56 protein-coding genes and 1 pseudogene (2 of these 57 running past the window's edge) are annotated in these 56198 nt (G+C 57.7%); 19 read left to right on the plus strand and 38 right to left on the minus strand.

Annotated features, from left to right (window positions below; genetic code table 11):
* Nucleotides 1-1205, plus strand: partial view of an OprD family outer membrane porin gene (locus ACFY68_RS05415; protein ID WP_387524158.1) — the 3' portion only. The gene continues 109 nt to the left of window position 1, outside the view; 1205 of the gene's 1314 nt are visible here — the last part of the coding sequence; its start codon lies off the left edge, out of view; its stop codon occupies nt 1203-1205.
* Nucleotides 1206-1218: 13 nt separating this feature from the next.
* Here the strand turns inward: ACFY68_RS05415 and ACFY68_RS05420 are convergent, their stop codons facing one another.
* The 3 genes from ACFY68_RS05420 to ACFY68_RS05430 all read right to left on the minus strand — a co-directional run bounded on the left by ACFY68_RS05420 (nt 1219) and on the right by ACFY68_RS05430 (nt 3343).
* Nucleotides 1219-2118, minus strand: coding sequence for a LysR family transcriptional regulator (locus ACFY68_RS05420; RefSeq protein WP_387524161.1), 900 nt, complete (start codon nt 2116-2118; stop codon nt 1219-1221).
* Nucleotides 2119-2345: 227 nt separating this feature from the next.
* Nucleotides 2346-2537: a 4-oxalocrotonate tautomerase gene (locus ACFY68_RS05425; RefSeq protein WP_387524164.1), complete on the minus strand. Its 192-nt coding sequence runs from the start codon at nt 2535-2537 to the stop codon at nt 2346-2348.
* Nucleotides 2538-2539: 2 nt separating this feature from the next.
* Nucleotides 2540-3343, minus strand: coding sequence for an NAD(P)H-dependent oxidoreductase (locus ACFY68_RS05430; RefSeq protein WP_387524167.1), 804 nt, complete (start codon nt 3341-3343; stop codon nt 2540-2542).
* 283 nt (nt 3344-3626) lie between these two features.
* Between ACFY68_RS05430 and ACFY68_RS05435 the strand changes: the two genes are divergently transcribed.
* Together ACFY68_RS05435 and ACFY68_RS05440 are read left to right on the plus strand one after the other, a co-directional pair.
* Entirely contained in the window at nt 3627-4511 is an 885-nt protein-coding gene (locus tag ACFY68_RS05435) for a LysR substrate-binding domain-containing protein (RefSeq protein WP_387524169.1), read from the plus strand.
* Between the two features lie 45 nt (nt 4512-4556).
* Nucleotides 4557-5294, plus strand: coding sequence for a helix-turn-helix domain-containing protein (locus ACFY68_RS05440; protein WP_387524172.1), 738 nt, complete (start codon nt 4557-4559; stop codon nt 5292-5294).
* 23 nt (nt 5295-5317) lie between these two features.
* Here the strand turns inward: ACFY68_RS05440 and ACFY68_RS05445 are convergent, their stop codons facing one another.
* The 6 genes from ACFY68_RS05445 to ACFY68_RS05470 all read right to left on the minus strand — a co-directional run bounded on the left by ACFY68_RS05445 (nt 5318) and on the right by ACFY68_RS05470 (nt 11753).
* Nucleotides 5318-6034, minus strand: a complete 717-nt coding sequence (locus ACFY68_RS05445) for an ABC transporter ATP-binding protein (protein ID WP_387524175.1) — start codon at nt 6032-6034, stop codon at nt 5318-5320.
* Complete coding sequence (locus ACFY68_RS05450) at nt 6031-6906, minus strand: ABC transporter ATP-binding protein (protein ID WP_387524178.1); 876 nt, start codon at nt 6904-6906, stop codon at nt 6031-6033. Before ACFY68_RS05450 ends, ACFY68_RS05445 begins: the two co-directional genes overlap by 4 nt.
* Nucleotides 6903-8216: a high-affinity branched-chain amino acid ABC transporter permease LivM gene (gene livM, locus ACFY68_RS05455; RefSeq protein ID WP_387524181.1), complete on the minus strand. Its 1314-nt coding sequence runs from the start codon at nt 8214-8216 to the stop codon at nt 6903-6905. The genes ACFY68_RS05450 and livM overlap by 4 nt, the downstream gene beginning before the upstream one ends.
* Before the next feature lie 2 nt (nt 8217-8218).
* Complete coding sequence (locus tag ACFY68_RS05460; RefSeq protein WP_266033177.1) at nt 8219-9133, minus strand: branched-chain amino acid ABC transporter permease LivH; 915 nt, start codon at nt 9131-9133, stop codon at nt 8219-8221.
* A gap of 76 nt (nt 9134-9209) precedes the next feature.
* Nucleotides 9210-10325, minus strand: coding sequence for a branched-chain amino acid ABC transporter substrate-binding protein (locus ACFY68_RS05465; RefSeq protein WP_266033174.1), 1116 nt, complete (start codon nt 10323-10325; stop codon nt 9210-9212).
* A gap of 252 nt (nt 10326-10577) precedes the next feature.
* Entirely contained in the window at nt 10578-11753 is a 1176-nt protein-coding gene (locus ACFY68_RS05470; RefSeq protein WP_387524186.1) for an NAD(P)/FAD-dependent oxidoreductase, read from the minus strand.
* A gap of 322 nt (nt 11754-12075) precedes the next feature.
* On the opposite strand from ACFY68_RS05470, the gene ACFY68_RS05475 reads away from it, so the two are divergent.
* The 5 genes from ACFY68_RS05475 (at nt 12076) to ACFY68_RS05495 (ending at nt 17803) form a co-directional block, all read left to right on the plus strand.
* Nucleotides 12076-12852 (plus strand): SDR family NAD(P)-dependent oxidoreductase, encoded by a 777-nt coding sequence (locus ACFY68_RS05475; protein ID WP_387524189.1) that lies wholly within the window; start codon nt 12076-12078, stop codon nt 12850-12852.
* A 109-nt stretch (nt 12853-12961) separates the two neighbouring features.
* Complete coding sequence (locus tag ACFY68_RS05480) at nt 12962-13279, plus strand: hypothetical protein (protein WP_387524192.1); 318 nt, start codon at nt 12962-12964, stop codon at nt 13277-13279.
* 174 nt (nt 13280-13453) lie between these two features.
* Nucleotides 13454-15160 (plus strand): DUF5597 domain-containing protein, encoded by a 1707-nt coding sequence (locus ACFY68_RS05485; RefSeq protein ID WP_387524195.1) that lies wholly within the window; start codon nt 13454-13456, stop codon nt 15158-15160.
* Nucleotides 15161-15693: 533 nt separating this feature from the next.
* Complete coding sequence (locus ACFY68_RS05490; protein ID WP_138736392.1) at nt 15694-16851, plus strand: S9 family peptidase; 1158 nt, start codon at nt 15694-15696, stop codon at nt 16849-16851.
* Between the two features lie 16 nt (nt 16852-16867).
* Entirely contained in the window at nt 16868-17803 is a 936-nt protein-coding gene (locus ACFY68_RS05495) for a VOC family protein (protein ID WP_063424264.1), read from the plus strand.
* Between the two features lie 96 nt (nt 17804-17899).
* Here ACFY68_RS05495 and ACFY68_RS05500 read toward each other — a convergent pair whose 3' ends face one another.
* From ACFY68_RS05500 to ACFY68_RS05535, 8 genes are all read right to left on the minus strand, one after another.
* Nucleotides 17900-18688 (minus strand): cyclase family protein, encoded by a 789-nt coding sequence (locus tag ACFY68_RS05500; RefSeq protein WP_063424265.1) that lies wholly within the window; start codon nt 18686-18688, stop codon nt 17900-17902.
* A 44-nt stretch (nt 18689-18732) separates the two neighbouring features.
* Nucleotides 18733-19716 carry a fumarylacetoacetate hydrolase family protein gene (locus tag ACFY68_RS05505; RefSeq protein ID WP_387524200.1) on the minus strand — a complete coding sequence of 328 codons (984 nt, stop codon included), beginning with the start codon at nt 19714-19716 and terminating at the stop codon, nt 18733-18735.
* A 40-nt stretch (nt 19717-19756) separates the two neighbouring features.
* Nucleotides 19757-20962 (minus strand): MFS transporter, encoded by a 1206-nt coding sequence (locus ACFY68_RS05510; RefSeq protein WP_279838989.1) that lies wholly within the window; start codon nt 20960-20962, stop codon nt 19757-19759.
* A gap of 9 nt (nt 20963-20971) precedes the next feature.
* Nucleotides 20972-22321 (minus strand): carbohydrate porin, encoded by a 1350-nt coding sequence (locus tag ACFY68_RS05515; RefSeq protein ID WP_387524202.1) that lies wholly within the window; start codon nt 22319-22321, stop codon nt 20972-20974.
* Nucleotides 22322-22415: 94 nt separating this feature from the next.
* Nucleotides 22416-23630: an MFS transporter gene (locus ACFY68_RS05520; RefSeq protein ID WP_387524204.1), complete on the minus strand. Its 1215-nt coding sequence runs from the start codon at nt 23628-23630 to the stop codon at nt 22416-22418.
* 70 nt (nt 23631-23700) lie between these two features.
* On the minus strand, nt 23701-26151 hold the full coding sequence (locus ACFY68_RS05525) for a beta-glucosidase (RefSeq protein ID WP_387524206.1): 2451 nt from the start codon (nt 26149-26151) through the stop codon (nt 23701-23703).
* Complete coding sequence (locus tag ACFY68_RS05530) at nt 26141-26761, minus strand: NADPH-dependent FMN reductase (RefSeq protein WP_132845601.1); 621 nt, start codon at nt 26759-26761, stop codon at nt 26141-26143. Before ACFY68_RS05530 ends, ACFY68_RS05525 begins: the two co-directional genes overlap by 11 nt.
* Nucleotides 26762-26779: 18 nt before the next feature.
* Complete coding sequence (locus tag ACFY68_RS05535; protein ID WP_387524208.1) at nt 26780-27874, minus strand: LLM class flavin-dependent oxidoreductase; 1095 nt, start codon at nt 27872-27874, stop codon at nt 26780-26782.
* Nucleotides 27875-28243: 369 nt separating this feature from the next.
* On the opposite strand from ACFY68_RS05535, the gene ACFY68_RS05540 reads away from it, so the two are divergent.
* Nucleotides 28244-28888, plus strand: coding sequence for a TetR/AcrR family transcriptional regulator (locus tag ACFY68_RS05540; protein WP_387524210.1), 645 nt, complete (start codon nt 28244-28246; stop codon nt 28886-28888).
* Nucleotides 28889-29089: 201 nt separating this feature from the next.
* Here ACFY68_RS05540 and ACFY68_RS05545 read toward each other — a convergent pair whose 3' ends face one another.
* From ACFY68_RS05545 to ACFY68_RS05610, 14 genes are all read right to left on the minus strand, one after another.
* The gene (locus tag ACFY68_RS05545; protein ID WP_387524213.1) at nt 29090-30001 is read right to left on the minus strand and encodes a LysR family transcriptional regulator; all 912 of its coding nucleotides are present in this window, start codon (nt 29999-30001) and stop codon (nt 29090-29092) included.
* 75 nt (nt 30002-30076) lie between these two features.
* Entirely contained in the window at nt 30077-31309 is a 1233-nt protein-coding gene (locus ACFY68_RS05550; protein WP_387524215.1) for an OprD family porin, read from the minus strand.
* An 81-nt stretch (nt 31310-31390) separates the two neighbouring features.
* Nucleotides 31391-31792 carry a hypothetical protein gene (locus ACFY68_RS05555; RefSeq protein WP_387524218.1) on the minus strand — a complete coding sequence of 134 codons (402 nt, stop codon included), beginning with the start codon at nt 31790-31792 and terminating at the stop codon, nt 31391-31393.
* Nucleotides 31782-33158, minus strand: a complete 1377-nt coding sequence (accC, locus tag ACFY68_RS05560) for an acetyl-CoA carboxylase biotin carboxylase subunit (RefSeq protein WP_387524221.1) — start codon at nt 33156-33158, stop codon at nt 31782-31784. The genes ACFY68_RS05555 and accC overlap by 11 nt, the downstream gene beginning before the upstream one ends.
* Nucleotides 33151-33585 (minus strand): acetyl-CoA carboxylase biotin carboxyl carrier protein, encoded by a 435-nt coding sequence (locus ACFY68_RS05565; protein WP_387524224.1) that lies wholly within the window; start codon nt 33583-33585, stop codon nt 33151-33153. Before ACFY68_RS05565 ends, accC begins: the two co-directional genes overlap by 8 nt.
* Complete coding sequence (locus ACFY68_RS05570; RefSeq protein WP_387524226.1) at nt 33585-34367, minus strand: LamB/YcsF family protein; 783 nt, start codon at nt 34365-34367, stop codon at nt 33585-33587. The genes ACFY68_RS05565 and ACFY68_RS05570 overlap by 1 nt, the downstream gene beginning before the upstream one ends.
* Nucleotides 34368-34382: 15 nt before the next feature.
* Nucleotides 34383-35348, minus strand: coding sequence for a biotin-dependent carboxyltransferase family protein (locus ACFY68_RS05575; RefSeq protein WP_387524229.1), 966 nt, complete (start codon nt 35346-35348; stop codon nt 34383-34385).
* Complete coding sequence (gene pxpB / locus ACFY68_RS05580; protein ID WP_387524232.1) at nt 35345-36031, minus strand: 5-oxoprolinase subunit PxpB; 687 nt, start codon at nt 36029-36031, stop codon at nt 35345-35347. The genes ACFY68_RS05575 and pxpB overlap by 4 nt, the downstream gene beginning before the upstream one ends.
* A gap of 71 nt (nt 36032-36102) precedes the next feature.
* On the minus strand, nt 36103-37434 hold the full coding sequence (locus tag ACFY68_RS05585) for an MFS transporter (protein ID WP_387524235.1): 1332 nt from the start codon (nt 37432-37434) through the stop codon (nt 36103-36105).
* On the minus strand, nt 37434-38075 hold the full coding sequence (locus ACFY68_RS05590; RefSeq protein WP_387524237.1) for a hypothetical protein: 642 nt from the start codon (nt 38073-38075) through the stop codon (nt 37434-37436). The genes ACFY68_RS05585 and ACFY68_RS05590 overlap by 1 nt, the downstream gene beginning before the upstream one ends.
* Before the next feature lie 270 nt (nt 38076-38345).
* On the minus strand, nt 38346-39554 hold the full coding sequence (locus ACFY68_RS05595) for a pyridoxal phosphate-dependent aminotransferase (RefSeq protein ID WP_387524240.1): 1209 nt from the start codon (nt 39552-39554) through the stop codon (nt 38346-38348).
* On the minus strand, nt 39551-40180 hold the full coding sequence (locus ACFY68_RS05600) for an RraA family protein (protein WP_060545570.1): 630 nt from the start codon (nt 40178-40180) through the stop codon (nt 39551-39553). Before ACFY68_RS05600 ends, ACFY68_RS05595 begins: the two co-directional genes overlap by 4 nt.
* Nucleotides 40177-40842, minus strand: a complete 666-nt coding sequence (locus ACFY68_RS05605) for an RraA family protein (RefSeq protein WP_387524243.1) — start codon at nt 40840-40842, stop codon at nt 40177-40179. The genes ACFY68_RS05600 and ACFY68_RS05605 overlap by 4 nt, the downstream gene beginning before the upstream one ends.
* Nucleotide 40843: 1 nt before the next feature.
* Nucleotides 40844-41506 carry an RraA family protein gene (locus tag ACFY68_RS05610; RefSeq protein WP_387524245.1) on the minus strand — a complete coding sequence of 221 codons (663 nt, stop codon included), beginning with the start codon at nt 41504-41506 and terminating at the stop codon, nt 40844-40846.
* A gap of 107 nt (nt 41507-41613) precedes the next feature.
* On the opposite strand from ACFY68_RS05610, the gene ACFY68_RS05615 reads away from it, so the two are divergent.
* From ACFY68_RS05615 to ACFY68_RS05630, 4 genes are all read left to right on the plus strand, one after another.
* The gene (locus tag ACFY68_RS05615; protein WP_387524247.1) at nt 41614-42513 is read left to right on the plus strand and encodes a LysR family transcriptional regulator; all 900 of its coding nucleotides are present in this window, start codon (nt 41614-41616) and stop codon (nt 42511-42513) included.
* A 90-nt stretch (nt 42514-42603) separates the two neighbouring features.
* Nucleotides 42604-43413 (plus strand): alpha/beta fold hydrolase, encoded by an 810-nt coding sequence (locus tag ACFY68_RS05620; protein WP_387524250.1) that lies wholly within the window; start codon nt 42604-42606, stop codon nt 43411-43413.
* Between the two features lie 83 nt (nt 43414-43496).
* The gene (locus ACFY68_RS05625; RefSeq protein ID WP_387524252.1) at nt 43497-44933 is read left to right on the plus strand and encodes an alanine/glycine:cation symporter family protein; all 1437 of its coding nucleotides are present in this window, start codon (nt 43497-43499) and stop codon (nt 44931-44933) included.
* A 64-nt stretch (nt 44934-44997) separates the two neighbouring features.
* Entirely contained in the window at nt 44998-45255 is a 258-nt protein-coding gene (locus ACFY68_RS05630; protein WP_387524255.1) for a carboxyltransferase domain-containing protein, read from the plus strand.
* Nucleotides 45256-45390: 135 nt separating this feature from the next.
* On the opposite strand, the gene ACFY68_RS05635 is transcribed toward ACFY68_RS05630, so the two are convergent.
* Nucleotides 45391-46341, minus strand: coding sequence for a GlxA family transcriptional regulator (locus ACFY68_RS05635; RefSeq protein ID WP_387524654.1), 951 nt, complete (start codon nt 46339-46341; stop codon nt 45391-45393).
* A gap of 105 nt (nt 46342-46446) precedes the next feature.
* Between ACFY68_RS05635 and ACFY68_RS05640 the strand changes: the two genes are divergently transcribed.
* Together ACFY68_RS05640 and ACFY68_RS05645 are read left to right on the plus strand one after the other, a co-directional pair.
* The gene (locus ACFY68_RS05640; protein ID WP_387524258.1) at nt 46447-47244 is read left to right on the plus strand and encodes an SDR family NAD(P)-dependent oxidoreductase; all 798 of its coding nucleotides are present in this window, start codon (nt 46447-46449) and stop codon (nt 47242-47244) included.
* 23 nt (nt 47245-47267) lie between these two features.
* On the plus strand, nt 47268-47786 hold the full coding sequence (locus tag ACFY68_RS05645) for a carboxymuconolactone decarboxylase family protein (RefSeq protein WP_387524261.1): 519 nt from the start codon (nt 47268-47270) through the stop codon (nt 47784-47786).
* Nucleotides 47787-47978: 192 nt separating this feature from the next.
* Here the strand turns inward: ACFY68_RS05645 and ACFY68_RS05650 are convergent, their stop codons facing one another.
* Nucleotides 47979-48377 carry an NUDIX domain-containing protein gene (locus tag ACFY68_RS05650; protein WP_387524264.1) on the minus strand — a complete coding sequence of 133 codons (399 nt, stop codon included), beginning with the start codon at nt 48375-48377 and terminating at the stop codon, nt 47979-47981.
* A gap of 292 nt (nt 48378-48669) precedes the next feature.
* The gene (locus tag ACFY68_RS05655) at nt 48670-49038 is read right to left on the minus strand and encodes a histone-like nucleoid-structuring protein, MvaT/MvaU family (protein WP_387524267.1); all 369 of its coding nucleotides are present in this window, start codon (nt 49036-49038) and stop codon (nt 48670-48672) included.
* Between the two features lie 308 nt (nt 49039-49346).
* Here ACFY68_RS05655 and ACFY68_RS05660 point away from each other — a divergent pair, with 308 nt between their 5' ends.
* Entirely contained in the window at nt 49347-49772 is a 426-nt protein-coding gene (locus tag ACFY68_RS05660) for a hypothetical protein (RefSeq protein ID WP_387524270.1), read from the plus strand.
* 368 nt (nt 49773-50140) lie between these two features.
* Nucleotides 50141-52552, plus strand: coding sequence for a TonB-dependent siderophore receptor (locus ACFY68_RS05665; RefSeq protein ID WP_387524274.1), 2412 nt, complete (start codon nt 50141-50143; stop codon nt 52550-52552).
* A 178-nt stretch (nt 52553-52730) separates the two neighbouring features.
* On the opposite strand, the gene ACFY68_RS05670 is transcribed toward ACFY68_RS05665, so the two are convergent.
* Together ACFY68_RS05670 and ACFY68_RS05675 are read right to left on the minus strand one after the other, a co-directional pair.
* Nucleotides 52731-53519 (minus strand): EAL domain-containing protein, encoded by a 789-nt coding sequence (locus ACFY68_RS05670; protein ID WP_387524277.1) that lies wholly within the window; start codon nt 53517-53519, stop codon nt 52731-52733.
* A 138-nt stretch (nt 53520-53657) separates the two neighbouring features.
* Complete coding sequence (locus tag ACFY68_RS05675; RefSeq protein ID WP_387524280.1) at nt 53658-54056, minus strand: NUDIX hydrolase; 399 nt, start codon at nt 54054-54056, stop codon at nt 53658-53660.
* Nucleotides 54057-54216: 160 nt separating this feature from the next.
* Between ACFY68_RS05675 and ACFY68_RS05680 the strand changes: the two genes are divergently transcribed.
* Nucleotides 54217-55194 (plus strand): LysR family transcriptional regulator, encoded by a 978-nt coding sequence (locus ACFY68_RS05680; RefSeq protein WP_387524283.1) that lies wholly within the window; start codon nt 54217-54219, stop codon nt 55192-55194.
* A 20-nt stretch (nt 55195-55214) separates the two neighbouring features.
* Here ACFY68_RS05680 and ACFY68_RS05685 read toward each other — a convergent pair whose 3' ends face one another.
* Entirely contained in the window at nt 55215-55676 is a 462-nt protein-coding gene (locus tag ACFY68_RS05685; protein WP_387524286.1) for a RidA family protein, read from the minus strand.
* 3 nt (nt 55677-55679) lie between these two features.
* Here ACFY68_RS05685 and ACFY68_RS05690 point away from each other — a divergent pair.
* Nucleotides 55680-56009 (plus strand): annotated as a pseudogene (locus tag ACFY68_RS05690) (helix-turn-helix domain-containing protein); the annotation flags it as partial.
* Between the two features lie 72 nt (nt 56010-56081).
* On the opposite strand, the gene ACFY68_RS05695 reads toward ACFY68_RS05690, so the two are convergent.
* Nucleotides 56082-56198: the end of a hypothetical protein gene (locus ACFY68_RS05695; protein WP_387524289.1), read on the minus strand. 204 nt of this gene lie beyond the right edge of the window; the window shows 117 of its 321 coding nt (coding positions 205-321); the start codon falls outside the window, past its right edge; its stop codon occupies nt 56082-56084.

Below are 56198 nucleotides of genomic sequence, written 5' to 3' on the forward strand. Positions count from 1 at the left end.
TGCGCAACTTCTATTACAACAATGACAACCGCAACCGTTCGGCCACCCTGTCGAAGACGGAGGAATGGGCCCAGGGTTTCGTCCTGGACTACAAGTCGGGTTACACCGACGGTACGCTTGAAGTAGGCGTCGACGTATTGGCGATGACGGCAGTGACCCTCGACTCTGGCAAAGGCCGTCATTTGAACAGCTCGATGATCCCCTCCGAACACGACGGTCGCGCCGTCGACCAGTGGGGCCGTCTCGGCGTCACGGCGAAGGCGCGGGTGTCGGCAACGGAGATCAGGAGCGGGACGCTGATACCCAAATTGCCGATCCTCAATGCCAACGATGGCCGCGTATTGCCGCAAACCTTCCAAGGGACCCAGATCACCAGTCGGGACCTGGAAAACGCCCTGCTGACAGTCGGACGCATCGAATCGACCACCGGCCGCGGGTCCACTGACCGCACAGGACTCTCAGTGTCAGGCGCGCCTCGGGAAAGTGACCACTTTGACTACGCCGGTATCGAATGGACCCTTAACAAGCAGTTGCTCGCGCAGTATTACGTGGGCTACCTGCAGGACTTCTACACGCAGCAGTTCGTGGGCATCGTCAACACCCATTCGTTCGCCAACGGCGCGTCGTTGAAAGCCGATCTGCGCTTTTTCGACACCAAGGCGTCGGGTGCCAACCGCAATCGGGTGGCGGGCTATCAAGCGAGCGGTTACAGCCGCCATGGCGATGGTGTGATCAACAACCAGACCTGGGCGGCGACGTTTTTCTACAACCTAGGGGCACATACCTTCACCCTGGGCTACCAATCGGTGTCCGATCAGGGCGGGTTCGTCCAACCCAACCAGAACAGCCTGCCGGACAAAGGCGCGGGTAGCCCGAGCTCCGGGACCTTCACCGATCGGCTGGTCTACGCGTTCTACCGTGCCGGTGAGCAGACCGTCTATGGTGGCTATGCGTATGACTTTACCGGCATGGGTGTGCCCGGTCTCAAGGTGTCCTACATCTACCTGCGGGGCGACAACATCAAGACTGCCGTAGGCCCCGACGCCAAGGAGTGGGAACAGAACCTGTACGTCGATTACGTGGTCCAGTCAGGCCCCTTGAGCGGGCTTGGCCTGCGCTGGCTGCAAGGGGCGGGACGCAGTGCGACCTTCGGTGATGTCGACCAGACCCGACTGGTTATGAGCTACAGCTGGGCGTTGTTCTAGCCGGAGGGGGGTGTTACACCACAAGCAGCCGGGTAAAGTTGCAGCAGTCTGCAGCGATGTTGCAGATATCCGAATGGACCGCATTGTCGCGATCGGCCCGGTAGAGCGCCGTGTAGTCGATATTCGGCAGCCGCGTCGTCGAGGGGATCACCTGCAGTTCCCCGCGCTTTACCACATGAGTCAGATTCTCGCTCGGCAAATAGGCTATACCAAGCCCGGACATGGCTAGGCTGACTTGCCCCAACAGATTGTTGGCACGCAATACCTGCTTGAAATGAATGCCTTGGCCACTCAACCAGCCTTCGAGGAAGGTACCGGCAGCCGAGGACGTGCTCTGCCCCAGCAAGGTGTGCTCGGTCAGGCTGGCCAAGTCGATGTTGTGGCGGTCGGCCAGCAGGTGCGGGGCACACATCCATTCATTGCGGATACTGGCCAGGCCGACCTGGCCAAACCGGTGAGTGCCGAATACATCCGGGACGATCGCTACATCCAGCTCCTCCTGCTCCAGCTTGTGGAACAGCGCCTGGCTGGTGTCGAGTGTCGGTTCGATTTTCAGCCGCGGATAAACCGCATGGATTTGACGAATCCAGCTGGGCAACCAGGTCATGCCGACCAGCTCGGTCACGCCCAAGCGGATGTGGGTGACCAACACCGACTTCGAGCTAACCTGGCTTATCAGGATGTCGCGTTGCTTGAGCACCAGGCTGGCGTGTTCAAACAGCTGCAAGCCTTTTGTGGTCAGGCGTGCATTGCGCTTGCTGCGGTCGAACACTTGGATATCGAACGTGCTTTCCAGCTCAGCGATGCGCTTGGAGATAGCCGATTGCGACATATTGAGCTTGGTCGCCGCCGGTTCGAAGCCCCCCAGCTCGACGATCCAGAACAACGCCTCAAGCTGTTTGAATGACACCATGTGGTTAGGCCTCGTGCCCCGGTAAGCCTCTGCAATCTGCAGAGAATCGAGAATTATACGGGTGCGGTTCGCCTTGCCCTAACCTGCCCATTGCTCCCACCTCCCCGCCCGCTGTCTAGGTCTGGCAGAAAATGCACCTTTTTCGCCTCTCTGACGCCGTTGCTTTATTGGCAATTGATTAAAAGGCGCCATCGCTTGGCGCCTACCCGCAGTGGTGAACTTGCGCGTTACTCTGGTGCCAGTGCGAGAAAGGTGCCCCCGCGAGCCCACTCGTGGGGGGGAATTTCCAGGAATAGGATGTCAACAGACTCCGGTTTGCATCCGAGGATCTGCGCCGTTACGCGCGTGACCTCTTCGACATAGCGGATCTTTTGTTCTCGGCTACGACCTGGGCTCAACTCAATTCGTACGGTCGGCATGATCAAGCCTCCTTCACATGCGAAGGGGTGTGCTGCTGAGCTGCGTCCTCACGGCATTGCTCGGCGCTAGGGTTCCACTGTACGCCAGATCGTGCCACTACCCCCGGTTTGAGGCGTTGGGTCTCGTCATAGTCCTGCCACGGGTGGAAGTACAGTGGTTCCAGGCTATCCAATTTGCCGAGGTGCTCGGCATAACCTTTCAGATAGGCCCCGCGTTGCGCTGCCGAAACGCGAGCCGGCATCCACGCAGCGAAGGGTGGCAATACTGTAAAGCCGGTATAGGCCAGGATTCCATTATGAATCGGCCAAAGAATGTGATGCAGATCGCCGTCAATGCCATTTGGCTCATACAGAGTGGACGCTGTGCCAGTCGTGAGGCACAGCATTGCCCGTTTGCCCTTGAAGTGGCCGCTTTCGTACTTTTTGCCCGTGGCGTAGGCAAAACCACGCGCGAACACGCGATCGACCCAGCCCTTGAGAATCGCAGGCATCGAGAACCACCATACGGGGAACTGGAACAGGATGAGATCGGCACGAGCGACCTTGTCCTGTTCTTGCAGCACAGCCTGGGCGTAGCTGCGGTGTGCAAAGGCGTACTCCTGCTCTACCGAAAGATCCAGGTAGTCGGGATCCGCCCGAGTTCCGGCGAAGTCATCAGGACCAAGCGCCGCTTGCCAATTCATAGCGTAGAGGTCGCTGACCTGCACATGATGGCCAGCAGCAGACAGGGTTTGAATCGCAGTGTTCTTCAGCGCGGAGCTGAACGACTGCGATTCTGGATGGGCAAAAACGATCAATACATTCATTCACATCTCTCCAGATGAGGATAAGCGCCGCATGGTGGTTGTGCAGAACACCGCAGAAATGGCACTGTTTGATACCAAGCTCGGCCTGCCTGCGCCTGCGAGAATGTCAGCGATGCTTCCCAAGTATCACGTCCCGAGAGCGGCGGACATGGATGACTGGCAAAATTAGGCGCTAGTATGGTTGGATGACCATTCGCTCCAAAGCCTCCCAATCCATTCTTGGTGGGACGCCGAGCAATGACAACCGATCGTTTCTCAGTTAATAAGATAGAGTTTCTGCGCCATGAGAACTGATCTACCGCTGAAGGCCGTAGCGTATTTTGACGCCGTAATGCGGTACGGCAGTTTGGTCACCGCTGCCCAGACACTGTGCGTAACGCCGGGTGCCGTTGGTCAGCAGATACGTCGACTTGAAGAATGGTTGGAAAGCCCCCTGTTCATCCGTTCGGTCAGACAATTGCGCCCCACCCGGGAGGCACATGCTCTCTGGAACAACGTCAGACCAGCGCTTGACCAGTTGAACGAATCCTGCGTGCAACTGCGTGATGGGATTGGACAGGAAGTACGCCTCAGTCTGCCGCCGGCACTTGCCAGTAAATGGTTTGCTCGACGAATGCCTGCCCTACTGAAGGCCTTACCTCAGGTGAGGCTGAATGTAGGAGCAACCGAGGGCCTGTTAAATTTCGATACCGATGAAGTAGACCTTGCGATCCGTCATTGCGACGGAAAAGTGCCAGGGTTGAACGCCCAGCTGCTGTTAGCCGATGATTTGCGAGTCTATTGCAGCCCACGGTATTGCGAACAGCTTCAGTTGGTGGCGATTCAGGATATAGGCCGGGCGAGGCTGTTGCACACGGCATCACACAATCACTGGTCACGTTGGCTTGGGGGTGCAGGTTATACGGGACCGGTACCACATTCGAGTATGCAGTTCGATCAGTCGCTGCTTTCCATTGATGCAGCCCGACGTGGCCAGGGGTTAGTGCTTACCAGCCCTTGGTTGGTGGAGGACGAGCTGGAGGCTGGGCTACTCGTGCAACTTTTCTCTCACACCCTGTCAGTGAATCGGGGTTTCTATCTCTTGCATCGCAACGATTCCATGCTGCCGCCTAGCACCGTCGCGGTACAGCGGTGGTTGCTCCAGGCAGCTGGCCTGCAACCAGCCTAGTGGTTTGGCTGAGCAACACCGTTCACCTCAAGGAGCGTAGTAGCCGTGGTAACCCCGAAAGAACTGTTGCATTGGCTTGATCATGATCTGACGTTGCTGGGTAGGCTGTTCGACCGGCTGCCTGATGTGATGTTCTTTTTGAAGGATGTCGATGGTCGCTACGTGGCGGTCAACGAAACGCTGGTGTACCACAGTGGCCTAAGGGGCAAGGACAAAATCATCGGTTTGACCGCCGATGAGGTGTTTCCGGTGAGCAACACCAGCATCGGCTCGCAGGATATGCAGGTCATTCATTCGCGTCGGGACATCATCGACGCCATGCGTTTATTCCGCTCTGCCGATGGCAGTAAACAATGGTGTCTGAGCTCCAAGTTTGGAATTTTCGATGAGCGCCGCAACCCGATAGGGCTGGTTGGCATATCACGCATCCTCGCGCGGCCAGACGAAAAACACTACGGCTACAAGCGGCTGCTGGAGTTCTCTCGCCAGATCCAGGAAAACCTCGGCCAACCTATCCTGATTAGCGATATCGCCCAGCAGGTCAATCTGTCCATGGACACCCTGCAGCGTTTGACCCGCGAGGTCTTCCAGCTCACGCCAAAGCAGATGCTGATGAAAGCCAGGATAGATCGAGCGTGTGAGCTCCTTGAAAACTCAATGACAAACATCACCGATATCGCTAGCGAATGTGGTTACTCCGATCACAGTGCATTCAGTAGGCAATTTCGTGCCGCGTTGCATTGCACGCCACAAGAATACCGGGCCAGCGTGCGGCGCGCGTAGCGCGCCGCGTCATGCGCCAGCGCTTAGTGCCCGCCCAGGTAGGCTTCACGAACTTGCTGGTTGCCCAACAACTCTTCGCCAGTACCGCTGAGGCGAATTTCACCATTAACCATGACGTAACCACGGTCTGACAGCCGTAAGGCATGGTTGGCATTCTGCTCCACCAGAAACAGCGTCATGCCGTTTCGCGCTAATTCACGGAGTATCTGGAAGATTTGCTTCACCACTATCGGTGCAAGCCCCAGTGACGGTTCGTCAAGCAACAACAGGGTTGGGCGGCTCATCAGCGCACGCGCAATGGCCAACATTTGCTGTTCTCCACCGGACATGGTCATTGCACGCTGATTGCGTCGGTCCTTCAGCCGAGGAAACAGGTCGAACATCCGCTGCAGGTCTTCCTGTGCATGCGCGGTACCGATAGGAATCGTCCCCATCAAAAGGTTTTCCTCCACCGTCATATCAGGAAAAACTCGACGCCCCTCTGGGGACTGAGCGATACCATTGGAGGCCACATAGTGCGCACTGCTCTGGCTTATCTCGCGCCCTTGGTAGACGATTGACCCACCACGCGCCCGTGGCTGACCAAAGATCGACATCAGCAAGGTAGATTTGCCGGCACCATTGGCACCAATCAGGCTGACGGTCTCCCCTGCATGGATTTGCAGGCTGACTTTACGCAGTGCCTGGATTGGCCCGTAGAAAACATCGACGTCCTTGAACGCCAGCAACGGTGTGCTCATGCCAGCGCCTCCTCTTCGGCGCCCAAATACGCCGCTATCACCACTGGGTTGTCACGTATTGCTTGTGGAGGACCTGCCGCAATCACTTCGCCATGATCCAGCACTACGATATGGTCGGAAATATCCATCACCATGCCCATGTCATGTTCGATCAAAAGGATGGTCATATCATGCGCTTCTCGTAGGCGACGGATCATCTGTGTCAAGGCTTCGGTCTCCGCCGGGTTCAACCCTGCGGCCGGTTCATCCAGGCAAATCAACTTCGGTTGGGTGCACATGGCGCGGGCGATTTCCAAGCGACGCTGCTGCCCATAAGACAGCTCGCCGGCCAGCCGATTTGCACAGTCCACAAGGTCGACCACGTCCAGCCAGTAGAACACCCGATCCAGGGCATCGCTTTCTGCTCTGCGGTACGCAGCGGTATTCAGCACTCCCGCCAATAAACTGCGATTGATGCCCATGTGTTGCGCAACCAACAAGTTTTCTACAACAGACATCTCTTTGAACAGCCGGATATTCTGGAATGTCCTGGCTAGCCCGGCCCGGTTCACCAGGTGCGTGCCGCCAAACATCTTGTAGTGCAACCGGTTGATGAATCGCAGCGGATGGATGAAGTCTGATGCCTTGAACGGTTCTCCCAACACACCGATTACGTTCGTGCATCGACCATGTGCAAAGAGCTGAATAGCCCCGCCTGTCGCTTGGTAGAAGCCGGTTATGCAGTTGAAGACCGTTGTCTTGCCGGCGCCGTTGGGGCCGATCAGCGAAGTGATGCTGCCACGTCTGACATTGAGGTTTACGTCCGTCAACGCTTTGATGCCACCAAACTGCATGATCAGGTGTTCGACGCGCAGGATGATTTCCGAATTCATGCGACTTTCCCCTTGCGTGCCTGGTAACCAATGCGACTGATACGGACAAGGCCACGCGGCCGCCAGATCATCATCAACACCATCAGCACGCCAAACAGCAACACGCGGTACTCAGCGAAACTGCGCAGCAGCTCCGGTGCGACGGTCAGCACAAACGCCGCTATAACCACGCCTAGCGTTGAACCCATTCCTCCCAGGACGACGATTGCCAGAATAAGTGCCGATTCGAAGAAAGTGAACGACGCTGGATTGACGAAGCCTTGGTACGTTGCAAAAAACACCCCGGCAATCCCGGCGGTGCTCGCGCCAATCGCGAATGCAGAAAGCTTCACCAGGACGTGATTAAGGCCCATTGCTCGGCAGGCGATCTCATCTTCGCGCAATGCCTCCCAAGCTCGGCCGATCGGCATACGTGTCAACCGGTGTTTCAAGTGCAGTACCAGCAACACGGTAAGCAGCAAGGCGCCGTAGATGACAATGAATTTGAGATTGGGTGAATACGCAATCCCCAATGCCTCATGGATCGGGGTACCACCCTCCTTCGCGATACGACCGAACTCATAGCCAAACACGGTCGGCGCGGGCACGGGCATACCGTTCGGGCCGCCTGTCACGGGTAGCCAGTTGTTGAGTATCAGGCGAATGATTTCTCCAAAACCCAGAGTGACGATGGCTAAGTAGTCACCATGCATGCGAAGCACCGGAAACCCTAGAACAGCCCCCGCAGCAGCGGCCAGAATTGCCGATAACGGCAGCACGCTCCAGAAACCAAGCCCTAGGTACTGGTATCCGAGAGCCAAGCCGTATGCGCCAATGGCATAAAACCCGACGTACCCTAGGTCAAGGAGCCCAGCCAGGCCGACAACGATATTCAGTCCCAAACCAAGCAATACGTAGATCAGCCCCAGGATCACCACAGTGAGTACGTACTTATCTGCTACGAATGGCAGTGCCAGCGCGCACATCAAAACCATCGGCAATAGCCAGCGAACGCTTGATTTGGCGCCCGGCGCCGCCACCTGCACGGCCTGATTGTTGCTGCCGAATCGCGCTGCAAGCGGCTGTAGAACACCCGCCTGATCCAGCAAACTGAAAGTCAGCCTGCCCAACATCACAATGATGGTGAGGATTGCGACGCGACCTGGCTCCAGATTGAAGCTGTAGCCGTCCAGCACCACGCCCACGATAGGGCCGAACACCACAAGGGCAAGCAACCCAGCCACGATGGCATCCAGAAGTGCACGAGCAGGTTGCAGTTTTGGCCGCGGCTGACCTTTCACCGCCAGGTCATTCAATATCAGCGTTTTCATAGTCACACCTTCACTACGATGGGGCGGCCAAGGAAGCCCTGGGGGCGGAAGATCAAGATCAGAACAAGGAGACCAAAACTGAAAGCATCCTTGTAATCACTGTTGATCAACCCGGCGAATTGCGTCTCGGCGAGGCCCAGTACTAAGCCGCCCAACATGGCACCTGGCAATGAGCCAATGCCGCCTAGAACTGCAGCGGTGAAGGCTTTGATGCCGATGATGAAGCCCGCATAGAAGTCGAACGACCCGTAGTTCAAGGTAATCAGAACGCCGGCAAGTGCCGCCATGGCGGCACCGATCATGAACACGTAGCTGATGATCCGATCATTATTGATACCGAGGATCGAAGCCATCTTGGCATCCTGCTGCACGGCACGGCACATGCGACCCAGTTTGGTGTTGCCGATGATGTAGGCCAACAGCGACATGCCCGCGAGCGCCGCGAACAAGATGAACAACTTGATATGAGTGACCTGGATGAACCCGCTGCCCAGTTCTATTCGCAGGGTGCCTTCCAACAATGTGGGTATACCCTGCTGGCGACTGCCTTGGGAGACCTGCACGTAATTTTGCAGAATGAGCGACATACCGATCGCGCTGATGAGGGGCGCCAGGCGCGTTGATTTTCGCAGAGGTCTGTAAGCGATCCGCTCTATGACCAACCCATACACACAAGTCACGACCACGGCAAAGATCAAGGTGCCGAAGACCAGAAATGGAAATGACTGGATTCCAAAAAAGCTCAGAACAGCGAGACCGATCGCCGCTAGATAGGCAGAGATCATGTAGACCTCGCCGTGGGCGAAATTGATCATGCCGATCACACCGTAGACCATCGAATAACCCACGGCGATCAAACCGTACACTGCACCTAGGGTCAGGCCATTGATAAGTTGTTGCACGAATAAGGGATCCACGATTACTTGTCCTCACCAGATTCCGGCGGGCGTAGCTACCCCTGACGCAGAGCGCGAAGGGCATGCTGCGCAAGGATTAGAGTTGTTTGTACGTGCCGTCTGCGGACCACTGATACATCACGTAATCCGAGTGAGTGAGGTCACCCTTAGCGTCCCACGAGCGAGCGCCGAGCGAGGTAGGAACAGGATTGCTCTTCAACCATTTCGCAGCCTGGGCAACATCGAGATTGCCATTGGCTTGGTAGGCGGCGGCAATGGCCTGAAGCGCGGTGTAGGCGTATAGCGTAAAACCTTCCGGCTCGTAACCCCGGGCCCGGAAACTATCTACCACTGCCTTACCGGCCGGGTTTAGCCTGGGGTCTGCGCCAAAGGTAAACAGGACACCCTCCACGAACTGTTTACCACCCGCAGCGGTCACCATGTCGTCAGTCATGATGCCATCGTCCGAGATGAATGCGGCATTGAGCCCCTGCTCCCGCATTTGACGCACCAACGGACCCGCCTCTGGATGCAGGCCGCCAAAGTACACCGCGTCGGCCTCCAGCGCGCGCATCTTGGTAACCACCGAACTGAAATCTTTCTCGCCGCGGGTCAACCCTTCGTATAGCACCGCCTCAATACCTTTTTTGCGCAGCTGAAGACGAGTTGCGTCAGCGATACCCTGTCCGTAAGTGTCTTTGTCATGCAGGATGACGATACGCCTGGCCTTGAGAACGTCGGCGATGTAATTGGCAGCCACAGCCCCTTGTTGGTCATCTCGTCCGCAGTTGCGGAACACGGTATCCAGCCCTCGCTCCGTCAATTGTGGACTTGTCGATCCAGGGCTCATCGCAAGCACACCGGCATCGGCGTAGATGTCGGAAGCAGGAATGGAAGAGGAAGAGCAAAAGTGCCCTACGACTGCTGTCACCTTGTCCGCATCCACCAGTTTGTTTGCTACTGATACCGCCTGTTTGGGTTCGCAGGCATCATCGCCTTTGACCAGGCGAATTTTTTCACCGTTAACGCCACCTGCAGCGTTAATCTGTTCTGCAGCTGCGGTTGCGCCTCGCCAGAGTTGCTCGCCGTAATTCGCATAGGGTCCGCTCATGGGGCCGGCGACGCCGATGACCAGGTCGGCATGGGCAACGTTGCCAAGTGCCAGTGTGGAAAAAGAGAAAGCGCACAGCAAAGAAGGTTTAAACACGTGCATTTCGTTCGCTCCAGTGCAAGGAACCGATCAAGACGTGCCGTTACAACCACGGTGGCTGAAGGCCCGGCATGCTATCGAAACAGCAGTGAATGCAGGGCCTGGGATGGCCATGCAGCTTGAGCCATTATTTGTTTGGTAAACGACGGCAGGCTCTCGCGTCGTAAGTTATTTTGCGACTCCGCCGGTGCAATAGCTTGTACGCAGCCGGCACCGTGTTTGCGGTTTTTTGCATAGCCGCCGCAGCCGGAGTGCTTAGTAGACCACGCCTTCTCGAATCGGTTGGTTGCGCACGACTCGGTCAAACGACAGCTCACTCACGTCGATGCTGCGGTATTCGCCGTGGACAATGTGCTCCGCAACCGCACGCCCGGTTGCAGGTGAGTGCATGACGCCATGGCCAGAAAATCCAGTCGCCAACACGAAATTGCTGATCTCGGGATGAGCGCCAATGAATGCGTTGTGGTCGAAGAGATTCATCTCGTAGTAACCGGCCCATGCCCGTTTTACCCGCAACTGCTCGAGGGCGGGAATGCGATGAGCCAGCAGTGGCCAGACCCTGTCTTCCAACAGGTAGTGATCCGGCTCGAAATCTCCGTCTTCGCACTGGTCCAGATGCTCCTCGGGAGCAATGCCGCAGATAAAGCCCTCGCCTTCAGGCCTGATCCACGCACCCGTTGAATCGAAGAGCATGGGAAAGCCGGCCTTTTCAAGAGGAGCCTTGATGTGAAATGCGGTCCGCTTTCGTGGCTCCACCGGCAATTGCAGCCCCGCCATTCGCGCAAGCATCCCACCCCAGGCGCCAGCGGCGTTAACGCACCAGTCACAACTCAATCGCTCGCCGCTATTGGCTAGACGCAGACCCGTTATACGCCCCCCCAGAACGTCCAGGCCCACCACTTCGTCATGGATGTATTCAACGCCCCTTTGACGAGCAGCACGCCTGACCAGTTGCATCAAAGCCCAAGCATCGAACCAGCCTTCGTTGCGGGTGCCGTATGTTCCAATGCCGATATCCTCTACATTCATCCATGGGAATCGCCGGTTCACTTGCTCCGGGTCGAGAATATCGATCTCGGCGCCCAACTCGATTTGCACCCGCGCGGCATTGCGATGACGTTGCTCATGGCCTTTGTCACCCAAGATCAGATAACCCTGCTCCACAAAGCCTATGTCAGCATCCTGTCCGAACCACTGCTTGATGTTGCGGAACAGGTTCGCGCCGAACAGGCTCATGGCGATGTTATAAGGCTGATGAAATTGACTTCGAATAGATGCGGCGGATAATGCCGTTGAGCAAAACTGATACGTACTATCACGTTCGACTACCTTGATCTGGCCTGTGAATCCCTGTTCCCGCAGGAAGAATGCGGCAAAGCTGCCAATCACTGCGCCGCCGACGATCACTACGGTTTCTGAAGTTTCGGGCATTCCGCCCTCCTTGCGCCTTTATGGTTTCAATGAATGACTCACTGTTTTCGCAGTGAACGCTCCCTCATTGTGCGGCGTCCTCTACCCGCTGACTTGTATTCACGGCTTGGCAGGCTGGCGGTATTTAGCACAACGAGGGCGATGCACTCTCTATCGCGCGTCATCGCACAGCCAACCTGGCTTGTGCAGAAAGCCGCAGAAGAGGTGGTGCGTTCATACAAGTCAGATTCCTTCTCCAGCGGCACCATATGGCTACCGCACAGTCGTGCTCCTCGTTCGAGTGCAGGGGGGCTGTGCCAAGTAGTCCTATAGGAGTAAACAGATGAAGCATGCAGGCAAAGTGGTCATCGTCACCGGTGCAGCTCAAGGGTTGGGGCTGGCGTGCGCACAACGCTTTATTGCAGAGGGCGCGAAGGTGCTACTGGTGGATGTGCAAGAGGGCAAACTGCACGAGCAAGTAGAGCGGCTGGGCGAAAATGCCGCTGCGTTCACTGCCGACCTCGATGATCTGAACGCAGGCAAAGCCAAGCAACTGGTCGAGCATGCACTGCAGCACTTCGGCTCGCTGGATATTTTGGTGAACAATGCCGGTGTCATCCACACCGCAGAGTTCGTCGATTTTCCGGAGGACCAGTTCGACCGAACACTGCGGGTCAACCTCAAGGCACAATTCCTTATCGGTCAAGCCGCTGCCCGTGTGATGATCGAGCGCGGCATCAAAGGCGCCATTGTCAACATGTCGTCTATCAATGCCGAGTTGGCCAACCCTACCGCCGTGGCGTATGCCGTCTCCAAAGGCGGAATCAAGCAGCTGACTGCAGTCATGGCTGTGGGCCTTATCAGCCACGGTATTCGAGTCAACGCGGTAGGGCCAGGAACCATCAGCACGGACATGGTTCGCAACGCGATCATGTCGAACCCTACCCAGCGTCACGCCGTTCTCTCCCGCACGCCAATCGGTCGTCTTGGCGAAGCCTGTGAAGTCGCCAGCGTCGTGTCATTCCTGGCCAGTGACGACGCATCGTACATGGTAGGCCAGACTGTTTACCCTGACGGTGGCCGCCTTATCCTCAACTACACCGTGCCAGTCAACGAGTGACACGCCAGACAGCGCTGATGTAGGCAACGTCTCTGCCGGGTGTCGTGATACTTTCTCTCATGCTGAAAGCCCCCGGCTGCTGCGCAGCCGGTACCGGGGCAAACGCTCGTTGGTTCTGGATGTCGAGTGTGTCGACATCTGCGCAATGGAAGCTGTGTGCGAGGCATGGGGCGAGTATGAGGCCGGCACCTTGTCAGTACGCGTTATCGATGTTTCCGTCATCTACGATCGGGAACAAGCGGAGGACCAGCCGCAACCCGCAGCAATCGAACTCGCCTTGGCCGTCCGCTCTGCCATGGAGGAGCACGGTGTTCGCGTTACCAGTCCCACGCGCGCCGGGGTTATGACGATTCACTTCATCGTCGACAATCCTGGTGCTGCTGCCCCCCATTCGTATCCCATGCGTTCGCCAGTGCTTTACGATTGACGCCCTCCGCGTCCAATGCTAGCGTGCGATTTATAGAATCGTCGTTCTAGTTAATTACCATGCTCATCGAATTAACCTTCTGCAAAGGGTTTATTACGCGAACAATAGTTCTATTAGCACGGGCGCGCTGGATAGCAACGCGCTGCACCTAACAAAAATAATGAGGACGTTTTGATGTACAAAGGCACGAGATTTCCGCTTTGGCAGGGCATGAGTTGGCTGATACTGGCCGCCATAATGAGCTTGGGAAGCGCCTATGCGAAAGACTCGCCGATCCCTGAAGTACGTCGTAACAATGGACTATTTCAGCTCATGGTCGATGATCGCCCCTACATCGCACTTGCCGGTGAGGTGCATAACTCCTCGGCTTCAAACACTCAGTATATGAAAGCCACCTGGGACAAAATGGAGGCCCTCAACGTCAACACTGCAATCATCCCCATCTACTGGGAGTTGACTGAGCCTGAGGAGGGGCGTTTTGACTTCGCTTTAATCAAGGATCACTTAGCTCAGGCTCAGGCCAGAGGCATGCGGATAGTACTATTGTGGTTCGGTAGCAAGAAAAATGCGCGCTCGACCTATGCCCCTGACTGGGTGCGGGCTGATCCCAAGAGGTTCCCTCGCACCGGTATCGGCTCGCCCGGCCTGCAGCAAAAACAAGGTGAATTGCCGGTACTCAGCATTTTCAGCCAATCGACGCTCGACGCCGACGCCAACGCGTTCGCTCAAGTGCTGAAGTTTCTTGCGACACATGACAAACAACACACAGTCATCGCCGTTCAGGTGCAAAACGAAACGGGGCTGCTCGGCGATAGCCGTGAGCGTTCACCGGAAGCTGAAGAGGCCTGGAAGCGTGAGGTGCCAAGCGAATTGATGGCTCACCTTGAACACAACAAGCAAGCCCTATCGCCGTTTATCAAGGAGGCATGGGCCAAGCAGGGTTACCGGACTACCGGCACGTGGCCTGAAGTATTTGGTGACGACATGAGGGGAGATGAAATTTTCATGGCGTGGCACCAGGCTCGGTCTGTCGATACAGTCGCCGCTGCGGGCAAGAAACAACTTCCACTGCCGATGTATGCCAACGCCTGGCTGGGCCCACAAGCTCCACAGGACAGCGCAGGCACGTACCCTTCCGGGGGGCCGGTGCCGCAGGTAATGAATATTTGGACCGCTGCGACACCCCAGCTTGACTGGCTGTCACCCGACATCTACGTAGATGACTTCGATGCATGGGCCAGCCAATACACAACTTCCGACAATATGCTGTTCGTCCCCGAGGCACGATTTATCGTGGGCAATTTATTCAAAACGATCGGCCTCTATCGGGGCGTCGGTTTTTCACCTTTCGGCATTGAGGACGGGTTTCTCGGCAACGAAATCGCAGAGGTTTACGGACTGTTAGGCCCAATGACAGAAGTGATTGCGCGTGCACAGGCGGACAATAAAATTCGCGGTTTCGCGCTCGAACCCACCAGCCAGGAACAATTCACGTTCGATAATTACACCATTACGGTTAAAGGCCAACATGAAAGCCTATTGACTAAATTGCGTGACATGGGGGTCCCTCCGCCAGTGGATCGCAGAGCCAAGAAACAGCAAGCTGACTCGAGCGTTGCTCCCGACAGTAGCGACCTGCGTCCCAGCGGCTTGATCATTGAAACAGGTAGCGACGAATTTCTGATCGTGGGCCGTGATCTTTATTTGGAGTTCAAACCCAAGCAAGGCAGTCAGGAGTCTGTAGAGATTTCTCGCGTCGAGGAAGGTAGCTTCCAAGCGGGCAAGTGGGTCGCAGGCCGCGTATTGAACGGTGATCAACGCTTGCGACTGGTCCCTCCGGATCGCTTCGGTATCGCTAAGATCAAGCTGATACGTTACTAAGCCTTGGTGTGCTAGGGCTTTGGGCGGCCCTAGCATCGAACCTCACAGCTGCCCTATTCACGGTTGGCAGCGTCGAAGAACAGGTCAGCACTCCCTTGCGGTACCACCATGCGACCACACACGCGGCTAACAAATGCCTGCGGCGCTGGCGTCAACGATCACCTGTTGTCGATCTACCTCCTGCTTGCGCTGCAGGTTGCCCCCCCTCCGCACCTCGATGTGATCTTACACAGCCAGGCATGGGACGTTTAGCAAGCCCAAATTGGAAGCAGAGCGCATCGGCAGCTGCCCTCGGTACGGTTGCCCGCTGTCCAGCAAAGCACGGTGTAAACAGCGATTAAAACCTAAAAAGCTGGCTAAATCAGAATTGTGATTCTAGTATTGGCATTCCAGGATTAGCTCAGTGGCAGCGCATCACTCAAACCTGCACCTTGGGGGTGAGCGTGGGAAGCCCGCGCTTCCTGGGCATCAGCTACCAGCACCTGTTGAACGCGCGTTGTTAGTCGTTTAGCTCCGAGAGGAAAACAATAATCATGTTCCGATACTTCCCCACGAACTACGCGTGGAACTTGTCAGTGGATCTTGCCTTGGAAATGGGTGCCCGTATCGGCGAAATCGTCGAAATGTGCGAACCCCTGCAGGACGCCGCGAAGCAGCCGGACGCAGCAGGTACCCAGGCGTTTCGCGAAACGTGGTCGAAAATGGCAGACAAGCTGTGCGACCTCGCAAGCGAGGACCTTGCCTTGGGCCGAAGGTTGTCTGCCGGTGAAAAGTACAATAGAGCGGCCATCTATTACCTGACATGCGAGCGCCTGCAAGCGCACAACACCCCCGGTAGGCTTGCCCTCTACCAACGGTTTCTGGACACCTTCGCCCGCGGCGTCGATCTGTCGAGAGAGAACTGCGAACGTGTCGAGATTCCTTATGCAGATGGGGTGCTATCTGGGTTACTTGTACGCGCCGAAGGTGTAACCGGGCGTGCCCCCTTGCTGGTACAGCTCAATGGCCTGGACTCCGTAAAAGAGATGAAATATCGAGTTGGGCTACCAGCCTGGCTGGCCAAGCGTGGTGTGGCCTCGCTCATACTCGACCAACCCGGGACCGGCGAGGCGCTCCGTTTGCATGGCCTCAAAGCGCGCTACGACGCTGAACATTGGGGCAGCCGCGTGTTCGACTGGCTCGAGACGCGTGACGATGTAGATACCCAGCGCATTGGCTGCGAAGGCGTTTCTCTAGGCGGTTACTACTGCCCGAGGATCGTCGCCTTCGAGCCCCGTTTTGCCTGCGGCGTGGTCTGGGGCGCCAACCACGATTGGCGAGACGTGCAGCAGCGTCGCCTGGAGCGAGAAGGCGACTTCCCCGTGCCACATTACTGGGATCACGTGCGCTGGGTCTGGGGCGGTAAAGACATCGATGAATTCATGAGCATCGCTGAAAACGTTCATCTCGACGGTGTAGTCGAGCGGATCAAGGTGCCGTTTTTGGTGACCCATGGCGAGCAGGACTCGCAGATCCCAGTCAAGTGGGCGTACCGCACCTTCGAGCAGTTGGTGAACAGCCCCAAGCGCGAGTTGAAGATTTTCACCGCGCGCGAAGGCGGCGTACAGCATTCGAGCTTCGACAACTCCATAAACGCGGGACACTTCATTGCTGACTGGGTTGCCCAGACCCTTGGCGGCCGCACGGCCTGACAGAAGAGAGACAATCATGAACATCATTGGACCCGATTACCTGGTGTTTGGCGTGGACGACGTCCAGCAGTGTGTCAAGTACCTGACCGACTACGGCCTCAAGCCCGTCGATGTAGATCAGCATGGTGGTTACCTGGAGGCGCTGGACGGCACCGGTGTGCTTGTCCGTCACCGCAGTGACGGGCGTCTGCCAGCGCCCATGGAAACCTCCACTATGCTTCGCGAAACCGTCTATGGGGTCGCCGACGAACAAGCCTTGCAAGCCATCGAAGCCGAGTTGAGCAAGGACCGTGTCGTTGTCCGCGGTGAAGATGGGGTACTGCGAGCCGTGGACGACATGGGCTTTGCGCTGGGCTTTCAGATCACTCGTCGTCAAGCACTGCAGCTCCCCGGCGAGATCAGTAATGCGCCGGGGGCGCAGAGTGGCCGTCCAGTCAACGACCTGGGAGCCACCGACGCGATCGAAGCTCTCCCGCGAAGCCTGTCGCATGTCGTGTACTTCGTGCCCGACTACGCCAAGGCGGAGGCGTTCTATGCTCGACTCGGTTTCGTCTGCACTGACCGATTCACAGGGGTGGGGCCGTTCCTACGGCCTGCTGGCACACTCGATCACCACACCTTGTTCCTGATCCAGACCCCACCCTTCCTGAAGGGTATCGAACATTTCACCTTCCACTTGGGCGGCCCGACTGAAGTGCTACTAGCCGGTAGCCGTTTCGTCAAGAAAGGCTATGAGTCGTTCTGGGGCCCGGGACGTCATCAGTTGGGGTCGAACTGGTTCTGGTATTTCAATAGCCCCCTGGGCTGCCACGTAGAGTACGACGCGGATATGGACCTGCATGATGACGACTGGGCTGCGCGCGAGGCGCTGCCGGGTGCCGACAACTCGCAGTACTTCCTGTTCAGTCACCAGGAAAAATGGGCGCCAGGGGGGCCGCCACCCAAGCATTGATCGCACATAACGACAAAGGGCTAAGTCTGTATCCCAGACTTAGCCCTTTTTTATGTCCCAGAATCAAAGCTGGCGCCCTTTTGCAGGGCCCGCTCATCACTGTTCGAAAATCGCTACCGCCCTTACGAAACCTGCCGAAGCATGCTTGATCTTGTAGGGAAAGCACGAAACGAGAAAGCCTTTGGCTGGCAACGCCGCAAGATTTGCAAGTTTTTCCATCTGGCCGTAACCGATATCCCGACCTACCTTGTGCCCTTCCCAGATCAACGAGGCGTCACCGCTTTCAGCGAACCGTTCACGGGTGTATTTGAACGGCGCGTCCCAGCTCCAGGCGTCGGTGCCCACCACCTTGACGCCTCGATCGAGCAGATAGAGCGTGGCCTCACGCCCCATACCGACCCCGGCGTCCAGATAACCGGGTTGTCCAAACAATTCACCTGCGCGGGTGTTGACCAACACGATGTCCAACGGCTGCAAGTCATGCTCGATACGCAGCAGCTCTGCCTCAACTTGCGCTGCAGTTACCACATGCCCATCCGGCAAGTGACGAAAGTCCAGTTTCACGCCAGCTTGCAAGCACCAGTCCAAGGGCAGTTCATCGATACCGAAAGCTGGCTTGCCGCCGTCGGTGGTCGACGCATAATGCCATGGCGCATCCATGTGAGTGCCGCTGTGCGTGGTAAGGGTCAGCCGCTCTGCCGCCCAGGACTCATTGCCGGGCAACTGCTCCAGGGTTAGGCCGGGGAACATCGCCGCCATTTCCGGCCATCCCTGCTGATGGTCCATATAGTCGATGTGCGGTAGTAACGGCGGCGGGTCGGTGTACGGGTTGTTATCCAACGTCACGGAGAGGTCGACGAGGCGTCGTTTGCCTGGAAGCGTCATGCGCTGAGTCCTTGAAAAATGAGTTGAGGGTTGGCAGTGCTCAGTCAAATACCGGCGCGCACCACACGCTGATCAATCGCGCCAAACAAGGCCTGCCCTTGCAGGTCTCTTGCCTCCATGCGCACCCGGTCGCCGAAGCGCATGAACGGCGTCCGTGCCGCACCCTGCTCCAGCATCTCCATGGCGCGGCGCTCGGCAATACATGCCGAGCCGACATTGCGATCGGCATTGGATACCGTACCGGAGCCGAGCACAGTGCCTGCGCTCAAGCGCCGAGTCAGCGCAGCATGAGCGATCAGTTCATGAAAGCCGAAATTCATAGCGCCACCGTGGGGGTGGCCGAACCATTCGCCGTTCCACTCCACGCTCAATGGCAAGTGCACCCTGCCCTCGTGCCAGGCGTCACCCAGCTCGTCAGGGGTAACCGCCACCGGAGCAAAGCTGGAGGACGACTTGGCTTGCACAAAGCCAAAGCCGGTTTTCATTTCGCGCGGCCCTAGCGCGCGCAAACTCACGTCGTTGAGCTGGACCAACAGGCGGATATGACCGAGCGCCTGATCGGCCGAACAGCCCATCGGCACTTCATCTACCAGCACGCCAAACTCGCCTTCAAAGTCGATGCCATGCGCGTCGCTTGGCAGTGCCAGATCATCCGTCGCCCCCAGAAAGTCATCCCCAGCCCCTTGGTACATCAACGGTATGGACTCGATGCCATCCAGCGGTTCGAGTTGATATGCGCGCTGCATGAGGTCGACATGATTCAGAAAACACGAGCCGTCTAGCCACTGCCAGGCCCGCGGCAATGGTGCCATCGCCTGGTGTGGGTCGAAGGCCAGTGCATGCACCAGCTGGCCAGCATTCAAAGCTTCATAGCGCTTCTCCAGGGCAAAGCTTACAGTGCGCCAACGCTCGATTGCTGCTTGCAGCGTGGGTGCGATATCTGCGGCGCATACCATTTGTGTGAGGTCTCGGGAAATCAAATGCAGACAGCCATCGCGACTGCCATCTCGAAGCGTTGCCAATTTCATTTCAAGAAGCTCCCTGTAACTTTGCAGAAAGACTGAACGGTCATGAGGGGGTGCCTGCCACGTGTTCGACAGTCCGTTCAGATGTCACGGAACGCAGCATGATCACGCCACTCAAAAGGACCGCGACGAACAGCGCCGCCGCCAAGGCCGTTGCACTGGGCTCCAGGGCGGGGCACAAAAATGCCGTGACCGCGGCAAAGAAAAGCGTTTGCTCGAACGACAACAGAGAATTGGCCATGCCTCTATAACCGGCGTGGCGTTCCACAGCCATCAGGCAGATGCATGGGTTGAGCAGCGCAAAAGCCAAGCTCGCCAACGCCAGTGCCAGTACAGCGAAAGGCACCTGTGGCGAATCGGTACAAATGAAGTAGGCGCAGTTGCAAGCACTGGCTGTAAGCATCAGCCCATAGCCCACCAGCATTTGCTTGCTGCGTGACCAGCGCGAGGCCTGCCGCGCACTGACAGCGGCGCCGAGCATGGCACCTGCCACCAGGGGAATGAACACCCAGCCGAACTCGGTCACCTGCAACGCCAGTACCTGCAGAACAAACCAGGCGGCGGCGCCGATGTAGAGTGAGAAGATCATGAACGTCAGGCTGCCGGCCAGAACCATGGCCTGATACTGCGCGTCCCTGGCGACCGCCAGGTAAGTGCGGCCCATGGCGCGCATACCTAGCCGTACGCGATGCGCTGGCTGCAGCGTTTCGCCGAGCTGCACAAGTGCCCAGGCGAACAACGCGGCAGCGAACCCGGCCTGAGCCAGGAACACCGCGCGCCATCCCAGCGCGTCGAGCAGATAACCGCCTAATAGGGGGGCAATGGCGGGCGCCAGTACGAACGCCATGATAACCTGCGACATGGCGCGCATGGCTGCCGGCCCTTGCAGCGTATCCTGAATCAGTGCGCGGCCGACAACACCTCCGGCCCCGGCCGATAGGCCCTGCAAGACGCGAAACAGCAGCAGCTGCTCCGCATTCTGCGAACATGCTACCGCCAGTGAGCAGAGGCTGAAAGCGGCCGTAGACCACAGCAGGACAGGTCGCCGGCCGACGCGATCGGAAAGTGCTCCGTAGACCAACATCATTGCTGCCAGCCCGACCAGGTAGGCACTGAGCGAAAGCTGCACGAGCCAAGACGCAGCACGCATTTGCTCGGTGATGGTCGGCATCGCAGGCAGGTACATGTCGATGCCCAGTGGTCCAAGCATGCTCAGTCCGGCCAACAGCAGGATGTGGGTGAACTTCATTCAGACTCCTCAGAAACTCAGGTTCAGACCCGTTTGGAAGATCAGCGCGTCATCGCGCGCTGGCGAGAACGTGGGGCCTTCCTGGTAAGTAAGACCGTTTACCCAATACACCCCACGGGTCATACGTGCCGCATAGGACACGGACAAGGCAGTCGACGTGCGCTCGGCATCGCCTCCCCCCGCCTCTACCGCATCGTGCGCGTACGTGCTGAAGTAGCTCCGGGTAAAACCAATCGACGCCATGTCACGCTGGCGAGTATCGAATGGACCGATGTAGAAGGCCGTGAGCTGGAAGTCCTTGGTGTAGAGGTTGCGGTCCTCTGGGGCATAGTTGATCTTGGCGTCCAGATACAGGCCTCGGGGGCCAGCCTTGTTCGGCTGCGTCAGTTGATGCGTAACGGCCGCATAGCCACCGTAATTGTTATCGGTCATGCCGCCGTTACGCATGTCGCTGTAGTGACTGGTGTTGTAAATCGCCCCTGCCCTCGCCCAGAACGCTGGCCGATTAGCCCCCGCATCGATTTTGTAACCGACCTCGTCCACCAGCAGTGCGCGAGAACCTTTGACCTTGATTTCAAAACCGCTTGGGTTCTCGTCCAGGTCGTACTGAAAGCGGTTGGGGCTAGCACTCCGTGCCACAGACGCGCGGTTGTACCAACGCTTGCTCGGGTCCTTGATGCCGACTGTAATCGCCGGGCTTGGGGTAAACAGTGACAAGCCAAGTTGCACCGGAATCACACTGGTCGGGCCAAGTGCTGCCGCAGAAGAGTTACCACCCAAGACCATCCCGTAGTATTCACGGATCAAGTTGTAGTAGCCGTATTGAAGCTCCAGTCGGCCATCGTAGAAGCGCTGATTGACAGCGAAGCTGGACATCGTCGCGAAGTTGGGGTTGCCTGACTTGTAACTCCCGGACTCCCAGGTGCCGCCCAGTACAAACTGGGCATCGCCACCCCACCCCATGCGGGTCAGGTCGTAGGTCAACTTGAAGGTTGTCGATTGCCGGTAGGTTGGGTTCTGTCCGTTATACAACTGTGGTTTTTCATTGTGGCCGAGTACGTCGTAACGGAAGTTCGGCTGCACATTCAGCGCCAGCCCCATACCGTTTTCGGCCAGCGTCGAACGCAATCCGAACAATTCGGGAGCGATCGTCTCGCAGGGTTGTGTCTGATGAAGCACCGCTTCGGTGCGTGGCATGAATTTGGCGAAGTCCTGACAGCCATCCGCTGCGGCAGGCAAGGCACTTTGTGGCAGGTTACCCGGGCCGGTTCTGCTTTCGGCCGCCATCGGGGTCACGGCTAGCGCCACAGGAGAGGTTGCAACGCACAGCAAGGCAAACAGCATCTTCGAGAACTGCATAGCTCCATCCTTTATTGTTTTTGATAGATCAAGGTTTCAGGCGCGCAGAAGCCCGCACCGCCTGTAGCCAGGCAGTGGAGGACAGTGTTTTGAATCAGCCGGTCTGCGTAGAGGTGTGGCGCAGGTTTCGTGGGATAAACCAGACAACCAGTAGCGCAACCGACGCAACTCCACCCATGGCGACAATTGCTGTCGCCAGACCGCCGAACGCAGAGGCCAGCAGAGTGACTGCAAACGGGCTGACGAACTGACCGATAAAGAATGCGCCCGTCCAGATACCCACCCCACGGCCGCGGTGTTGTGCACTCAGGCTGCCCAGGCACCAGTTGATCAGCGCGGGGATCAGCATGCCGCAACCCACCTGCGCAACAAACGCTGCGCCAACGGCCCAAGGTATGGTACTGGCTTGGCCAAGCCCAACCAGGCCTATGGCAAACAGGGTAAACACCGTGAATACATGAACGTGGATGTCCTGTTTCGACAGCTTCGCGAACAGCAGCGCGCCCAGCGGCACACCCAACCCGGCAATCGCGCCAGCCATGCCAATATCTGCTGTGCTGGTCAAGCCGAGCAGGTGGAACATCTGACTGACCTGCAACACTTCAACGTAATACAGCACCGCACAAAACAGCGTGACCAAGGCAATGACGCCCATTTTCCGCGCCGGAAAGCAAGCTGCGCCGGCAAAACCTGAAGGCTCGCGATGGGCAACCGGCTCCCAGGTAAAAAACAGCAACATTGCAAAGATCGGGAACGCCAGCAGGTAAAGCAGGAAAGGCCCTTGCCAGCCATAGCCTCCGAGTACTCCGCCGAGGAACATCAACGTCGTGCCTGATAGGGAGCCCACCGCACTTTGCACAGCCAGCCACTTACGCCGCGGCTCGGGCGGATAGAAGTCGCCCATCAGGGTGTTTGCCACGGTCATGATGACTGCCTCGGTGATCCCCAGGCCAAAGCGGCTGATGATAATCGAGGTGAGGTCATGCAAAAAGTACGGAGCGAACCCGCAGATGCCATAGCCAAACACCGCAGCGAGCAACAGACGGCGCCTGCCCAGGCGGTCGGCCAACCACCCCGCCAGCGGCGAGAGCAATGCGATGCAGGCGCTGGGCGCGGTGATTAGCAGCGGAATCAAGAAGCGCGCTTCATGATGGCTACCAAACTGTTCGAACAACAATGGAACGATGGGGATCAGCGACAGCAATCCCATGATCGGCAGTTGCGTGGTAAAGACCAGTATCAGCGCTTGGGCCGCGCCAGCTTTACGCTCGGCTGATGAACCCTTGCTGCTAGAGACCGCATTGGACATGATCGACTCCTGGCACACTTGAGGTGCCTTTTGTTTTTGTTGTGGATCACACAAAGGCTTGAATCAATGATCAATCGTGAAGTACTTCAACATCCCCCTTGTGCCCCACCGCCAGGCTGTACTGAATCAACGCGTCATCGACGGCGTGTCCGATCTGCAGTTGATAACGCCCTGCGATCAATACACTGCGGTTGGCACGGCTGTCCCAGCGGGAGAACGCATCGGCCTGCAGCGTGAGGCGAACCTCCTGCTCGGCCCCGGCTTGCACGAACACCGCAGCGAAGGCTTTAAGCGACAGGCGTGCAGGTTCATCGGCGGCTGATGGCTCCAGCAGATACAACTGGACCACCTCCTTGCCCGCCCGCGCGCTGATATTGCGCACCGTCAGCGAGATCACCAGTTGATCCACCCAATTGCCGTGAACAGCGCCAGGGCTGTAGGCGAAACGGGCATAGCCAAGCCCATAGCCAAAGCTGAATGCCGGATGAGTATCACGTGCGATAAAGCTGCGATAGCCCACCCACCAGCCTTCGTGATAAGCAAGGTCGCCATTGGCAGCAGGGGTCAGCGACCAGACCGGATAGTCGGCTTCATCTCGGGCGAAGGTCACCGGCAGGCGCCCTCCCGGTTCACGCTCGCCAAATACCACGCTGGCCAGCGCGGGCCCAAACTGCTGCCCTGGATACCAGACAACGATGATCGCCGCGGCATCCTGGAGGCACTCCATATCGACCGGATGGGCGACATTGAGTACCACCGTCGTACGGTTGTTCACAGCGCAGACCCGGCGGATCAATTCTTCCTGCGCGGCAGGCAAATGGGTACTGGAGCGGTCGACGCTCTCAAGCCCGGCGTCTGCCGTTTCGCCGACCACCAGCAGAACGTGGTCGGCCTCTTCCGCCAACGCAATCGCCTGCGAAAGAAGGTCGCCAGGCTCTGGCACCTGGCAGCCTAGCCATAGACCGTGGGCAAGACTGCGGGCAATGTCCATGGTCAAACTCAGACTGATTGCTTGCCCCTGCTCCAGGTTGAATGCCGCCGTCGTATGGGGCGCCTGCATCAATTTGCCCATTATGTCGCCTTCGGCATTAGCACCATCGAAGGTGCCCAGCAACGCACCATCGAGCGTCAGCTGCACGCGCCCGGTCCCGCCCCAGTAAAAGCGATATTCACCGCTGCGCGGGGCAACGAAGCGAGTGTTTACCGTCACTTGCGCCTGGTCTTTCAGGGTCAACAGCGGCCCTATACCCGGCATGTCCTTAAACCAGACCAGCGAACTCGCATGGCGGATTTCGCGGTGGCAAGGTTGAGCAGCGCCGGGGGCGAAAAACTCAACCAACAAGCCTGGCTGGCCTTCCCCACACGACAAATCAAGTTCAGTGATCGGCGGTATACGGTGCTCAGCTGCAGCACCCTGGGCATAAATGACTCGTTTGCCAGTGCCCGCCAACGCCTGAGTGAGGGCCTCGAGCGGCGAAACCACATCGTCGGCCAAGGCGACCTTGGCAAAGGTCCCGCCCTGATAGCACGGCCGGATCGCATTAGGCCCAATCACCGCGAGCAGCCCTTTTGAGTCAGACTCCAAGGGCAGCAGATCGCCCTCATTACGCAGCAATACCATGCCCGCTGCAGCCGCCTCTTCGAGTACTTGCAGGCGCCTGTCAGTAGCCGCTGCCGAGCGGTCAGGTGCCTGTGTCGGTTGTGCCCGTGCGGTCAGTCTGCGCAGACGTTCGATTGCATCGTCCAGACGCGCTTCGTCCACGGCATGAAGGCTAGGGTTACCCAGCAGCGCAGCCCCCATGTGTCGGCCTGGTCCAGGCATCTCCAGGTCCAGACCGTTATTCAAGCTGACGATGCCATCCTGCGTACCGAACCAGTCCGACATAACCAAGCCGTCCCAACCCAGGTCGCCCTTCAGCCACTTGCGCAGCACCTGTTCATGCTCGGCACACGCCCGACCATTGACCCGGTTGTAACCCGTGAGCATTGCCCATGCACCGTGGCGCGCAGCATATTCAAAGGGCTTGAAGTAGACATCGCGCAACGCCTGTTCATCGACCACCGCATTCATGCTGCGCCGGTCGGTTTCGGAGTCATTGCACACCACGTGCTTGATTACTGCGGCAACGCCTTCTTGCTGCACGCCCTGCGCCCAGGCCCAACCCAGTTGTGCAATCAACAGCGGGTCTTCGCCGAACAGCTCAAATGCTCTACCGGCCAGCGGGCTGCGCATTAAATTCAGGTTGGGTGCCAGCACCGCCTGAACGCCCATGCGCACGGCCTCTTCGGCAATCACCTGACCAACACGTTGTACCAGCTCGGCGTCCCACGAAGCCGCTAACGCCAAGCCACACGGGGTCAATAGGGCGACATCGCGCTCGTCTACCCGGCCACCTGTGACGCCCATCGGGCCATCGGCCATGCGCAACGCGCTCAGCCCCCATTGCTGATCCGTGCAGGTCGACCACATGTCGGCACCGGCGGTGAACATCAGCTTTTCGGCGAGATCCTCACCAGGCATTTTCAAGCTCCGCAGCCACAACCCGTACAGGGGCTGCCAACGCCTGTTCGGCCACCAGTTGCAACGCTTGGGTGACCCGCTCATCAGTGCAGCTGCCACTGGTGTCGAACAGCTTTACGCCGGCGGTATTCAACGTCACGCCCAATGGCGTAGGCCAGCCGCGCATCGCATGGACGATCGAACGCAAGGCTCCCAACGTTGTATTGCAACCCTGCCAGCCGGCGGCGGTGACGATGCAGCCTACCGCACGCCCGTCGAAGTACACACGGGTGTCGTCACGCAGATCTTCGAGAAGGTCCAGCGCATTTTTTACCAGCCCCGAGACACCACCATGGTAGCCAGGTGTGGCGAGGATAATGCCGTCTGCCTGGCGCACGGCTTCGATCAGCGCCAACTGTCCAGCGCTGCGGGTATTATCCTCGGGGTTGAATGCCGGCAGCTGTGCAAGCTCGGCGCCGCCGAACATGAGGGTGCGGGCACCGCATTGCCTGGCATGCTGCAAGGCAAAGGCAAGCGCGCGCTCGGTGCTTGAGCCGGAACGGGTAGTGCCGCCGATACCGACGATCAGTGGCCCTTGTTTCAATGGTTTAAGAGTATTGGCTTCTGTCATGGGAAAGGGCTCCGGCGGTCACTGAAAACGAGGCATGACGTGTTTGGCAAACAGCTCCATGGACTGACGGCCATAGCGCACTCGCTCTTGCGTGAGGGGGCCATTGGTGAAGCCCATCAGCACGTTGCCGATACCCAGCTGACGGTGCTTTTCCAGCTCTGCAGCAACGGTTTCCGGGCTACCGTGCAGGCACCATGTCTTGATCCATTCACGGCTGAAGCAATCGGGGTGTGGATGCAACTCAACGCCGCTGATCTGCTCGGCTCGCTTGTTGAATTCATACTCGCGGTCGATCGCGCGCTTGTATGCCTTGAGGATTATCTGAAGCTCTTGCTCGGCCTGTTCATCGGTTTCTGCGATGTGCACGCATTGGTAGGTGTGAGTGGTCCAGGACAAGCAATGGTCAACCACCTGCTGGGTATGCCCGGCGGCCTCCAGGGCGTCGCGGTAGCGCGTGAAGTACCGACTAAGGTGCTCGAAGGGCTCGGCGCTGGCGGGTACCGGAGGAGTGAATGCAGGGATAAACGCCGGCCAGCCCATATCAGCGGCGCGCTGCATGCTGGTTTCACGCAGTGCCACTGGCATGATGCGATTGAACGGCCGCTGGAACGCCGTAGGTACGATGCGCTGTACCACTGCCCCTTTGTAATGGCTGGTCTCGAAGGTAATCGGCTCATCTTCGACGCGCTTGTCCCAAAGCCGTTGCACCAAGTCGAGGTTTTCCTGCAAGAGAGCCGATGCTTCCTTGTAGTTCACGCCAAAACCGATCATCTCTTCAGGTGTAGTACCGCTGCCGATACCTACCAGCAGGCGGCCCCCGGTCAACTGATCGAGCAGGTTGACACGTTCGGCAAAACGCACCGGGTGATGCAACGGCACAGTGGTAACAGACATGCCAAAGTGCACGCGTTTGAGCCGACTGGCCAGATACGCGGCGAACATGAACGGGTCACTGGACATCGGTGCGTAGCCCGTGAAGTGGTGATCGGGCATGAAAACCGCGTCGAAACCCAGGGTTTCTGCCTGACAGGCGTGATCGATCAACGCGTCCATGACCGCCTTGTCGTCTTCTGCGGCGGTGGAGCGGCCTACAAGGAACACTGAAAAACGCATAGAAAAACCCTTCTTATTATTGAATCGGAATTCTGATTCTAGATAATTGTCGAAATTAGACCTGAAGTACGGTGCCAGGGAAGATCTCAGAACACGTGCGCCAACGTCTGCAGCACCGAAAACAAGCCGTCATTTGACAGCCGCGAGAGACAGGGATGGAGGATGGTCATGCGAGCCATGGAAGAATTACCTTTTCTTGTTATGCGTGAGCAATCCACTTAAATAGAATGCACGTTCTATTTGCAGAAAATAGCAGCTCGTCCAAAGCTCGTCAACACGTCCAGATGCCCGCTAATGTATGACCTTCGCGACACAATCTTTCTTGCAGCAGTTAAAATCAGCGTTTCATTTCCAACCAGAGGCAGATCCATGTCCATTGCGCCTGGCGCCAAGCAACCCAAACAAGACCGCAGTCGAGCCTCCCTTGAGCGCCTGATGGCCGCTTCACGTGAGTTACTACGCGATGGCACGTTTGAGCAGCTCACCATCGGCGCGATCAGTAAGCTCTCAGGGGTCTCGGTGGGGTCAATCTACGCGCGTTTTCAAGGCAAGGATGATCTGTTTCTGGCGGTAATGACCAATGTACTTGCCGAAATCGATGCGGAGTGGGCCACCCTCTTAAGCGCCATACGCGCGCGCGAGCTGCCACTCGACAAGCGTGTGCCTGCAGTGGTGGAGATGCTTGCCGAACACCTCAAGACCCATGCCAACCTGCTGCGCCCGCTGATGGGCCGCGCATCGGACAAGCACGTCGCCAATTGCGGCAAAGCCAGCTATCTGAAAGCTGCCCATGGTTTTCAGAGCCTATTGCTGGAGTGCTGCGCTGATATCCGCCATCCGAATCCGCCCCATGCGGTAGAGGCGTGCTTTTCGATCACCTATGCCGCACTGGCACGATTCCTGGGGCTTGGCTCTGCCGCCGAAGCCTCCGGCGAGGGTGATTGGGAACAATTGAAAAAAGACCTCGGCATCATGTGTCGGGGTTTCCTTTGCCTGGAAATGGACCACAGTTGATCGGCTTTGCCTTGGTTTGCCGCGCGCAGTGCCCCCCTTAGCTGGGTCGAGTGGCAAGATTTCGACATCCTGCTCTCTCCAATCCCAGGTCCACCGATGCGTACCACTGCCTCAGGAGCTTCTTCGGTGATGCACGCCGCGCGTTCCGAGAGCTTGCGGTCTATCACCCTGTTTGAATAGCGCTGCATGAGTTCGTCAACGTCAGGTAGCAGCGTACGGAGGCACCAAGGCTCGTACGTATTGATCGCATTCACGGCACGCAAGCTCTGCTACCAATCGAATAGCCTCGGACGAGTGCGCTTGGGTATAGCTTACAACCAAGGGCTGGTTGGGGATTGCCAGCCCGCAGTCCACCAGCCTCACTTGACCCGACTCGATGGCATAGCGCACCGGCGCAAGAGGAACAAACGCGTTGCCAAAACCAGCCTGAACCAGTTGCACCAGTGCGGATATCGAACTGACATGGTGCGTCTTGCCGACCGGGAGGCTGAACCTGCGGTAAAGCTCTTTAAGGACCAGATGGGGTTGTGAGTTCTGGCTCATGGTGATGGTCGGCTGCCCCAGCAAATCCAGAATGGGTTGCTGGGCACTGATCATCGCCTGGTTGCTGACTATCCACCCTGTGGCAATCGAGAGGCAGGGAATGCTGGTGATACCGTCACCTTCGATAGGATGCGTCTGCAGGGCGATATCGATCACCCCATCACGTAATGCCTTATGAACACCGGCGCTGGTTTCCGAGGCTAGCTGAACCTCGATACCCGGGTAAGTCGACTGCAGGCACTTCAGGAAGGCAATCAGCCAAGTATGCACCACGCTGTCTACCGCACCGATGCGCACTAACCCCAAAACTTCGTGACTGGGCCGACCCAGATGGCGGATCTCTTGTTCCAAATCCAGCATGCGCTCGCCATAGTCGACCAGCCGCGAGCCGACCGCAGTCAACTTGAGCTCTCGTGTTTCCCGCTCAAACAACCGAGCACCGATCTCTTCTTCAAGCGAAGCGATCCGGTTGGATATGGCAGCTTGGGTCAGGTGCAGATGCTCGGCCGCTGCTCTGAAGCTTTTCAGCCTTGCAATCTGTAAGAACGCCTCGATGAAACGCGTATTCATTGATTCCCCACGAACTCGATCCGGCGGATAGCCCCGCTACCAAGCGGGGCGTTCGATCTAAGAATCGATGATCCATCAGAACAGGCTCAGTGGGTAGCTGATCACGAGGCGGTTTTCGTCGATATCATTACCAAAGGTTGAGCGGACAGTGGCGTTGCGCCATTTAATTGAGGCGTTTTTCCATGAGCCGCCCTGAATGACATAGGTGACCTCACTATTACGCTCCCATTCTCGTCCCTCGCCGCCACTCGAAAGCTGTACTTGGTCGCCCCGGACGTATCGGCTCATGAAGCTCAACCCAGGAACACCCCATGCGGCCAGATCCAGATCGTAGCGCAACTGCCATGAACGCTCTCCAGCATTGGAGAACTGCAGGATCTGAACGAAGTTAACAAGGTAGGGATCGGTTCCGTTTACGTACGGATAAGCATCGTGCCCGCTCATCTTCTGGAAGCCCAGACTCAGTGTGTGGTGCTTCTGGCGGAACCCTACCAAGGCGCCCACTGCCCTGTTGTCGATGTCGCGAAAGTCCTCTATCTCCCCCGCCTTCGCCCAGCGCAAATCGAAAGAGAGGTGTCGATCCGCCGTGAAATCGACGCGCCCTTGGTAATTGGCCAGCGTGTGTTGGTAAATGCCGTCCAGCTTTCCGTAATAAGCCCGGACTTGGCTTTTGTCATTCAGCGCGTAATCCGCTCCGTACAGGGTGAAATCCTCGCTGCGCCCGCCATAGCGGCTGGTCAGCCGCTCCCAGTTAGATGAATCCAAACCCATCGTTTTGGTCACGCGTGCAGCCTGAAGGGTGAGGCCCGCCAGCTCACTGGATTCCAGCGTGGTGGCTTTGAACAGCCCAGGTAGCAGCCGAGAGTCGGCGCTTTGAAGCACGGGCTTACGAAAGGCCATGACGCCCGAGCGAACAAGCGTCCTGGAGTACTTCAATTTGAAGCTCGCGCCCAGTCGGCTGAATTCATCATCCGAACTGCCGTCACGCTCAGTTGGGAACATACCGGTGCCTGCACGATCTGGGCTGGAATCGAGGTTGAGGCCGGTCATGGCGACGCCATCGACCCCCAGCCCAAACGCGCCTTGGGTAAATCCGGATTGGAGTGTCAGAACGGCGGCTTGACCCCATTCCCGTGCTTGGCTGTGACCGTCTGCAGTATTACCTCCAGGCTGGCGAAAGTCTCGATCGAAATACAGGTTTCTGAAGTCAACGTTTGCCCGGCTGTCTTCGAGAAAGCCAGCGGCTCTCAGGTCCGTTGCAAAGGTCAAACACAGGACAGCAGGTACCACGGGCCAATGTGCACGCATGCAGCGACCTCTTCTTCTTGAATAGATGAATACCGCGGGAGGGAGTGCGCACAATAAGGTCGTGCGCTTGCTGGCATTCCCTTAGGAAGGGATCAGCCTTGCGATTGGCGCCCCGTAGCCGACAAGCTCGCCGTCGACCGGGCAATAGCCGACCATGACGCCGGCGGCTTTCACTTTGACGGGTTGAAGGGACTCCCCAACCTGAATGAAGCCGATGATTGCACCCGCCTCGACAGGTTCGCCAACGGCCGCCAGAGCGACGCCCTGCAAAGGATGGGAAGACAAGAACCGGCCGGCCTTCGGAGCCTCGACTAAAGTATCCTGGCGACCCAGGACAGGCAGTTGAACCGGTTCCACGACAGATGTACGGGATTGTGACGCGAAGACCAGAAGCACTGACCCCTGCTCAGTTTCGTACTCACATCTCGCAATACCTCGCCCCTGCAACTGCTCAATCAGTACCGCGAGTTCTTCAACGCTCATGAGGGATCTCCGCAGACTGACCAAAGCCTTGTTCGAAAAGATGTTCCAGGTGATGGATGTTGTAGCCGCCAGCTGTGAACCCAGGTTCATCCATCAACCGTCTGTGCAGTGGAATGGTGCATGAAATCCCCTCCAGCACGGTTTCTTCTAGTGCCTGGCGCATCCTGCTGACGGCCTCCTCGCGGTTGCTGCCATACGTAAGTATCTTGGCCACCAGCGAGTCGTAGTGGGCCGGTACTCGGTACCCTGAATACAAGTGGGACTCGACACGAACTCCCGGGCCGCCAGGCGCAAGCCAATGGTCAACTGTGCCCGGTGCCGGCGTGAACCGCCATGGATCCTCGGCGTTGATGCGACACTCGATCGCGTGCCCGGTCACGGCGACATCCTTCTGGCCGAACGACAGAGGCTCCCCCCGGGCGATTCGCAACTGCTCCACCACCAGATCGATACCGGTCACCAACTCAGTCACCGGATGCTCGACCTGGATTCGGGTATTCATCTCGATGAAGTAGAAAGCCCCGTCTTCGTAGAGAAACTCGAAAGTGCCCGCGCCGCGATAGCCAATGTGCACGCAGGCGTCGACGCAGCGTTGCCCGATCTCTGCGATCGCCTCTCGTGAAACACCGGGGGCAGGAGACTCTTCGATCACCTTCTGATGCCGCCGTTGCATGGAACAGTCACGCTCACCAAGCCATACCGCATTGCCGAATCCGTCTGCCAGGATCTGGATTTCGATATGCCGAGGGTTTTCGAGAAAACGTTCGATGTAAAGGGCCGGGTTACCAAACGCACGATTGGCTTCTTCCCGCGTGGTGACCACCGCCTGAGCCAACTGGCTTGGCTCGCGGACGATGCGCATTCCCCGCCCGCCTCCACCACCTGCTGCCTTCACAATCAGCGGATACCCCACATCTCGGGCTATGTCAGCCACCGCGTGTGGGTCGCCAGGCAGAGCGCCGTCCGAGCCGGGCACGCAAGGCACGCCGGATTCCAGCATGGCCTTCTTGGCACTGACCTTATCGCCCATCAGGCGAATGGCTGCAGCGGTGGGGCCGATGTACACTCGACCGGAGCGTTCTACAGCCTCGGCAAAATCGGCACGCTCAGACAAAAAGCCGTAGCCGGGGTGGATGGCGCCCGCACCGGTTAGCTCGGCGGCCTCCAGCAGGCGGCCGATATCCAAGTAACTTTGAGCCGAGGCGGCGGGGCCAATACACAGTGCCTGATCGGCCAATTGCACATGGCGCAGATCGGCGTCTGCCGAGGAATGCACGGCAATAGTCCGAATTTGCAATGCCCGGCAAGCACGCAGGATTCTCAAGGCGATCTCGCCTCGGTTGGCGATCAAGACTGAGTCAAACATGGGCGTCCTCCATCGATTGCAGCTCTATCAGCGGCGTCCCTGCCTCTACCGAAGCACCGTCCTCTACCAAGATGCGCACCACACGCCCGCTGCGCTCGCTTTCGAGCACGTTTAGCATCTTCATCGCCTCAATGATTCCTACCTGCTGGCCTTCCTCAATGACAGTGCCAACATCCACGAAAGCGGACTCATCCGGCGAAGGGGCGCGGTAGAAAATGCCAGTCAATCCGGCATCAATGGTCCAACTCGATTGGCGTGTCGGCGTTGCCATTGATGACTGCGCTTGAGGTGGGCGAGGCTGCAGGGGCACCGTCCGCCCCGACTCTTTGACCAACCGAATACGGGTGCCGTCTGCCGAGTATTCGATTTCACTCAATGCGCTGTTTTCGAGCAGGCTGACGAGCCGTTCGACAAGGGGTTTGTCCATCAGCGGGATCCCTCAGCGAAAGCACAAACCTGGACGGCGGCCAACTCCAAGGTCTTGCGTAGTACCCGTGCCATGCTGATTGCACCTGGCGTATCGCTGTGCACACAGATGGTGTCGATATGAACTGGAAGCATGCGTCCGCTCACCGTTTCGATGCCGCCTGCCTGAACCATGCGCAGCATGCGCTGGGCGGCGAATTCCACGTCGTGGAGCACTGCACCAGGCTCCTTGCGATGAACCAGATGGCCCGCCTCGGTATATGCACGGTCCGCGAAGACCTCTGCACGAGTTTCGAGGCCCATATCATTGGCAATCGGAATCATGAGTCCACCCGCGAATGTGACGCAGACGAGCTTGGGGTCGACGGCTTTGACGGCCTTGGCGATCGCCTTGGCAACCTCAGGGTCCGTTTGGGTGAGATTCCCGAGCGCACCATGGGCTTTGACGAACGTGATGGGGTGACCGGCGTAACTGGACAGCGCCACAGCTGCACCGACCTGGTAGGCAACGAAACGCTCAATTTCGCCGGTCGTGTGCGGAATCACTCTTCGACCGAAACCCCACAGGTCTGGGAAACCGGGATGGGCTCCCACTGCTACGCCCTTGGCTTTGGCCTGGGCGAAGGTGGTAGCCATGATCTCAGGGTCGCCGGCATGCAGTCCGCAGGCGACATTAGCAGAGGTGACGATATCGAGGATGGCGTCATCGTCACCCATTTTCCAGGGGCCGAAGCCTTCGCCCATGTCCGAGTTGATATCAATGCGTAAAGTTTTGTTGTTCATTGTCTGTTCCTCGAATCAGGCTGATGAGCTGACGCCCAGGTGTCGCTGAATGTTTGCGAGTGCCGCTCGGTGCCGGGCAAGGGCTTCGATGCCCTCGGCTACAGTGACGGGCTTGAAATGGATGCTGCAGCCGACGCCTGCTTGGGCAAGGCGCCATAGGTCGCAATCAAGCACCGTGGCGATCTTTGGATAGCCGCCACAGGTATTGGCTTCTGCCAGTTGCACGATGGGTTGCCCTGCCGGCGGCACCTGGACAGTGCCCGGCGCAATGCCATGAGAGAGCAATTCGATGGGTCGAACTGTATGCAGGGGTTGGCCCTGGAGGCGGTAACCGACCCGGTTGGACTGCGCAGTGACTTCGTAGGGAGTGGAATAGAACGCGTCCAATGAAGTGGAGGAAAAGTCGTCAGCCTGAGCTGCAGCGATCGCCCGCACCGTCACCTGCTGGCCGCGCATAGCCTCTGCATGCTGCACCCGCTCAAGGGGCAGGATGGCACGTCCTGCTAACGAAAGGCTTTGGGGCAACAGTTGAAGACGGTCACCACGATTGAGGCCCCGCCCTTCATGACCGCCGAACCCCGCTTTCAGATCTGTCGCACGGGAACCCAATTGCACCGGTGCGTCAACACCACCTGAAAACGCAAGATAAGCCCTGACACCCAAGCGTGGGCGCTCAACCACAACCTGTTGGCCAGCCCTGATCTCCAGGCAAGTCCAACTGGGTACGGGATACCCATCTACCTTCAGTGCGCAGTGTGCACCGGTGCAACTGACGAGTAACTCGCGCTCTGCCTTGAAACGGAACGGAAAGATGTTCACTTCAAGACCTGCAGCGTTTTCCAGGTTGCCAACCAGCCAGTTAGCAATCATCAGCGCGGGCGCATCCATGGCGCCACTGCGGCTAACCCCCATCGCCATGCACCCCGAGCGCCCGAGATCCTGGACCAGGTTCAGCGCACCACCACTCAGTACTTCGATCATGACGCGACCTCCCGAACCAGGAACCGGACTTGATCGCCGGGCAACAGCAGGCATGGCTGCTGTCTTTGAATGTCGAACAGATCGACGTCAGTGCGCCCTATCGCGTGCCAGCCTGAGGGTGCGGTGCATGGCATTACACCGGCCTGCGCCCCACCAATAATCACAGTACCTTTGGCGAGCTGTGCCCGCGGCGACGCTCTTCTGGGTTTCGCCAGTTCAGCGGGTAGCCCGGTCAGGTAGGCGAAGCCGGGCATGGAGCCGACACACGCCACCTCGTAGGTCGCGTTACTGTGATAGTTGATCCACTGATCAATGCTGAGCCCCGCGTGCTCGGCGAGCATGGCCAGGTCCTCACCGGCTTCACCGCCGTAGATCACCGGTATTTCCATAACCCTGGGGGTGGAAGGAAGCGCGTCGGGATACAGCCAAAGGCTCTGAATCAGTTGCTCAATCGTCGAAGGTGAACTAACGAGCGGGTCAAACATGACCAACAGATTGTTCACCCCAAGCACCAATTCAGTGATCTGTTGATCAGTTTCCAGTGCGCGGGCCAGTGAAAAAAACTTTCTTTGCACGCTTGGCGAAAACACCGACAGGGAACTATCAACAAGCACTGCACCACACCCTGACGGGCTAAACAGTAATTCGGCGGCAGGCGTTTCAATAATGTCTATATCTCGCATGGCTTGATCCCACAGCGAAGGCTTGACAGGTAACCCAATTGGGCATCAGGAAGTTGCCTGTCTATTTCGGATTATTCTTCCAACGGTTTCTTCGCGGTTTCACGCGCGAATGCAAGCGCTATCAAGGTGATGATCAGCCCGCCGGCGATATAGAGGCTGACTGCGAAGGAAGACTCGTAGACCTTGAATATCCCCGTGATAACCAGTGGGGCCAGTCCGCTTCCGACAATGCCGGCCAAGGTATAGGCCAACGACGATCCGGCATACCTGACGCGAGTAGGGAATTGCTCGGTAACGAAAGCAGCCTGGGGGCCGAACATCATTGCCTGGAAGATCATGCCGACAATGACTGCCAGGCAGATGAGCACGGGGGATGCGGTATCCAGCAAGACGAAGAACACGAACCCCCAACCAATCGATAGCACAGCTCCCAACGCGTAAACCGGCCGGCGTCCCACTCGGTCGGAGAGCATGCCGAACAGCGGAACACTGACGGCATGGAACACGGAACCGATAATCGTGGCAGTCAGCGCAGTAGAGCGAGGTAAGTGCAGGACGTTAGTCACATAAGCGAGCGTGAATACCACCAGCAACGCGTAGACGATGTCCGAGCCGATACGTGCGCCGCCTGCGACCAGCAACCGCCGCCAGTGCCCAACGAACACTTCCCGCACCGGTGCGTCGACTTTGGCTTCCTTCGCCTCCATCGATTTGAATACCGGCGTTTCATCTACACCACGACGCAGCCAGAAACCGAGCATCACCAACAGCACACTGGACAGGAATGGAATACGCCAGCCCCATTCCTGGAACGTTTCTGGCGTCATGACGAAAGTGATCAAGGCGATGAACCCGGCGCCCAACAGGGTTCCGCAGGCCGGCCCTACCTGTGTGAATGAAGCATTCCGACCACGATGGCGATCTTCGCCATGCTCCATGGACAACAGTACCGACCCGGCCCACTCCCCACCAATAGCCGCCCCTTGCAGGAAACGCAGCAGGACCAGCAGGATTGGGCTCCAAATACCCCAGGTTTCATAGGTAGGTAACAACCCCATCAGCCCGGTCACCGTGCCCATCAGGATCAGTGTTGCCACCAACACCCAGCGCCGGCCGAGCTTGTCGCCCAGGCTGCCGAAGACAATCCCGCCCAGAGGGCGCGAGATATAGCCCACCGCGTAGGTGGAGAACGCAATGACGGTACCGGCCAACGGGTCGAACGAAGGGAAGAAGATGACGTTGAAGACCAGCGCCGCCATCAGGTTATAGACCGTGAAGTCATACCATTCGAGCGTAGTCCCGATCGAGCTGGCAGCGGCGAGTCGCCTGATGTCAGCGCGCTTGCCAGGATTTTCGGTGCTGATGGGTCCTGACTGATCCACGGATGCGATCGAAGTGTTCATCAATGCACCTCCCCGACCGAGTCCTTGCTCAGGCTCTGATACACGCCAAAACGAGTGCTACCGGGGCGCAAATGGATCAGGCTGGTTTCGGCAGCCTGTCGCGCCGCACTTTCGCTGGCGCATTCCACGATGAGTATGGGAGCCATCGGCCGCGGGTTGCCGGCTTCCTGGGGCAACGGCAAGCTCAGCGCTGGCACGGGACTTATAGCGTAGCTCTGGATGTACCCTGGGATCTCGGCAAGTGCTGAATGAAGCGTGTTCAGCGAGCGAGGTTCAGTTGCTTCGGCTGCTGCGACGACTGCCACCCACTCCCCTCCAGGCTGGTCAAATTGCCCAAAAGCTTCACCGATGCGACGGGTGGGGTTCTGCATGAGCGGAAGCATTTTCCTGGACCAGACAGACTGGTACTTGAACGCCTGCGCATATTCCGGGCAGTCGAAGGCAGAGATGCCCTCTGCCCAATACAGCGCGAGGTATTTGGGAGAATCGGATGAGGATCTAAAGCGTGTTGCCTTGATCACTCCGGCCATCGATGCACGGTCCGGAAGATGCTCCTCGTCGTACCAGCGGTTGAATTCAAGTTCATGCACTGCATCAATGTCAGATGCAACAAATAACATACCAAATGGTGAGCCGTTCATTGTTATTTTCCTCAGGGTGGCTTGACCTTGTGGCTATGTTCATCGATAGAAAAAACTTAGGCAAACGAGTTTTTTTACCCATCTTTGATAGAAAAAACTTTTCAAACAGCTCGTGTTTTTGCTTCTTTTTGAGTCATTAGATAACTTGTCAGCACCCATCCAGAGCGGACATTGGCTGCGTCCAAACAAAAAGGCTGCACCACCTGTATCGCACGTATGCAATTGAGGAGGTGCAGCCTTACGCTGCTCTACTTCAGCGTCGTTATCTAGCTATCGTGCGCCCTCGCAGAAGCGGTGGATGGCCTGGCACGCCGCACGCAGCGAGTCATCATCGAGCGCGTAAGCAATGCGCAAGTACCCTGAAAGACCAAAAGCACTGCCCTGGACGACTGCAACGTTGGCCTCCTCCAGCAAGGCCAGGGCCACGGCCTCATCGTTGATCAACTCACAGCCGGCGGGAGAACGCTTGCCGATCAGCCCAGAACAGTCGGCGAAAGCGTAGAAAGCCCCTCCTGGAACTTCGCAACTGATGCCCGGCGCCTGGTTGAGCAGCTCGACCATGAAGTCGCGACGCCGCTCGAAGACTTCGCGGCTATGGGCGATGAAGTCCTTCGGGCCGTCGAGGGCAGCGATTGCTGCGTGCTGCGAGATGGAACAGGCGCCTGACGTCTGCTGCCCCTGAAGCTTCTCCATCGCCTCAAGCAGCCAGCGGGGACCGGTAGCAAACCCGATTCGCCAACCCGTCATGGCATAGGCCTTCGACACGCCGTTCATGGTCAACGTCCGTGCAGCCAGACGTGGTTCAACCTGGGCAAGCGTGAGGAAGTCACGATTGTCGAAAATCAGGTGCTCATAGATGTCGTCAGCCAGAATCAGAACCTGCGGATGGGCCAGCAACACCTCAGCCAGCGCTTGCAGTTCGTCGCGATCGTACACGGCGCCCGTGGGATTGGACGGCGAATTCAGGATCAGCCAGCGGGTGTTCGGGCCGATGGCTTCGGCCAGTGCTTGCGGGGTCAACTTGAAGCTCGATTCGGCGCCACAGGCAACAATGCGCGACTCGCCACCACACAGCTCAACCATTTCTGGATAGCTGACCCAGTACGGCGCGGGGATCACAACTTCGTCGCCTTCGTTGAGGGTTGCGGCCAGGGCATTGAAGATGACCTGCTTGCCGCCGCTGCAAACCAGCGTGTCCTGCCAGCTGATGTCGAGACCATTTTCACGCTGGTATTTGCGCGCGATGGCTTCCCGCAACGCACGAAGGCCGGCCACTTGGGTGTAACGAGTTTGACCATTGTTGATTGCACTGATGGCTGCGGTACGGATGTGCTCCGGCGTATCGAAGTCAGGCTCACCCGCGCAAAGCGAAATGATCTTCGCCCCTTCTGCGCGTCGCGCAGCCACGCGGTCGATGATCTTGTAGGTTGCCGAAGGCTTGGCAGCCTCCAGGCGACGGTTCAGCGTTTCCAGGCTCACGCGTGTTCCTCCGGGTGAGTAAGGCCCATCAGGTCCATGGTGGTGTGACCCTCGCGTAGCTTGGCCATGAACAATGCCTCTTTGTCCGCACGTTTCTGGCCTTCGCGTAGCGTGCGTTCGACTGCATCCGCCGGGATGATGATCACACCGTCCTCGTCCGCGACGACCAGATCGCCGGCGCTTACTTGTGCACCGCTGAAGTCGAACGGTTTACCTACTGAAGGCGTAGTCGCCTTGACGGTACCTTTGACCGATATACCACGCGCAAACACTGGGAAGCCATGCGCTTCAAGCGCGGCGATGTCGCGTACGCCGCCATTGATTACCAAACCGACAATGCCTGCGGCCTGCGCCGCCACCGTGAGCACTTCACCCCAGTAGCCAGCAATGAAGTCGGCGCAATCACAGACCAGGACGCTACCGCGCGGCGCTTTGGCCACGGCCAAGTGCAGGCCCAGGTTGTCACCAGGCGAACACTGCAGCGGGTAAGCGGGTGCGGCAATAAAGGCGCCCTTCCAGACAGCGCGAATCTCGCGGTCGACTGCAGACGGCAGCCCAGAGGCCTCGTACAGGGTGGAACTACCGAGGACCTTTACAATGTTCTGATAATCGTGTGGAAGGCTCATGGCTGTTTGCTCTGCAGGGAGTGGTAACCGAGGGCGGCACGCGCTTCTTTGAGGCTCTTGCCAGTGGCGATCTGTTCGCGGATTTGCGCTTCGACATGTTCGATACGACGTGCCGTTTCAGCGACCTCCTGAGCACGATTACGCGGGACGATGACGACACCATTGGCGTCAGCGACAACGATGTCGCGGGCGCAAACTCGAGCTTGGCCAACCGACACCGGCTGGTTTACAGCCGCGACTTCCACGCGGTCCTTACCGGTACGCATGAAACGGCCTTTGCTGAACAGCGGGTAGCCCTCGCCCAGCGCCTTGTTCACATCGCGGCAGACTCCGTCAATGACCGTGCCGGCAATACCACGGGCCAGTGCGTACTGGGTCATGATGTCGCCCCACACCGTGCAATCGGTACGGCCGTCATTGGCGATGACCACCACATCGCCTGGTGCTACTTCATCAATGAAGTCACCGACAGTGCCGGGCGGTGTACTGGCACTGACGTACTGAACAGTGAAGGCAGGGCCGACCACGACCTGGCTGTAGTTGGCCAATGGCGCGATACCGAAGGCCTGGCCTGGAAGGCCCAGTTTATCCATCGCGTCGGACACACCCGGGGTATCCAAGCCTTCGAACAAGGCAACCAGGTCTTTATCAGAAAGGCTCATATCAGTGCTCCACCTTGATGGCTTCGAATTGCGTGTCATGCATGACTTCCTCGACCGAGCGACCGGCGCGGACAGCGTCGACCATGCCGGCTTGGCGCCGGTCAATACGCTCGGCCAGATCAAGCACTTTCTCGATGGCATTGACCGGAACGAAAACCGTGCCGCATTCATCGGCGATCACATAGTCGCCCTCATCAACTTCAACACCAGCCATGCGAACTTTGACGCCTGCATCGATCTGGATGAGCCTGTTGCGCGCGCTGATCATGGTCACGCCGCGACCGAAGACCGGGTAACCGATACCGGCGCTGCCGCGGATGTCGCGGCTGAAGCCATCGATGATCGACCCACGGATGCCTTTGCGCTGGGCTGCGTTGGCAAGGATGTCGCCCCAGCTGGAGATACCGTTGACACCACCGGCGATCACCAGCACTCGGTCATCGGTGGTGACCTGCTCCACGACCGGGGTAATCAGGTGAACGGTGGGCGCCACGTCCTGCTTTGGCCCCAGCTGCACGGTGCTGGCTCGGCCGACGATTTTGGGGCAGTTCCAGAGCGGCATCAGGCCATTAGTGGCGCCAGGCAGTTCGAGGAAGTCCAGAGCGTCCGACACTGTGTTGGTATCGAGCGCAGCCAGGCGTTCAAGCGGGGCTTTCAAGCTCATCTGTTGCAGGCCTCTTATAGGTGAGGCTTGAGTATCGGCGCTGAGATTTGATACGTATATTACGAAGAAGCTAAGCTTGTTATATCCTAAACCTATGGAAAAGCGCCGTGATCAACTTTCGCTTGATACGCCACCTTTGGCTGTTCCTGGCTGTGGCAGAAGACCAAAATTTCAGTCGCGCGGCCAAGCGGCTGGGTATGTCGCAACCGCCGTTGACAGAGCAGATCCAGGCGCTCGAACAGTCGCTACGCGTTCAACTTTTTACCCGTTCTCGCCGCGGTGCACAGCTGACTGCCGCCGGCGCCGCGATTCTTCCCGCGGTCCGGAAATTCGCTGATCAACTGGAGCGACTAGAGTTGGCGGTTCACGAAGCCGTCGCAGGCCATGCCGGCGTGGTGACCATCGGCGCGATTACATCGGCCATGATCGACGTGCTACCCCCGTTGATCGAGCGCTTCAAGCAGAACCATCCCTTGATTACGGTATCGGTTCGGGAGATAGATAGCGCGGAAGCCATACCCGCACTGGAGGCGGGTGATATCGACATTGCATTCGCACGCCTGGAAGGGAATCTCGGTCGACATATTCAATCATTGCCGTTGTCCGAAGATAGGCTGGCTGTCGCACTACCTAAAGACCATCCCTTAGCTGCCAGGGAGTCGATCTCTCTTCAATCCCTCGCGGACGAAACCCTGGTCATGGCATCACGGGATGTGAGTCCTGTGTATTTCGACTACCTGGTTGGGCAGTGCAAAGCCAGCGGCTTCGCACCGCGCATCGTCCACCAGGTGCGGTCCGTATCGTCACAAGTCGCCTTTGTCAGTTGCGGTCAGGGCATCGCATTGGTACCGACGTCCATGGGTAAACTCGCGCCGGAGAACGTCGTCATCCGCCCTCTGCATCCCGAAGTAAAAGTGGTGATCACGGCCATGGCCTGGCATAGCGAGCACAAAAATCCATTGGTGGAGGCAATGATCGACCATGCAAGACAAGATTTACTGTCATAGGCCGGGCGTATGACAGGGATCGTGGCTTCGTATTTTACAAATCATTTAGCTCGTTCAAGATTGGGGACTCTGTTATAGGAGTTTGTATCCGTGTCCCATGCAGCTCGCTTCACGTACGAGAAAATCCCACTGAGCATCGATGGTGTGCAGCTCGATCTGGCGGTGATACACCGCACCGGGCCAAAAACGCCCATCCTGTTCCTCCACGGATTCGGTTCTACAAAAGAGGACTACGCCGATATCACTCTGCAGGCGTCTTTCGAAGGACACCCCTTCATCGCCTATGATGCGCCAGGCTGCGGTGAAACAGAGTGTGCCGACCTCTCGCGCATCAACATCCCATTCCTGGTGAAAACCGCGCACGCCGTGCTGAAGCATTTCGGGATCGACAAGTTTCATCTGGTAGGCCATTCCATGGGGGGGCTGACCGGCTTGGTATTGGCTCACCAAGAGCCTGATCGCATTCAAAGCTTCGTTGATATCGAAGGCAACATCGCACCTGAGGATTGCTTCCTCAGTCGACAGATCCATGAGCATGACCGTGATGACGACGCGGGCTTCTTCCGTGATTTTATCAATCGCACTCGGTTGGCTTCGGATCCTGCAAGTGCACTCTATGCCGCCAGCCTCGCACATAAAGTACGGACTGGCGCTGTGCGTGGCATTTTCGAATCGATGGTCAATTTGTCCGACAACGCTCAGTTGATGGACAAGTTTCTCGCACTACCATTCCCGCGCCAGTATATGTATGGGGTAACCAACTCACACCTCTCCTATCTCGACCATATCGCTGCACAAGGCGTGGAACTGGCGTGCATCCCTGATTGCGGTCACTTCCCGATGTATTCGAATCCCGCCCTGATGTGGAAGTACATCAAGGCTTTGCAAGACCGCGCCTGAGCGGTTCATGTGTTTACCACGCGGCTAAGTTAGCCGCGTGAAGCTCGCACTACCCCCAGTAATAATAACAATGAGGTTGCGCCATGCTCGAAGCCATCAATGGTTTTCTTTCGGGAAAGCTGCTCATCGTCCTGGTCGTCGGACTAGGTACTTATTTCACCATCAAGACACGCTTTGTGCAGCTTCGCTATTTCCTGCACATGTTTAGAGTTTTCAAAGACAGCCTCACCAGCAGTTCAGCGCAAATCAGCTCGTTTCAAGCGCTCATGCTAAGCCTCGCGGGCCGGGTTGGTGCAGGCAACATTGCTGGCGTTGGGGTTGCTGTAACAATGGGTGGTCCGGGTGCTGTCTTCTGGATGTGGGTCACAGCCCTGGTTGGAATGGCGACCACGCTTATGGAATGTAGCTTGGCCCAGTTGTACAAGCGTAAAGATGCCAGCGGCCAATTCTATGGTGGACCGTCGTTTTACATTGAATACGGGCTGAACAAGCGATGGCTCGGCGTACTGATGGCAATTTTTCTCATCGTCACCTTTGGCTTTTCATTCAACGGCCTGCAATCGCATGCCGTCACCCACTCCCTGCAAAATGCCTTCGGCATCGATCCTACTCATTCGGGCATCGTCCTGGCCGTCGTGCTGGGGCTGGTGTTTGTAGGCGGCATCAAGCGTATCGCGAAGGTGGCAGACCTGTTGGTACCGGTGAAGACGCTAGCCTACGTGGCGGTAACACTCTACGTGATTGTTTTGCAGATCGATCACGTGCCAATGATGCTGCTGACCATCATCAAAAGCGCCTTCGGCCTGGACCAGGCTTTCGGCGGCCTCATTGGCAGCGCCATCGTGATGGGGGTCAAACGCGGCGTGTTTGCCAATGAAGCCGGCCTGGGCAGTGCACCAAACGTGGCGGCAGTGGCCGATGTCAGACACCCAATTTCTCAAGGTGTGGTACAGGCGTTTAGCGTGTTCTTCGACACGTTCGTCATTTGTACGTGCACTGCTCTGCTGATCCTGCTGTCCGGCTTCTACACCGCTGGCTTTGCCGGTGACGGTCTCATTCTGACCCAGAACTCACTGGCTGCGGTTGTGGGCGACTGGGGGCGCATTTTCATTAGCGCTGCACTGGCATTGTTCGTGTTTACCTCGATCCTCTACAACTACTACCTCGGCGAGAACAACCTGAAGTTTATCCTTGGTGAAAGCCGCAAGGTCCTTCTGGGCTACCGCGCCGTCGTGCTAGCACTCATCCTCTGGGGCTCGATGGAAGACCTATCAACCGTATTCGCGTTTGCCGACATCACCATGACCCTTTCCGCCTTGGTAAACCTGATCGCCCTGACGCTACTGTGCAAGGTTGGCCTCAGGCTGCTCGCAGACTACGACAAGCAACGTAAAGCGGGTGTTGCCGAACCCGTCCTGACCGCTAGGGCTTTTCAGGATGTGAATATCGACCAGGGCATCTGGGCTCACCAACCCCCTGGCCCCGTAGATAACCCAGCGGTTGTGGTTAGCCACCGCTAAATCTGGCTGTGGCAATGGGGTCACTTGCATGGCCCCATCGCCTGCATAACCTAGGAGGTTCAACATGAATGCGAGCCCGCTGCCTACTCCGCAGATCTGTTTTCCCGGGGGTAACTATTTGCACTTCGACGTAACCGCCAAAAATTTCAACTTGCCGGCTCAGGATCAGCTCACGCGGATCAAAAGAAAGGTCTTGAAAACAATCAAGGGTATTGAAGACATCAACCTCGGCCTGAACCACATGACGATCCTTTACAACCCCTATAGGATTTCCCCAATCAGTTTGGCTAACGATCTGAGGAAACTCTGGTTTGCCACGTGATCGTCGAAGGTAACTCCGAGTCAAATATGCCTAATGGCAGACTAAAGCTCATAGTCCGACAAGCGACTAACCAGATCCATTGCTGCGTTCATCTCGGCATAAGCTTCGTGAGGGCCACCCAAGTGGCCCTTCCCCTCATCCGGTTACCACCCGCCTCGCATCCCTTCGTACTGCCTGAGGCGGAACGCCAAGCCCGCGAATAAACACTTCCCGCATGTGTCGGCGATCCCTGAATCCCGTTTCTCTAGCCACTACATCCAAGCTGTGTCGACTCTGCTCGATCATCAACCGGGCAGCCTCCAGGCGCAGGCTTTCCACGGCCTTCGCCGGCGATTGTCCCGTCTCTGAAGTAAACACCCGAGTGAACTGCCTGGGGCTCAAATGCGCGACCTCAGCAAGCTCCTCAACGCTGAGTGGCCGGCCAAGATGCTTGCGTGCGTAATCCAAAGCGCTCTGGATGCGGTCAGACTTGGGGGAAAGCGTCAGCAGTTCGGAATGCTGGGACTGCCCACCGGAGCGGCGCTGGTGCATGACCAGTTTTCGCGCCACAGACCGAGCCATCTCAGTGCCGTGATCCTTTTCTACCATCCCCAATGCCATATCCAGAGCGGCAGTCATGCCCGCTGATGTCCATATCGGCCCATCCACAATGTAGATCCGGTCTTCTTCGACTTCGATTTTCGGGTGCAGCTCACGAAGCTTGTTGGCATAGGCCCAATGTGTCGTTGCCCGCCGATTGTCCAGGACGCCTGCCTGCGCCAACACGAAGCAGCCTGTGCACAGGCCTGCCGTGCGCCGCGCCCCGTCGACAAAACCTCGCACACTGGCAAGTACCTCCTCACTAGGCGGCGTCAACGGTGTCAACGTACCGGTAATCATCCATGTGTCGGCCAAGCCAGGAGCGCCCAAGGGTAGTGTGTCCATATACATCCCCAGCGAGGAGCGCACAGCGCCACCCTCGATGGAAAAGTTCTGAATCTTGTAGGCCATCTCGCCGGCCACGATATTCGCGAATTCGAATACGGCTTGTGTAGCCAAGGACATGACCTGAAAGCCTTCGGTGATGAGATAGCCGACCCGGTGCATCGAGAGACTCCATAGGGGATGTCCTAAAAACGTATCATATGCGTCGTTTAAGACAAAAGCGACCTTCTGCATCATGTCTCTACACCCAAGCAACGGAGCTAGACCATGACGCAGCAATTCAAAGGCACCGCGCTCATTACCGGCGCTTCCACCGGGATCGGCTCGATCTACGCAGAGCGTTTGGCCCGCCGTGGCTACGACCTCGTACTGGTGGCACGCAACCGGGAACGTCTCAACGCCCTGGCCAGCCGTATTACCACCGAGACCCAGCGAAACGTGGAAGTATTTCCGGCAGACCTGTCCAACGCAGCTGACCTGGTTAACGTAGAACGCAAACTTCGTGAGGACGCCAGCATAGGCCTGCTGGTGAACAATGCGGGCATCGGCACTCACACAAGCCTGATGGAAAGTGATGTCGAACGCATGGCCGAAATGATCAGCCTCAACATCACCGCCTTGACCCGCCTGACCTACGCTGCCGTTCCAGGCTTCATCGCTCGCCAGCAAGGCGCCGTCATCAACATCTCGTCCATTGCAGGGCTTGCGCCAGAGCTGCTCAACGGTGTCTACGGTGGCAGCAAGGCCTATGTGACCGCCTTCAGCCAGTCCCTGCACAAGGAGCTTGCAGACAAAGGCATCAAGATCCAGGCGGTTCTGCCAGGAGCCACTGCGACCGACTTCTGGCAGATCGGCGGCCTGCCTGTCGAGAACCTCGATCCCGGCATCGTCATGTCCGCTCATGATCTGGTCGACGGTGCTCTGCAGGATTTCGACAACGATGTGCTGCTTTCCATCCCGTCGCTGCATGACCTGCATGCTTTCCATCACTACGAAGCCAGCCGGCAAGCATTGTTCAGCCAGTTGTCCAGTAACCAGCTTGCCCCGCGTTACAACGCCAAGTGATCACCAGTACAGGAAACGGAATCATGACTCGCATAAATGCACTCACCCTCGATCAGGCGCCTGCAGCAGCGCGTAGCGCCCTGCAGGGTGTCGAGAACAGTTTGGGCTTTATCCCGAACGCGTTCGCCACCCTCGCCCATTCGCCGGCAGCCCTCAGTGGCTACCTTGCGCTGTCGCAAGCTCTGAACAAGAACAGCCTCAGCCCCGCCGAGCGTGAAATTGTGGCGTTGGCTGCATCAGCGGTGAATGGCTGTGACTATTGCATCGCCGCCCACAGTTTCTTCGGCGAAAAAGCAGGTTTGGATGCTGGTGCGCTGCTGGCTGCTCGTGCCGGCACTCTCGATGGCGTTGCTGCGTTCGCCAGAGCCGTGACGCTAAGCCGAGGCAAGGTCAACGAGGTGCAGCTGGCGGCGGCACGGGAAGCAGGGCTGGATAACGCGAAAATCGTAGATGTCATCGCCCAGGTCTCCCTCCTGACGCTGACCAACTACCTCAACAATGTGGCCATGACGGACATCGACTTCCCACCTACCGACAACTAATGAACTGCGCGAGGCGTCCAGGCACCGGTCGCCAGCGCCTCCCAATCATTCTCGTTACATGCGAGAAAGCCTTACTGCTTTGACCCAGCTAGCGGAGCAGAAGCTTTTACAGAGTTGGGATATTTGGCCAGAGTCACCGGATACTCCATGCTTCCGTTAAGTTTCGGGGGGCGCCGAAGTCAGCGCTTCCACTTAATCGAGATGGATAAGTTGTCGCAGGCCCCGGGAAAGCAAGGCCGCGGCTGTAGGCTTTAGCATGGTGGAACTCAGTTCCTCCCAGCCAATCCACTTACACGCGACAATGCCTCTCCTCAGCGCAACGCTACAGCCATCAGCGAAGTCTGTGGTGAAGATATGGTGGAGCACGTTGCCTACCTCAATGGTGCCCACGTGATGCAGACCTGAGCAGTGCAACGATAGCGCCTTCCAAAGCCCTCTAGCAGCAGCCACGGTCGGGGCCTCACCTCTCTCAAGCAGACCGTTTGGAAACTTCCATTTGGCGCCCTTCCTGCGAACAAGAAGAACCTGGTCATTTCGAGAACAGATGATTGTAACTTTGGCCGTTGCCGGGCGATGCTTGATGACGCTCATGAGGGAACGCACCTAAAGAACGCGCGACATCCTGAACGCTGGGACGAACTTCCTTATGCTGATGACTGCCGGGGAGGAAGTCGAGTTCCGGCACCCGGCTCAAGTCTGGGGCTGGTGCAGCATCACGGTCACCTTGTTCAGGAGTACCTGAATATCGAACGGTTTCGTGATCACTGCCGTGCTAGGTGTCAGCCCTTTCAAAACCGATGCCGAAGCGCGCTTGCACCTTCACCCCCCCACCCAGGCATCGTCAACCTGCCTCACCCCGCCCGGGTGGCGAACAAACGGCAGGTTATGCCGAGAGCCAGCTCTCAACTTCATCGGAGCCGTACTCGGCTTTCCATTCCTTCAGCAGCTTGTGATTACCGCCCTTGGTCTCGATGATCTCGCCGTTGTGCGGGTTCTTATACTGCTTCACCTGGCGAGCGCGACGCGGAGCTTTTTCTGCGGCTCCAGGAGCGGCAGCACGGCGGCTTGCCTGCGGGTCGAGGATGTTGATGATATCTCGGAGGCTGAAGCCGTACTTGGTCAGCAGGTCTCGCAATTTAGTCTCGAACTCAATTTCTTTTTGCAGTTCAGAACTACCTTTCATGGCCTCAAGCTCTGCGAGCTGCGCGGCCAAGGTTTGCTCCAGTTTTCGGAATTCTGCCAAACGAGACATAGGTGACCCTCAGTTGTTTGAAAAGTGGCGCTAGCCTAACGCATAGGTGCTATCAAACCTAGTGAATATGATCACTCACGCATGACCTAGTTCATTTGCATGTTCGCTGTTGTCATACTGCGGCACTCATCATACAGCCCACGCTTATAGCTCCATCCACCTGCCCGCGGCGCCACAGCCGTACTCCCCTCCTCCCCGTCCCGATGTATGCTGGGCCGGCGTCAAGTACGTGGGCTCATCCCCAGCGTGATTGACGATCGAGAAGTGCTTTGTATGAGGCAGTGCCTGACAACAAGGAAGTGATTCCCATGAATACCCGCAATCCCATAATCAGCCTGCTGATCTTCCCTTTCGCGCAAATTGCCGTGATCTATGCCACCCATCTAATGTGCCGCGAAATCTGGTATGCGAATTACTACGTACCTGGGGAGGATGGCGGAGAAGCAGAGCCGGCAATGGCTCTGATTGCCGTTCCGTTGATCCTGATTGCTATCTCATTGCTGCTGGGTAGCCTCACCATGCTGAACAAGTGGGCTGTTACGCGCTGGTTGTCGGCAGTGTTGCGTGTACCACTTGCGGGCATGGCGCTGCTGCTCTCCTTTATTTCGACTGTGTTTTTCATGGGCGAAGCGCTGGCCGTGTTCAGCCATTGGCAGGTCACCATCGCATGGATGGCTTGGCTGGCAAGTGCCGGGCTATTTGTGATGCACCAGTGGGATCGTTTGAAACGCTAATGTTTTTCAAGCTGCAAGTAAAAACTCGGGGCTGCGCCGAAATCCCAGAATGAAAGAGGGACAAATCCGTAGCCATTGCGCTTGTATTCCTGCCTGCATTCCGAGAACTCCGACATTCTCGCTACCGCCAAGGCGACAAAAACGTTGGGGATAGGCTGCAGCCGATCCGACTATCTCGCTGCATGCGCGGTGAGGGAGCAACTTTTCAAGCTCCGTCTTTGAGGGTTTGCCAATTCAGCGTAACCGGAAAACATTCGTTGACACTGCGACCTCAACGAAAGACTATCACGCCGCCCTCATGCGAAGGATTCCCATTAGCAATACGTTTCCTATTGGGAGGCCCGATTTCAACGAACAGGAGTCAATGGATGTCCGCTTGTTTGCCGTCTACCGCTACCAGCATTCGCCGAGCCGCACTGGCGATCAGCCTCTCGAGCTCTCTACTAGCTGCGAACAGTGCCCATGCGCAGGCTATCAGTTACAGCATCCCGGCTGGGTCTTTGGCCACTGCCGTGAACCAGTTCGCGAATGCCAGCGCAGTGGTTGTCAGCTTCAGCAATGAAGAAACTGCCGGTTTGCGCACCGAGGGGTTGCGAGGCAATTACGACCTGGAACAAGGTTTCGCTCAACTTCTGCAAGGTAGCGGCCTCCAGGTACAACAAGCGGGTGACAAACACTACATGCTGGTTCGCCCAAGCCACGATGGCTCGATGGAGCTTTCCGCCACGACGGTTTCCAGCGTCGGGCTGGGTGCCACTACCGAAGGCACCGGCAGTTACACCACGGGCTCAGCCAATACCGCGACAGGGCTACGGCTCTCGGCCCGTGAGACGCCACAATCGGTCAGTGTGATCACACGCCAGCAGATCGAAGATCAGAACCTGAACAGTGTTGCCCAGGTTCTTGAACAAACCCCTGGCGTGGTCGTCGACAGCATGGGCCCGGCCGGTAGTGATGCCAACCATATCTACGTGCGCGGCTTCGAGGTAGGCAGCATTCAGGTGGATGGCATCAACAGGCCCAATACGTACGGGTTCCGGGACGACCTCGCCGACATGGTGTCGTACGACCGCGTGGAAGTGGTACGTGGCGCTACGGGGCTGATGTCTGGTACTGGCGATCCAGGTGCGACGGTCAACCTGATTCGCAAGAACCCGACGCTGGAAACGCAACGAAAGCTGACCCTCAAGGCGGGCTCTTGGGACGACTACCGCCAGGAACTGGACGTGTCTGGCAAATTGTCCGATAGCGGCAACGTGCGAGGCCGCTTCGTCGCGTCGAACACCAACAGCCAGAGCTATGTCGACCGCCAGTCCTTGGAAAAGCAAGCGTTCTACGGTGTAGTGGAATGGGACATCACTGACAGCACGATGCTGACGGTCGGTGCGGAGTACCAGGAGATGGATAACGAAGGCGCTGGTAACCACGGCTTCCCGATGTACAACTCAGACGGTAGCCACTTCAGCCCTTCCCGCTCGTTCAACTCCGCCTCGGACTGGAGTTATCACCAGCGTCGCACCAAGACGGTGTTCACCACCCTGGAGCATCAGCTGGACAACGGCTGGCAGTTGAAACTGAGCGCCGAGCACAACCGACGCAGCTATGACGACGCCTTCGCAACGGCCGCCAGCGGCACCGTGAACCCAGATGGCAGCGGCATCAGTACCTGGACTGGCCGCTGGGCGGGCGAGCCCCGGCAGACCTCGTTCGACCTGTCAGCCGCAGGCCCGTTTGAACTGTTTGCCCGCGAACACCAGGCGTATCTTGGGGCCAGTCACTACAGAGCCTATTACCGTAACGACGGCTACCCGCTGTGGGCTTTCCAGACCATCGACAACATCAACACCTGGGACGGCTCGCTGGCAATCCCGGACGCCATCTACACCAAGTCATCGGAAGATGCCCTGGATGAAACCCAGGATGGCCTGGTCGCCTCGGTGCGCTGGAGCCTGGCCGATGACCTGTCGCTGATCACCGGGGCGCGGGTAATCGACTGGCAACGTGATGAAACCTCAACCACCCTGGCCACAGGCGACACCAGCCGCACCTCGCGAAGTGAAACAGGCGTTGTCACGCCGTACCTTGGGCTGGTGTACGACCTCAACGAAAACTGGTCGGCCTACGCCAGCTACACCACCATCTTCAAGCCGCAGAGCAACAAGGATGTCGCAGGCACCTACCTCGATCCTTTGGAGGGCGTGAACTACGAACTGGGCTTGAAGAGCGAGTTCTTCGACAAGCGTCTGACGACTGCTTTCAGCGTATTCGAGGTTCACCAAGACAACCTGGCAGTGGCCGATGGCAGCAACCTGGCGCCGGACGGCAATCAGGCCTACCGCGCCGAATCGGGCACCAAGACGCGCGGCTTCGAGATGGAAGTGGCTGGCGAAATCCTGCCCGACTGGCAGGTGTCTGCCAGCTACACCTACGCCGTTAGCAAAGACTCCGATGGCGACCGTTTGAACACTGAGGTGCCGCGAGACACGCTGAAACTGTTCACCACCTACCGTCTGCAGGCCCTGCCGCACTTGAAAGTCGGTGGCGGTGTGCGCTGGCAGGGTACCGAATACTACAAAGGCGCCGGGCCCAATGACGAGACCTTTACTCAAGCCCCCTACAGCGTGGTCGATCTGATGGCGCAATACGCCTTCACCCCGCAAACCAGCGTATCGCTCAACCTCAATAACGTCTTTGACAAGACCTACTACACCGCCATCGGCTCACGTGGCTGGTATGGCACCCCGCGCAGTGCGACCGCCACATTGGTATACGCGTTCTAAATCAGTACCCTTCGAAGTGATGGTGCCCACGGACGGGCACCATCGTCGCTCATAGCCGTAACCAGAGCCGTTTATAGTTCCCTCCAAGGGCCATGGCCTGGGGCGGCTAGGTTTGTGCCAGTTTTCGCAATGCTGCCAACCGTCCACCATCGCGACAATGAGCGGGTGCGCTATCAGCTCAAGATGCTGCAAGCCGCTCGATCAATGGCAACCCATTAACTTGCGGTCGCGCGAATAAATACCCTTGCATCAAGTCAATCCCCAGCGCCGCCAACGCTTGGCACTCTGCGTCAGTCTCGATTCCCTCGGCAATAAGGGTGATGCCCAGCCGCTCGGCCACCAGAACGATACCCGCGACGATGGCCTGGCGAACCGGATCCTGGCTAATTCCCCTGGTGAGTGCCATATCCAGCTTGAGTACGTCCGGCTGAAACTCCGCGAGCAGATTCAGCCCTGAGTAACCCGAGCCGAAGTCGTCTATCGCAGTGGTGAAGCCCTGTCGGTCGTACTCATTGAAGATCGCTTTCAAATGCTCGGTATCTTCAATCCGCTCGCCCTCGGTCACTTCGAACATCAACCGGTTGGCGGGGAAGTCGAATGTCCGCGTGGCCTCCAAGGTAGCGCGGATGCAGGTGCTGGCACGATAGACGGCGTTGGGCAAAAAGTTGATGCTCAACTTACAGTCTGCCACCCGGCCCAAGCCCAGCCCAGCCGCTTGCTCGATGGCCTTCACTCGGCAGGCCTGATCAAAGCGGTACAGGTTGTCGGCCGATACCTTGGCCAGGATGTCCGCTGCGCTTTCACCGTTCAGGCCACGAACCAGGGCCTCATAGGCAAATGGTTTGCCTGAGGGGACGTGGATTATAGGCTGGAACGCCATTGTAATATCGAACCCCAAGCTTGCTAGGTCGCGACATTGGGAGCAGCCAATCGCTGTAAAAGGCTGGGGAAAAACAGGCTTGCGCATGAGTGATCGTCGAAGTACGTGAGTGCGGCTGTTTAGAATGCTTGAATACGCCTCATAAGCCAATCTCCGCTCATCCAACCTGGCTCTGGCTGAATTTCCAGGCGGCCATGAGGCAACTCCGTGTACTTCAGCTTGGATCTAGGCGCTCAAGGCCGGCAGCTGACTTGATAAAAGTCCGGCAGCGGTTGCACTGAGCATCGCTGGGTTCAGCTTGTCTCTGAGTACCCATTTACAGGCCACGATCTCATTACGAGCCACAGCCCTTTCTCGGTCATCGAAATGGGTGGTGAACACGTGGTGAACGGTCAACCCAACCTGAACGGTGCACAGAGAGAGCAAACCGTGGCCTTTGATGGACGTCTCCTCCTGCAGTTCCCGTGCAGCGGCTGCCACAGGCGACTCTCCTGGCTCGATAGCGCCGCCAGGAAAATTCCACTTCCCGCTTTTTTTCCGCACCAGAAGAATACTGCCGCTTCGAAGGCAGATTATCGTTGCCCTAGCCTTGATTTTGACCTTGCGCGCTTTCTTGCCCCGCATGCACTCACTCAGCTCGTCATTAGGTTCATATCCGTCTCGTTGTAGCGACCTGAGACTTACTCCCTGAAGACTCTTGTTTATGACGACTCGTTCAACATGATAGACACAGCCTCCAACGCGTATGGCGTATCATCAGCCCTCCACACCGGGAATGATTTGAGTGAAGCCGTCACCTGGAAGCGCCCTACCCCCTCCAACTGTTACCCCCCGCCCGGAATGGGATGTCGGCGAAGCTGTCAACCAGCTCTCTTGGGACGACTTGCGAATCATCAAAACCTTGAGTGCCTGCGGCAACCGCGCCGCCACGGCCAAGAAACTCGGCATCAATGTGTCCACTGTTTCGCGGCGGGTTGGACAGGTTGAGAAGACGCTTGGGGTTGCGCTGTTCGATCACCGCAAGGCGGGGTATTTGCTGACTGCCGAAGGTGCAGAGCTTCGTGCGCTGGCCGAACGGGTTGAACTGGACATCGTCAGTGTCACCCGCAGGGTTTCACGTGCTGGCCAGGGCCCTCTGGGAAAACTTCGAATCACCACAAGCGACTCCCTGCTGCTGTACTTCCTTACCCCAATCATCGCGAACTTCAAAGCCCTCAATGAGGGCATCTCCATTGAGGTGCTGGTTGGCAACGAGACGCTGAGCCTTGCTCGTGATGAATCTGATATCGCCGTGCGTGCAACGCGCAAGCCGGCAGAAAGTCTGGTGGGCAGAAAGCTGGCCAATATTGCCTGGGCACCGTATGGCAGCGTCAAGCATGCAGCCCCTGCCAACCCCTTCGCTGAAGGCCAGGAATGGGTGTCATATTCTGCAGCGCTGTGCGGCTTGAAAGCGACAAGCTATGTCGAGTGCAGGGTAGCGCCGGAGGCCATTGCCTACCGCACCGACTCCGTGGCGGCAGCCAGTGCTGCAATTGCGGCAGGACTCGGCCTTGGGTTCCTGCCCTGCATGCTGGGCGATATCACACCCGGGCTGGTTCGCGTCGGCTCGGTGGTGCCAGAGCTTCAGGACGAACTGTGGCTGTTGACCCACCAGGACATTCGCAAGTCTTGGCGGGTCAAAGCCTTCATGACCTTCTGCGCAGCTGCTGTGGCTGACCTTAAGCCCCTCGTCGAAGGGCATAAACCCATTCAGGCATCGTAGGTTGAGACCCGCGGTAAAGGTCAGCTTGCTCGTGCACCAATCACCGCCCGGCACACGATCTCGATCAACTGAGGGCGCTGGGCCAGTCGCGATACACCGATGATGTTACTGGCCGCCTGCGGGCGATCGGTACCATAAGCCGCCTTGCGCACCTTGCCAACGACGGCAAAGGCCGCGTCCATGTCCAGCACGTAAAGCGTTTCCTCAACGACGTCCTGCATCGTGGCCCCATACAGCGCGAGCAACTTGGAGACGTTGTCGTAGGAAGCTCGCATTTGCTCCCCCATAGAAGAAAAATCGCTTGGGCGCCCGTCCTCATTCAGAGGCGCCAGAGCTACCAGGTTGCCCTCCTCGTCGTGGTTGAACTGGCCCGAAACGAAGATCTCGTTCCCAACCCGCCGCGCCTGCGGATAACCGTAGCTTTCTTCCCAAGGCACGCCCCAGTAGGCGGTGTCGTCGTTGAAAGGTCGTGAAGCAGCCATTGCATTCTCCAGGGGGATGGTGGCAAGCCTTGGCAATTGAGAACCGCCAAGCGAATGGTGTTGGATCATCTGGACACTGGCATATCCGTGACCGAGCTTGCCGAAGCGTGTGGCCTGTCGCGGAGCCACTTCACGAGGATGTTCAAGGAGAGCACCCAGGTGCCCCCTCAGAAATGGATGCGAGAGCAGCGGATCAGCAAAAGCAAAGAACTGTTAGCAGCCTCAAGCAGGGTGCTGGCAGAGATAGCACTCGAATGTGGGTTCTACGACCAAGCGCACTTTTGCCGAACGTTCATGAAGACTGAAGGGGTGACGCCACTGGCTTGGCAGCAACTGTACAGTAGAGGGGCTACAGCAGCGAAGAACCAAGAGCACAGCTTGATTCAGAGCATCAGCCATCCGGGGTCACCCTCGATTGGCCACAGAACGATACCAATCAGCGTACGGAGTCTTGATGGCTTTGCGACGGTTGTAGTCAGGGCTGCCATCCGTCCACCACACCGGGCCCCTTTCCCCTAAATC

This window comes from Pseudomonas sp. NPDC012596 (assembly GCF_042902325.1).
GTDB lineage: Bacteria > Pseudomonadota > Gammaproteobacteria > Pseudomonadales > Pseudomonadaceae > Aquipseudomonas.

What these genes read in the sequence shown, in the direction of transcription:
- ACFY68_RS05420 (WP_387524161.1), bottom strand. Translation starts at nt 2,118, where the DNA reads ATGGTGTCATTCAAACAGCTTGAGGCGTTGTTCTGGATCGTCGAGCTG.
- ACFY68_RS05425 (WP_387524164.1), bottom strand. Translation starts at nt 2,537, where the DNA reads ATGCCGACCGTACGAATTGAGTTGAGCCCAGGTCGTAGCCGAGAACAA.
- ACFY68_RS05430 (WP_387524167.1), bottom strand. Translation starts at nt 3,343, where the DNA reads ATGAATGTATTGATCGTTTTTGCCCATCCAGAATCGCAGTCGTTCAGC.
- ACFY68_RS05435 (WP_387524169.1), top strand. Translation starts at nt 3,627, where the DNA reads ATGAGAACTGATCTACCGCTGAAGGCCGTAGCGTATTTTGACGCCGTA.
- ACFY68_RS05445 (WP_387524175.1), bottom strand. Translation starts at nt 6,034, where the DNA reads ATGAGCACACCGTTGCTGGCGTTCAAGGACGTCGATGTTTTCTACGGG.
- ACFY68_RS05450 (WP_387524178.1), bottom strand. Translation starts at nt 6,906, where the DNA reads ATGAATTCGGAAATCATCCTGCGCGTCGAACACCTGATCATGCAGTTT.
- livM (WP_387524181.1), bottom strand. Translation starts at nt 8,216, where the DNA reads ATGAAAACGCTGATATTGAATGACCTGGCGGTGAAAGGTCAGCCGCGG.
- ACFY68_RS05465 (WP_266033174.1), bottom strand. Translation starts at nt 10,325, where the DNA reads ATGCACGTGTTTAAACCTTCTTTGCTGTGCGCTTTCTCTTTTTCCACA.
- ACFY68_RS05470 (WP_387524186.1), bottom strand. Translation starts at nt 11,753, where the DNA reads ATGCCCGAAACTTCAGAAACCGTAGTGATCGTCGGCGGCGCAGTGATT.
- ACFY68_RS05475 (WP_387524189.1), top strand. Translation starts at nt 12,076, where the DNA reads ATGAAGCATGCAGGCAAAGTGGTCATCGTCACCGGTGCAGCTCAAGGG.
- ACFY68_RS05485 (WP_387524195.1), top strand. Translation starts at nt 13,454, where the DNA reads ATGTACAAAGGCACGAGATTTCCGCTTTGGCAGGGCATGAGTTGGCTG.
- ACFY68_RS05490 (WP_138736392.1), top strand. Translation starts at nt 15,694, where the DNA reads ATGTTCCGATACTTCCCCACGAACTACGCGTGGAACTTGTCAGTGGAT.
- ACFY68_RS05495 (WP_063424264.1), top strand. Translation starts at nt 16,868, where the DNA reads ATGAACATCATTGGACCCGATTACCTGGTGTTTGGCGTGGACGACGTC.
- ACFY68_RS05500 (WP_063424265.1), bottom strand. Translation starts at nt 18,688, where the DNA reads ATGACGCTTCCAGGCAAACGACGCCTCGTCGACCTCTCCGTGACGTTG.
- ACFY68_RS05505 (WP_387524200.1), bottom strand. Translation starts at nt 19,716, where the DNA reads ATGAAATTGGCAACGCTTCGAGATGGCAGTCGCGATGGCTGTCTGCAT.
- ACFY68_RS05510 (WP_279838989.1), bottom strand. Translation starts at nt 20,962, where the DNA reads ATGAAGTTCACCCACATCCTGCTGTTGGCCGGACTGAGCATGCTTGGA.
- ACFY68_RS05515 (WP_387524202.1), bottom strand. Translation starts at nt 22,321, where the DNA reads ATGCAGTTCTCGAAGATGCTGTTTGCCTTGCTGTGCGTTGCAACCTCT.
- ACFY68_RS05520 (WP_387524204.1), bottom strand. Translation starts at nt 23,630, where the DNA reads ATGTCCAATGCGGTCTCTAGCAGCAAGGGTTCATCAGCCGAGCGTAAA.
- ACFY68_RS05525 (WP_387524206.1), bottom strand. Translation starts at nt 26,151, where the DNA reads ATGCCTGGTGAGGATCTCGCCGAAAAGCTGATGTTCACCGCCGGTGCC.
- ACFY68_RS05530 (WP_132845601.1), bottom strand. Translation starts at nt 26,761, where the DNA reads ATGACAGAAGCCAATACTCTTAAACCATTGAAACAAGGGCCACTGATC.
- ACFY68_RS05535 (WP_387524208.1), bottom strand. Translation starts at nt 27,874, where the DNA reads ATGCGTTTTTCAGTGTTCCTTGTAGGCCGCTCCACCGCCGCAGAAGAC.
- ACFY68_RS05540 (WP_387524210.1), top strand. Translation starts at nt 28,244, where the DNA reads ATGTCCATTGCGCCTGGCGCCAAGCAACCCAAACAAGACCGCAGTCGA.
- ACFY68_RS05545 (WP_387524213.1), bottom strand. Translation starts at nt 30,001, where the DNA reads ATGAATACGCGTTTCATCGAGGCGTTCTTACAGATTGCAAGGCTGAAA.
- ACFY68_RS05550 (WP_387524215.1), bottom strand. Translation starts at nt 31,309, where the DNA reads ATGCGTGCACATTGGCCCGTGGTACCTGCTGTCCTGTGTTTGACCTTT.
- ACFY68_RS05555 (WP_387524218.1), bottom strand. Translation starts at nt 31,792, where the DNA reads ATGAGCGTTGAAGAACTCGCGGTACTGATTGAGCAGTTGCAGGGGCGA.
- accC (WP_387524221.1), bottom strand. Translation starts at nt 33,158, where the DNA reads ATGTTTGACTCAGTCTTGATCGCCAACCGAGGCGAGATCGCCTTGAGA.
- ACFY68_RS05565 (WP_387524224.1), bottom strand. Translation starts at nt 33,585, where the DNA reads ATGGACAAACCCCTTGTCGAACGGCTCGTCAGCCTGCTCGAAAACAGC.
- ACFY68_RS05570 (WP_387524226.1), bottom strand. Translation starts at nt 34,367, where the DNA reads ATGAACAACAAAACTTTACGCATTGATATCAACTCGGACATGGGCGAA.
- ACFY68_RS05575 (WP_387524229.1), bottom strand. Translation starts at nt 35,348, where the DNA reads ATGATCGAAGTACTGAGTGGTGGTGCGCTGAACCTGGTCCAGGATCTC.
- pxpB (WP_387524232.1), bottom strand. Translation starts at nt 36,031, where the DNA reads ATGCGAGATATAGACATTATTGAAACGCCTGCCGCCGAATTACTGTTT.
- ACFY68_RS05585 (WP_387524235.1), bottom strand. Translation starts at nt 37,434, where the DNA reads ATGAACACTTCGATCGCATCCGTGGATCAGTCAGGACCCATCAGCACC.
- ACFY68_RS05590 (WP_387524237.1), bottom strand. Translation starts at nt 38,075, where the DNA reads ATGAACGGCTCACCATTTGGTATGTTATTTGTTGCATCTGACATTGAT.
- ACFY68_RS05600 (WP_060545570.1), bottom strand. Translation starts at nt 40,180, where the DNA reads ATGAGCCTTCCACACGATTATCAGAACATTGTAAAGGTCCTCGGTAGT.
- ACFY68_RS05605 (WP_387524243.1), bottom strand. Translation starts at nt 40,842, where the DNA reads ATGAGCCTTTCTGATAAAGACCTGGTTGCCTTGTTCGAAGGCTTGGAT.
- ACFY68_RS05610 (WP_387524245.1), bottom strand. Translation starts at nt 41,506, where the DNA reads ATGAGCTTGAAAGCCCCGCTTGAACGCCTGGCTGCGCTCGATACCAAC.
- ACFY68_RS05625 (WP_387524252.1), top strand. Translation starts at nt 43,497, where the DNA reads ATGCTCGAAGCCATCAATGGTTTTCTTTCGGGAAAGCTGCTCATCGTC.
- ACFY68_RS05630 (WP_387524255.1), top strand. Translation starts at nt 44,998, where the DNA reads ATGAATGCGAGCCCGCTGCCTACTCCGCAGATCTGTTTTCCCGGGGGT.
- ACFY68_RS05635 (WP_387524654.1), bottom strand. Translation starts at nt 46,341, where the DNA reads ATGCACCGGGTCGGCTATCTCATCACCGAAGGCTTTCAGGTCATGTCC.
- ACFY68_RS05640 (WP_387524258.1), top strand. Translation starts at nt 46,447, where the DNA reads ATGACGCAGCAATTCAAAGGCACCGCGCTCATTACCGGCGCTTCCACC.
- ACFY68_RS05645 (WP_387524261.1), top strand. Translation starts at nt 47,268, where the DNA reads ATGACTCGCATAAATGCACTCACCCTCGATCAGGCGCCTGCAGCAGCG.
- ACFY68_RS05650 (WP_387524264.1), bottom strand. Translation starts at nt 48,377, where the DNA reads ATGAGCGTCATCAAGCATCGCCCGGCAACGGCCAAAGTTACAATCATC.
- ACFY68_RS05655 (WP_387524267.1), bottom strand. Translation starts at nt 49,038, where the DNA reads ATGTCTCGTTTGGCAGAATTCCGAAAACTGGAGCAAACCTTGGCCGCG.
- ACFY68_RS05660 (WP_387524270.1), top strand. Translation starts at nt 49,347, where the DNA reads ATGAATACCCGCAATCCCATAATCAGCCTGCTGATCTTCCCTTTCGCG.
- ACFY68_RS05665 (WP_387524274.1), top strand. Translation starts at nt 50,141, where the DNA reads ATGTCCGCTTGTTTGCCGTCTACCGCTACCAGCATTCGCCGAGCCGCA.
- ACFY68_RS05670 (WP_387524277.1), bottom strand. Translation starts at nt 53,519, where the DNA reads ATGCGCAAGCCTGTTTTTCCCCAGCCTTTTACAGCGATTGGCTGCTCC.
- ACFY68_RS05675 (WP_387524280.1), bottom strand. Translation starts at nt 54,056, where the DNA reads ATGCGGGGCAAGAAAGCGCGCAAGGTCAAAATCAAGGCTAGGGCAACG.
- ACFY68_RS05685 (WP_387524286.1), bottom strand. Translation starts at nt 55,676, where the DNA reads ATGGCTGCTTCACGACCTTTCAACGACGACACCGCCTACTGGGGCGTG.